At 65.6% G+C, this 54,944-nt stretch carries 55 protein-coding genes and 1 pseudogene (1 of these 56 running past the window's edge); 27 read left to right on the plus strand and 29 right to left on the minus strand.

What is annotated here, in order from left to right; all coding sequences use genetic code 11:
* A pseudogene (locus BMZ19_RS22130) lies at positions 1-129 on the minus strand (IS110 family transposase); the annotation flags it as partial.
* 153 nt (positions 130-282) lie between these two features.
* Here BMZ19_RS22130 and BMZ19_RS22135 point away from each other — a divergent pair.
* Together BMZ19_RS22135 and BMZ19_RS22140 are read left to right on the plus strand one after the other, a co-directional pair.
* On the plus strand, positions 283-705 hold the full coding sequence (locus tag BMZ19_RS22135; RefSeq protein ID WP_139214658.1) for a hypothetical protein: 423 nt from the start codon (positions 283-285) through the stop codon (positions 703-705).
* An 86-nt stretch (positions 706-791) separates the two neighbouring features.
* The gene (locus BMZ19_RS22140) at positions 792-1,526 is read left to right on the plus strand and encodes a hypothetical protein (RefSeq protein WP_139214659.1); all 735 of its coding nucleotides are present in this window, start codon (positions 792-794) and stop codon (positions 1,524-1,526) included.
* Between the two features lie 153 nt (positions 1,527-1,679).
* Here BMZ19_RS22140 and BMZ19_RS11040 read toward each other — a convergent pair whose 3' ends face one another.
* From BMZ19_RS11040 to BMZ19_RS11050, 3 genes are all read right to left on the minus strand, one after another.
* Entirely contained in the window at positions 1,680-3,362 is a 1,683-nt protein-coding gene (locus BMZ19_RS11040; protein WP_090310840.1) for a thiamine pyrophosphate-binding protein, read from the minus strand.
* Between the two features lie 66 nt (positions 3,363-3,428).
* On the minus strand, positions 3,429-4,676 hold the full coding sequence (gene alr / locus BMZ19_RS11045; RefSeq protein WP_090310841.1) for an alanine racemase: 1,248 nt from the start codon (positions 4,674-4,676) through the stop codon (positions 3,429-3,431).
* A gap of 196 nt (positions 4,677-4,872) precedes the next feature.
* Positions 4,873-5,970: a saccharopine dehydrogenase family protein gene (locus BMZ19_RS11050; RefSeq protein WP_090310843.1), complete on the minus strand. Its 1,098-nt coding sequence runs from the start codon at positions 5,968-5,970 to the stop codon at positions 4,873-4,875.
* Positions 5,971-6,291: 321 nt separating this feature from the next.
* Between BMZ19_RS11050 and BMZ19_RS11055 the strand changes: the two genes are divergently transcribed.
* From BMZ19_RS11055 to BMZ19_RS11080, 5 genes are all read left to right on the plus strand, one after another.
* A complete protein-coding gene (locus BMZ19_RS11055) occupies positions 6,292-7,062 on the plus strand; it encodes a phytanoyl-CoA dioxygenase family protein (RefSeq protein ID WP_090310845.1) in 771 nt (256 codons plus the stop codon).
* A gap of 354 nt (positions 7,063-7,416) precedes the next feature.
* Entirely contained in the window at positions 7,417-8,859 is a 1,443-nt protein-coding gene (locus BMZ19_RS11065; RefSeq protein WP_139214660.1) for a hypothetical protein, read from the plus strand.
* A gap of 11 nt (positions 8,860-8,870) precedes the next feature.
* Positions 8,871-9,677: a hypothetical protein gene (locus BMZ19_RS11070; RefSeq protein ID WP_090311205.1), complete on the plus strand. Its 807-nt coding sequence runs from the start codon at positions 8,871-8,873 to the stop codon at positions 9,675-9,677.
* A 2-nt stretch (positions 9,678-9,679) separates the two neighbouring features.
* Entirely contained in the window at positions 9,680-11,131 is a 1,452-nt protein-coding gene (locus tag BMZ19_RS11075) for a hypothetical protein (protein WP_090310851.1), read from the plus strand.
* Positions 11,132-11,196: 65 nt separating this feature from the next.
* A complete protein-coding gene (locus BMZ19_RS11080; protein WP_139214661.1) occupies positions 11,197-12,240 on the plus strand; it encodes a hypothetical protein in 1,044 nt (347 codons plus the stop codon).
* A gap of 73 nt (positions 12,241-12,313) precedes the next feature.
* Here BMZ19_RS11080 and BMZ19_RS11085 read toward each other — a convergent pair whose 3' ends face one another.
* Genes BMZ19_RS11085 through BMZ19_RS11095 form a run of 3 tightly spaced genes read right to left on the minus strand, consistent with a single transcriptional unit; the run spans position 12,314 to position 16,519 of the window.
* Positions 12,314-13,387, minus strand: a complete 1,074-nt coding sequence (locus BMZ19_RS11085) for a lipocalin-like domain-containing protein (protein WP_090310854.1) — start codon at positions 13,385-13,387, stop codon at positions 12,314-12,316.
* Positions 13,377-15,854, minus strand: coding sequence for an ABC transporter permease (locus tag BMZ19_RS11090; protein ID WP_090310855.1), 2,478 nt, complete (start codon positions 15,852-15,854; stop codon positions 13,377-13,379). The genes BMZ19_RS11085 and BMZ19_RS11090 overlap by 11 nt, the downstream gene beginning before the upstream one ends.
* Entirely contained in the window at positions 15,854-16,519 is a 666-nt protein-coding gene (locus BMZ19_RS11095) for an ABC transporter ATP-binding protein (protein WP_090310857.1), read from the minus strand. Before BMZ19_RS11095 ends, BMZ19_RS11090 begins: the two co-directional genes overlap by 1 nt.
* Positions 16,520-16,758: 239 nt before the next feature.
* Between BMZ19_RS11095 and BMZ19_RS11100 the strand changes: the two genes are divergently transcribed.
* Complete coding sequence (locus BMZ19_RS11100; protein WP_090310860.1) at positions 16,759-17,142, plus strand: VOC family protein; 384 nt, start codon at positions 16,759-16,761, stop codon at positions 17,140-17,142.
* 78 nt (positions 17,143-17,220) lie between these two features.
* On the plus strand, positions 17,221-17,574 hold the full coding sequence (locus tag BMZ19_RS11105; protein WP_090310862.1) for a YkgJ family cysteine cluster protein: 354 nt from the start codon (positions 17,221-17,223) through the stop codon (positions 17,572-17,574).
* Between the two features lie 28 nt (positions 17,575-17,602).
* Here BMZ19_RS11105 and BMZ19_RS11110 read toward each other — a convergent pair whose 3' ends face one another.
* The 3 genes from BMZ19_RS11110 to BMZ19_RS11120 all read right to left on the minus strand — a co-directional run bounded on the left by BMZ19_RS11110 (position 17,603) and on the right by BMZ19_RS11120 (position 22,985).
* A complete protein-coding gene (locus tag BMZ19_RS11110; RefSeq protein ID WP_244517170.1) occupies positions 17,603-18,223 on the minus strand; it encodes an eCIS core domain-containing protein in 621 nt (206 codons plus the stop codon).
* 233 nt (positions 18,224-18,456) lie between these two features.
* Entirely contained in the window at positions 18,457-19,017 is a 561-nt protein-coding gene (locus BMZ19_RS11115; protein ID WP_090310867.1) for a lipid-binding SYLF domain-containing protein, read from the minus strand.
* 359 nt (positions 19,018-19,376) lie between these two features.
* The gene (locus BMZ19_RS11120) at positions 19,377-22,985 is read right to left on the minus strand and encodes an indolepyruvate ferredoxin oxidoreductase family protein (RefSeq protein ID WP_090310869.1); all 3,609 of its coding nucleotides are present in this window, start codon (positions 22,983-22,985) and stop codon (positions 19,377-19,379) included.
* Between the two features lie 135 nt (positions 22,986-23,120).
* Here BMZ19_RS11120 and BMZ19_RS11125 point away from each other — a divergent pair, with 135 nt between their 5' ends.
* Positions 23,121-23,576, plus strand: coding sequence for an Lrp/AsnC family transcriptional regulator (locus BMZ19_RS11125; protein ID WP_136488324.1), 456 nt, complete (start codon positions 23,121-23,123; stop codon positions 23,574-23,576).
* A gap of 34 nt (positions 23,577-23,610) precedes the next feature.
* Here the strand turns inward: BMZ19_RS11125 and BMZ19_RS11130 are convergent, their stop codons facing one another.
* From BMZ19_RS11130 to flgA, 6 genes are all read right to left on the minus strand, one after another.
* Positions 23,611-24,816 carry a hypothetical protein gene (locus BMZ19_RS11130; protein ID WP_212633217.1) on the minus strand — a complete coding sequence of 402 codons (1,206 nt, stop codon included), beginning with the start codon at positions 24,814-24,816 and terminating at the stop codon, positions 23,611-23,613.
* 318 nt (positions 24,817-25,134) lie between these two features.
* Complete coding sequence (locus BMZ19_RS11135) at positions 25,135-25,836, minus strand: PA1041 family peptidoglycan-binding anchor lipoprotein (RefSeq protein ID WP_090310873.1); 702 nt, start codon at positions 25,834-25,836, stop codon at positions 25,135-25,137.
* A 359-nt stretch (positions 25,837-26,195) separates the two neighbouring features.
* Entirely contained in the window at positions 26,196-27,854 is a 1,659-nt protein-coding gene (locus BMZ19_RS11140) for a methyl-accepting chemotaxis protein (RefSeq protein WP_090310875.1), read from the minus strand.
* Between the two features lie 119 nt (positions 27,855-27,973).
* On the minus strand, positions 27,974-28,426 hold the full coding sequence (locus tag BMZ19_RS11145; RefSeq protein ID WP_090310877.1) for a flagella synthesis protein FlgN: 453 nt from the start codon (positions 28,424-28,426) through the stop codon (positions 27,974-27,976).
* A gap of 21 nt (positions 28,427-28,447) precedes the next feature.
* Positions 28,448-28,729, minus strand: a complete 282-nt coding sequence (flgM, locus tag BMZ19_RS11150; protein WP_212633218.1) for a flagellar biosynthesis anti-sigma factor FlgM — start codon at positions 28,727-28,729, stop codon at positions 28,448-28,450.
* Between the two features lie 119 nt (positions 28,730-28,848).
* The gene (gene flgA, locus BMZ19_RS11155; RefSeq protein WP_090310880.1) at positions 28,849-29,565 is read right to left on the minus strand and encodes a flagellar basal body P-ring formation chaperone FlgA; all 717 of its coding nucleotides are present in this window, start codon (positions 29,563-29,565) and stop codon (positions 28,849-28,851) included.
* A gap of 164 nt (positions 29,566-29,729) precedes the next feature.
* Here flgA and flgB point away from each other — a divergent pair, with 164 nt between their 5' ends.
* The 11 genes from flgB to flgL all read left to right on the plus strand — a co-directional run bounded on the left by flgB (position 29,730) and on the right by flgL (position 39,677).
* Complete coding sequence (gene flgB, locus BMZ19_RS11160) at positions 29,730-30,146, plus strand: flagellar basal body rod protein FlgB (RefSeq protein ID WP_090310882.1); 417 nt, start codon at positions 29,730-29,732, stop codon at positions 30,144-30,146.
* A 6-nt stretch (positions 30,147-30,152) separates the two neighbouring features.
* Positions 30,153-30,560 carry a flagellar basal body rod protein FlgC gene (gene flgC, locus BMZ19_RS11165; protein WP_090310886.1) on the plus strand — a complete coding sequence of 136 codons (408 nt, stop codon included), beginning with the start codon at positions 30,153-30,155 and terminating at the stop codon, positions 30,558-30,560.
* An 11-nt stretch (positions 30,561-30,571) separates the two neighbouring features.
* Positions 30,572-31,246 carry a flagellar hook assembly protein FlgD gene (gene flgD, locus BMZ19_RS11170; protein WP_090310888.1) on the plus strand — a complete coding sequence of 225 codons (675 nt, stop codon included), beginning with the start codon at positions 30,572-30,574 and terminating at the stop codon, positions 31,244-31,246.
* 65 nt (positions 31,247-31,311) lie between these two features.
* Positions 31,312-32,556, plus strand: coding sequence for a flagellar hook protein FlgE (gene flgE, locus BMZ19_RS11175; protein ID WP_090310889.1), 1,245 nt, complete (start codon positions 31,312-31,314; stop codon positions 32,554-32,556).
* Between the two features lie 12 nt (positions 32,557-32,568).
* Positions 32,569-33,324 carry a flagellar basal body rod protein FlgF gene (locus BMZ19_RS11180; protein ID WP_090310891.1) on the plus strand — a complete coding sequence of 252 codons (756 nt, stop codon included), beginning with the start codon at positions 32,569-32,571 and terminating at the stop codon, positions 33,322-33,324.
* Between the two features lie 29 nt (positions 33,325-33,353).
* Positions 33,354-34,136, plus strand: coding sequence for a flagellar basal-body rod protein FlgG (gene flgG / locus BMZ19_RS11185; protein WP_090310893.1), 783 nt, complete (start codon positions 33,354-33,356; stop codon positions 34,134-34,136).
* A 14-nt stretch (positions 34,137-34,150) separates the two neighbouring features.
* Positions 34,151-34,831: a flagellar basal body L-ring protein FlgH gene (locus BMZ19_RS11190; protein ID WP_090310896.1), complete on the plus strand. Its 681-nt coding sequence runs from the start codon at positions 34,151-34,153 to the stop codon at positions 34,829-34,831.
* A 22-nt stretch (positions 34,832-34,853) separates the two neighbouring features.
* Positions 34,854-35,984, plus strand: a complete 1,131-nt coding sequence (locus tag BMZ19_RS11195) for a flagellar basal body P-ring protein FlgI (protein ID WP_090310898.1) — start codon at positions 34,854-34,856, stop codon at positions 35,982-35,984.
* On the plus strand, positions 35,984-37,003 hold the full coding sequence (gene flgJ, locus BMZ19_RS11200) for a flagellar assembly peptidoglycan hydrolase FlgJ (RefSeq protein WP_090310900.1): 1,020 nt from the start codon (positions 35,984-35,986) through the stop codon (positions 37,001-37,003). Before BMZ19_RS11195 ends, flgJ begins: the two co-directional genes overlap by 1 nt.
* A gap of 105 nt (positions 37,004-37,108) precedes the next feature.
* Complete coding sequence (flgK, locus tag BMZ19_RS11205) at positions 37,109-38,737, plus strand: flagellar hook-associated protein FlgK (protein ID WP_090310903.1); 1,629 nt, start codon at positions 37,109-37,111, stop codon at positions 38,735-38,737.
* A 19-nt stretch (positions 38,738-38,756) separates the two neighbouring features.
* Positions 38,757-39,677 carry a flagellar hook-associated protein FlgL gene (flgL, locus tag BMZ19_RS11210; protein ID WP_090310907.1) on the plus strand — a complete coding sequence of 307 codons (921 nt, stop codon included), beginning with the start codon at positions 38,757-38,759 and terminating at the stop codon, positions 39,675-39,677.
* Here the strand turns inward: flgL and fliR are convergent, their stop codons facing one another.
* The 13 genes from fliR to fliF form a co-directional block, all read right to left on the minus strand.
* Positions 39,678-40,466 (minus strand): flagellar biosynthetic protein FliR, encoded by a 789-nt coding sequence (gene fliR, locus BMZ19_RS11215; protein ID WP_090310909.1) that lies wholly within the window; start codon positions 40,464-40,466, stop codon positions 39,678-39,680. It abuts the gene before it with no gap.
* Position 40,467: 1 nt separating this feature from the next.
* Positions 40,468-40,737, minus strand: a complete 270-nt coding sequence (gene fliQ / locus BMZ19_RS11220) for a flagellar biosynthesis protein FliQ (RefSeq protein ID WP_090310910.1) — start codon at positions 40,735-40,737, stop codon at positions 40,468-40,470.
* 22 nt (positions 40,738-40,759) lie between these two features.
* Positions 40,760-41,530, minus strand: a complete 771-nt coding sequence (fliP, locus tag BMZ19_RS11225; protein ID WP_090310912.1) for a flagellar type III secretion system pore protein FliP — start codon at positions 41,528-41,530, stop codon at positions 40,760-40,762.
* A 5-nt stretch (positions 41,531-41,535) separates the two neighbouring features.
* Positions 41,536-41,970: a flagellar biosynthetic protein FliO gene (fliO, locus tag BMZ19_RS11230; protein ID WP_090310914.1), complete on the minus strand. Its 435-nt coding sequence runs from the start codon at positions 41,968-41,970 to the stop codon at positions 41,536-41,538.
* Entirely contained in the window at positions 41,967-42,443 is a 477-nt protein-coding gene (gene fliN / locus BMZ19_RS11235) for a flagellar motor switch protein FliN (protein ID WP_090310915.1), read from the minus strand. The genes fliO and fliN overlap by 4 nt, the downstream gene beginning before the upstream one ends.
* Positions 42,436-43,488, minus strand: coding sequence for a flagellar motor switch protein FliM (gene fliM, locus BMZ19_RS11240; RefSeq protein ID WP_090310917.1), 1,053 nt, complete (start codon positions 43,486-43,488; stop codon positions 42,436-42,438). The genes fliN and fliM overlap by 8 nt, the downstream gene beginning before the upstream one ends.
* A 4-nt stretch (positions 43,489-43,492) precedes the next feature.
* Positions 43,493-43,990 carry a flagellar basal body-associated protein FliL gene (fliL, locus tag BMZ19_RS11245; RefSeq protein WP_090310918.1) on the minus strand — a complete coding sequence of 166 codons (498 nt, stop codon included), beginning with the start codon at positions 43,988-43,990 and terminating at the stop codon, positions 43,493-43,495.
* 121 nt (positions 43,991-44,111) lie between these two features.
* On the minus strand, positions 44,112-45,395 hold the full coding sequence (locus BMZ19_RS11250) for a flagellar hook-length control protein FliK (RefSeq protein ID WP_090310920.1): 1,284 nt from the start codon (positions 45,393-45,395) through the stop codon (positions 44,112-44,114).
* An 8-nt stretch (positions 45,396-45,403) separates the two neighbouring features.
* A complete protein-coding gene (fliJ, locus tag BMZ19_RS11255) occupies positions 45,404-45,874 on the minus strand; it encodes a flagellar export protein FliJ (protein WP_090310921.1) in 471 nt (156 codons plus the stop codon).
* A gap of 21 nt (positions 45,875-45,895) precedes the next feature.
* Positions 45,896-47,284: a flagellar protein export ATPase FliI gene (gene fliI, locus BMZ19_RS11260; RefSeq protein ID WP_090310924.1), complete on the minus strand. Its 1,389-nt coding sequence runs from the start codon at positions 47,282-47,284 to the stop codon at positions 45,896-45,898.
* Between the two features lie 4 nt (positions 47,285-47,288).
* Entirely contained in the window at positions 47,289-48,029 is a 741-nt protein-coding gene (fliH, locus tag BMZ19_RS11265) for a flagellar assembly protein FliH (protein WP_090310926.1), read from the minus strand.
* Positions 48,022-49,017, minus strand: coding sequence for a flagellar motor switch protein FliG (gene fliG, locus BMZ19_RS11270; protein WP_090310928.1), 996 nt, complete (start codon positions 49,015-49,017; stop codon positions 48,022-48,024). The genes fliH and fliG overlap by 8 nt, the downstream gene beginning before the upstream one ends.
* Positions 49,010-50,764, minus strand: coding sequence for a flagellar basal-body MS-ring/collar protein FliF (fliF, locus tag BMZ19_RS11275; protein ID WP_090310930.1), 1,755 nt, complete (start codon positions 50,762-50,764; stop codon positions 49,010-49,012). Before fliF ends, fliG begins: the two co-directional genes overlap by 8 nt.
* Positions 50,765-51,038: 274 nt before the next feature.
* Between fliF and fliE the strand changes: the two genes are divergently transcribed.
* The 6 genes from fliE to BMZ19_RS11305 form a co-directional block, all read left to right on the plus strand.
* Positions 51,039-51,368 (plus strand): flagellar hook-basal body complex protein FliE, encoded by a 330-nt coding sequence (gene fliE / locus BMZ19_RS11280; protein WP_090310932.1) that lies wholly within the window; start codon positions 51,039-51,041, stop codon positions 51,366-51,368.
* Between the two features lie 182 nt (positions 51,369-51,550).
* Positions 51,551-52,930 carry a flagellar filament capping protein FliD gene (gene fliD / locus BMZ19_RS11285; protein WP_090310934.1) on the plus strand — a complete coding sequence of 460 codons (1,380 nt, stop codon included), beginning with the start codon at positions 51,551-51,553 and terminating at the stop codon, positions 52,928-52,930.
* Between the two features lie 30 nt (positions 52,931-52,960).
* Positions 52,961-53,365, plus strand: a complete 405-nt coding sequence (gene fliS, locus BMZ19_RS11290; RefSeq protein ID WP_244517173.1) for a flagellar export chaperone FliS — start codon at positions 52,961-52,963, stop codon at positions 53,363-53,365.
* Complete coding sequence (locus BMZ19_RS11295; protein ID WP_244517175.1) at positions 53,365-53,733, plus strand: flagellar protein FliT; 369 nt, start codon at positions 53,365-53,367, stop codon at positions 53,731-53,733. The genes fliS and BMZ19_RS11295 overlap by 1 nt, the downstream gene beginning before the upstream one ends.
* On the plus strand, positions 53,730-54,902 hold the full coding sequence (fliK, locus tag BMZ19_RS11300; RefSeq protein WP_090310936.1) for a flagellar hook-length control protein FliK: 1,173 nt from the start codon (positions 53,730-53,732) through the stop codon (positions 54,900-54,902). The genes BMZ19_RS11295 and fliK overlap by 4 nt, the downstream gene beginning before the upstream one ends.
* Positions 54,889-54,944, plus strand: the beginning of a protein-coding gene (locus BMZ19_RS11305) for an EscU/YscU/HrcU family type III secretion system export apparatus switch protein (RefSeq protein ID WP_090310938.1). Its footprint extends 217 nt past the window's final position; only the first 56 of its 273 coding nucleotides appear in the window; the start codon lies at positions 54,889-54,891; its stop codon lies off the right edge, out of view. Before fliK ends, BMZ19_RS11305 begins: the two co-directional genes overlap by 14 nt.

A 54,944-nucleotide genomic window follows, 5' to 3' on the forward strand; every position in this document is an offset into this window, starting at 1 on the left:
CTGCTCCTGTATATATCGACGAAACGCCTCGCGATTCAGCCGCTTGCGCTGACTCACCTGCCCGGCACGGACGCTCTCGGCAACCTGGTAAACGGACTTGGCCAAATCCACTGCAATCTGCTTGCACATCGCTGGAATCCTCCGAACGCCACTCACGGCACCGCTGGTGCGGGTAAGTGTGGTGCAAGGAGAGTCCATTACAGCACTCCAGCCGACGACAAAAAGCTGCGCTTTTTACCGTCGGCTGAGCTTTCACGTATACCTCAATCAAAAGGACGAGTCGTGAACAAAGCTATACTAATTTTTGGAATGCTGTTTTCACTGTCAGCTTTAGGTTCTGAACAATACGACGGAATACCAGATAAATTCATGGAGCTGGTGGCTAAAGGTGAAAGTGAGGCCGCACTCGATTCGTTTTTTGGAAAACCTAAAGACCCTAAAAAAGTCACTGCAGAATCGATTTATGCCAAGGAAAAATCAGTCAAAATTCTAAACCAATTTGGTAAGTATTATTTCCATGAAAAAATTTCAGAAGAGAAAATAGGTTCTCGATACGCATTGCTAACCTACATCATTGGTTACGATGAAAAACCTTTGTTTATATCAATCTCTCTGTATAAAAAAGAAAATTCTTGGGCCGTTAAGTCATATAAAACAAATTCTAACTATAAGGAGTTAGTCAAGGACGTCAATGAAGGTACATAGCATGAGTAAAGCCTTGTCAATCCTGTCGTCAGTGCGGTTGCATTCGCCCGGGCTAAATCCTATCAATTAACCAAGCGTTGGGGAACATGACTGCACTTGATGCAAATTCAACCTCTGGACTCCAAGATCAACTTGATGAGTTGGCAGCGCGCGCTCGGCGGGAGTTTGTCGACGTTTCGGACTTCATTTGGAAAGCCCCGCGTCTTATCGAACACGAGAGGGAGTTGGAACTCTCCAAGCTGGATGCCTACTTTCCAAATCACCCGGAATTGCGGAAGCGTAGGTGGGATTTAGAGTCGCACAAACTTGACCACACCTTTCCCTATCTCATTGCTGTGGGGAATCTCTTTGGTGCCGTTTCATTATTTGAGTCGTACCTGCTTTTGTTGGCTGGCGAAATTCAACCACATGTCGCTGTTCAGCTTCGAGATGTCAAAGGTCAGGGCGTTAGCCGCCTATTCAGGTTTTTTCGATTGGTAGGAATGTCTCCGGAGCAGGTTTTCCTACACGAGCAGGTGCAAGCGGCAATCAAGATTCGTAACTGCCTTACGCACGCGAGCGGCATGTTGGCTTGGTCGCGTGAGAGTTGCGATCTTAGAAGGATTCAAAGCGCTGGAGCATATCTCAGTCCCGAACACCGAAGAATGCGTCTGGATAGAGGGTCCAGATTTGATGAAGTTCTCGTTGGTGAGTCGGCGTTTGGTGACCGATTGGTCGTGGATAACCGGTATAGCCATGTTCTGTGCAGCTATCTGCACACGTACTACTCTGCTCTGTGTGAGGCCGCTAAATCTGTGTTTTCATCTCCGGAGTATCAATAATGTCCAGTCCGTAATTCAATCTGACCTGTTGCGGCACGAGCCAAAAGCAAAATTGGCAGATTTATTATTGTTGTTCGTGAAGCTGCCAGTTATCCGTAGAAGTTGATTTCTCAACGTGAAAAATCAGGCGGCCCAAGGGCCGCCCGTTCTCTTTCAACGCCCCCGCAGCGCCTGTTCGCGAATCTGCGCGAGGCTCTGCCGCGGAGTCAGCGCCTGCGGGTCGACGCGGATCTCCAGCAGTGCCGCCTTGCCCGCCCTGCGGGCGCGGGTGAAGGCGCCGGGGAAGTCGGCGGTGTGCTCCACAACCTCGGCGTACAGGCCGTAGGCCTGGGCCAGGGCGGCGAAGTCCGGGTTGTGCAGCTCGGTGCCGCAGACCCGGCCAGGGTAGTGGCGCTCCTGGTGCATGCGGATGGTGCCGTACATGCCGTTGTTGACCACGATGAAGATCACCCGTGCGTCGTACTGGATGGCGGTGGCCAGTTCCTGGCCGTTCATCATGAAGCAGCCGTCGCCGGCGAAGCTCAGCACGGTGCGCCCCGGCGCGGCCAGTGCGGCGGCGATGGCCGCCGGCACGCCGTAGCCCATGGAGCCGTTGGTGGGCGCCAGCTGGGTGCGGAAGGCGGGGTACTGGTAGAAGCGGTGCAGCCATACCGCGTAGTTGCCGGCGCCGTTGCAGAGGATGCTGTCCTCCGGCAGGTGCTCGCCCAGCCAGGCGATGATCTCGCCCATCTGCACCGGGCCGGGCGAGGGCGGGCAGTCGAGGTTGCTGCGGTAGTCCTGGTTGAGCTGCTCGATCCAGGCCGCATGGCGGCGGGCGTCCACGGCGGGCAGTGCGGCGGCCTGGGCGGCGAAGGCTTCCGGGCTGCTGGCGATGGCCAGCGCCGGTTGGTAGACGCGGCCCAGCTCTTCGAGGCCGGCGTGCACGTGGATCAGCGTCTGCCGCGGGGTGGGGATGTCCAGCAGGGTGTAGCCGCTGCTGCTGATCTCGCCGAGGCGGCTGCCGACCACCAGCAACAGATCGGCCTGTTGCACCGCCTCGCGCAGCTCCGCGCTGGCGGCCAGGCCGAGGTCGCCGGCGTACTGCGGATGGCGGTTGTCGAACAGGTCCTGGCGACGGAACGACAGAGCCACGGGCAGGCGCTGCTGCTCGGCAAAGGTGCGCATGTCGGCCACCGCCTGGGCGGTCCAGCCGCCGCCACCGAGGACCAGCAGCGGGCGCTGCGCCTGCTCAAGCAGGGCCTGCATCTCGGCGAGCTGTGCCGGCGCCGGATGGCAGTCGACGCGCCGGCTGGGCAGGGCGTCGGCCACCTCGACCACGTCGGTCAGCATGTCCTCGGGCAGCACCACCACCACCGGACCGGGGCGGCCGCTGATGGCGCGCTGGAAGGCCTGGGCCAGTTGCTCCGGCAGGCGCCGGGCGTCTTCGATCTGCACCACCCACTTGGCCAGCGGGGCATACATCTGCTGGTAGTCGACTTCCTGGAACGCTTCGCGGCCGAGCTGGTCGCGGGCCACCTGGCCGATGAACAGCAGCATTGGCGTGGAGTCCTGGAAGGCGGTGTGCACGCCGACCGAGGCGTTGGTGGCGCCGGGGCCGCGGGTGACGAAGCAGATGCCCAGCTGGCCGGTCAGCTTGCCGTGCGCCTCGGCCATGTAGGCGGCGCCGCCCTCCTGGCGGCACACCACCAGGTCGATCTGCTCGCGGACATCGTGCAGGGCGTCGAGCACCGCCAGGTAGCTCTCGCCGGGCACGCAGAAGGCGCGCTCCACGCCATTGAGCAGAAGAGCATCGACCAGAATCTGGCCACCGGTGCGGGGTTTGATAACGGAATTCACAGGTCACTCCTTCACATGCAAAACGGGCGCCCGTGAGGCGCCCGTAGATGGCTGAGGTCGGCCGCGTTACTGCGCCGCCTGTTCCGGCTTGAGGAATTTCGGGTTGGAGTTGCCCCAGACCGTGTAGAGGTCGGCGAGCAGGGCACCGTTGAACTCTTCCAGCTCGCTTTGGGCAATTTCCTCCTTGCCCTGGGTGCCGAACAGCACCACCTCGGCACCGGGGTGTACGTCGGGAATGGCGGTGACGTCGACCATCAGGGTGTTCATCGACACCTTGCCGACCACCGGAGCGCGGTAGCCGTTGATCAGCACCGCTGCCTTGTTGGTGAACACCCGGCGGTAGCCGTCGGAGTAGCCGACCGAGATGTTGGCCAGACGCGAGTCGCGGGGCAGGGTGAAGGTGCTGTCGTAGCCGACCTTGTTGCCGGCCGGGTACTCGTTGACCGAGGCGACGCGCGACTTGAAGTTCATCACCCGGCGGTACTCGGTGTAGCTGGGCACGGTGTCGCCATACAGGGCGCCGCCGGGGCGGACCATGTCCAGGTGTGCCTCCGGCACTTCCAGGGTGGTGAAGGAATTGGCGCAGTGCAGCAGCAGCTGGCTGCGGTCGAGCTTGCCGTGCTCGATGACCCAGGCGGACTCCTCCTTGAACTTGTCGAGGCCCTTGAGCACCTCGGCGCGGTCCTCGAAGGGGAAGTGGGTCATGATCCCGGCGACCTGCAGGCCCGGCATGTTGACGATGTCCACGGCGGCCAGCTTGCCTTCGGTGGTGCCCATTTCCAGGCCGTTGCGGCTGATGCCGGCGGAATTCAGGCCGAGGTGGATGCGCACGGTCTTGTGCTCGGCCTGCGCCAGCTGGGCGACCTTCTCGGCGAATTCGAGGTCGCCGACCAGTTCTTCCATGTCGTACTGCAGGGCGTGCTGCACTTCGCCGAGGGTGGCGGTGCGCACGCGCATCAGGCGTCCGGTGAAGCCGTTTTCGCGGACGATGCGCGCTTCTTCGTTGCTGGCCACGCCGATGCAGGGGATGCCGGTGGCGATCACCGAGGGCATCAGCAGGTCGATGCCGTGGCCGTAAGCGTCGGCCTTCATCACCGCGCAGATCTGCGTCTTGGCGCCGACATGCTTCTGCAGCGCGGCGATGTTGTGCTCGAAAGCGACCTTGTCGATCTCGATCCAGGCGTTGGCGCCCTGGGCCTCGCGGCTGGCGGCATCGGCGGCGCCAGTGGCGTTGATCAGGGTGGGTGCGGCCAGTGTATGGCCGGCGAGCAGGGTGAGGGAAATCGCGATGGCGAGGCTGTTGCGCTTGAACATCCTTGAATCTCCTTGGCGTTTTTATTCTCGGAGCGGCACATGCTGGTATGGAGCTGCCCCGGCCGGAAATGGCCAGGGCAGTAGGCCCGCAGGGTGCGCAGGGCGCAGCCCATCCCCGGGGCGCCGCTGCGCCCCCTGCGGGTAAAGCAAAGGGATCAAACGAAACCTGCCCGCGATTGCGGGCAGGTGTTCAGACTCAGGCCGCTTCGCGGGCTTCGTCGGCGTGCTCTTCGTAGGCCTTGCCGAAGCGGTTGGCCAGGAAGTCGTTTAGGGCTACCTGCTCCTGGCTGATGAAGCCGGACTGCGGCAGGCGCTTGGCGCGGAACAGGTCCAGGGCGGCGCAGATGCCGGCCGCGGTGGTGATCTGGATGGCGCTGGTCAGGCGGCCGCCCTGCACGTTGGCGAAGATCTTGCGGCTGAACACTTCCTGCACCAGCTTGCCGTCCTTCAGGCCGTTGACGGTGACGAACACCAGCACCACGTCCTGCATGGTGGTCGGTACGGCGCCGCGCAGGATGTCCTTGAGCTTTTCCTGGTTGCCGGCCAGACGCAGATCCTCGAGGAGGAACTTCATCAGGTCGCGGTGGCCCGGGTAGCGCACGGTCTTGTAGTCCAGGGTTTCGACCTTGCCGCTCAGGGTCTCGCACAGGGTGCCCAGGCCGCCGGAGGTGTTGAAGGCTTCGTACTCGACGCCGTCGAGGGAGAAGTGCTCGAGACCTTCCATCGGCTGCACCAGCTGCAGGCGGCCGTTGCGGATCGCTTCGCACGGGTGGCAGTACTCGTTGACCAGGCCGTCGACGCTCCAGGTCAGGTTGTACTTCAACGAGTTGGTCGGGAACTCGGGCAGGGCGCCGACGCGCATCTTCACTTCACGCACGCTGTCGAAGCGGGCGGCCAGCGAGTGGGCGGCGATGCCGATGAAGCCCGGGGCCAGGCCGCACTGCGGCATGAACGCGGTCTTGGCGTCCTTGGCCAGCTCCATGATGGTCTTGGTGGCATGCACGTCTTCGGTCAGGTCGAAGTAGTGGGTACCGGTGTTCTTGGCCGCCTTGGCCACGCCGATGGCCATGTGGTAGGGCAGGGCGTTGAGCACGGCGTCCTGGTCGGCCATGGCCTTCTCCAGGGCGGCGCCGTCAGCCGAATCCAGCTCCAGGGTGGCGATACCCAGTTCGGCAATGGCGCTCAGCGAACTGCTGTCGCGGTCGGCGACGACCACTTTGTAGTCGCCGGTGTTGTTCAGCAGTTGAGCGATGGTGTAGCCGATGTGACCAGCGCCAAGCAGGAGTACGTTCATTGTTGTTATCTCCGGGTTCGGTTGAATACGGAGCCAGTCTAGGTGGGGTGTCTGTTCGTCGATAAGACGTAAAGTGCCGCAATTCGATGACGCGACAAGTCAATCTGACGAGCTTGGCCGACAATATGTCGCAATTGCGCCGGCGAGACGGAATTTTCGGGCTTGTGTGCCGGCGGTGGTTGAACTGGCGCCTTGCTCAAGCCCCGGTGGCTCGATCATGGGCTTGATCCGCGCTCCTGCAGGCTGGCCAATGGCTCTGGCCAAACCCCCGATGCAGTGCCAGCATGACCTGCAGGTATTCGCATTACTCGGGGGCACGACATGGCCACCAGCGAACTCTTGGCACCCCTGACCGCCAGCCGTCTGCAGGCACTGCACCGCGACGGTTTCGTCCTGCTGCCGGGAGTGCTGGATGCTGCCCGGGTCGCCACCCTGCGCACGGCGATCGACCGCCTCGAGCCCCAGCACTGGGACTACAGCGGCCTGTGCGACCATTACAAGTGCGTGTTCAACCGCGATCCGCTGTGGCTGGCGTTTCTCGATCTGGACGGGGTCATCGAGCTGGCCGAGGCGGCCCTCGACGCCGATTGCCACATCATCGGCCAGACCGCCTGGCGCAGCCATCCGGGCTTCGTCGGCGCCGAACTGCATCTGGACTATCTGGTCATGGAGCTGCCGCCAAGCCTGCTGGCCGATCCCGGCTTCGAATTGCCGATGCAGATCTGCACCGCACACCTCTACCTCGACGACATCGATGCCGACCTCAGCCCCACCCGGGTGATCCCGGGCAGCCACCGCGCGGGGCGCCCGCCCGCGGCCGGAGAAAACCACTGGCAGGGCCGCACGGCGCAGCCGGTGCTGTGTCGGGCCGGGGACGTGCTGATGTTTCGCAGCGAGCTGTGGCACGCCGGCAGCGACAACCGCACCGCCGACCGCAGCCGCTACCTGCTGCAGGTGCACTACGGCCGGCGCATGGTGGCGCAGAAGTTCTCGCCCTACCTGCACTGGCACTTCAATCCCGAGGTGCTGGCTGCCGCGACGCCACGGCAACGGCGCCTGCTGGGTGAGCACGAGGAAGCCGAATACGACTGAGCGCAGGTCGCCATACCCAGCCCTCGGCGTGGCTCGGCCAGTGCATTGCGCTTCGCCTGCGCCATCCCGCGCTCAAGTCGAGCAGTCGGTCCTGGAGCCGGTGCGAGTGCCGATGCCCGTTCACGCAGCCCCACCATTCAGGGGGGCGCGAGTCCGCTGCTGTTCTCAAAATTTTACCCGAGACTCGCTCGCGAGCCCTGTTTTCAACGACTAGCCTCACATATAGCGTTTGGCTACTAGGGCAGATCGGCACAGACGATGTGCAACGTTGGTTGGCGGCCTGGAGAGGGTCGGGCTGAGAGGTTCAGGGTTACCGTTTATTGAGTTGCGATTTTATCTGAAGGGTCATGACTCATGGAGTTCCTGAAGAAAATGTTTAGCTGGTTATTGATTTCTGGAAAGACAGAACCGTCTGGAAATCATCCGGATTTACATCCTCTCGACCTCGATGAACTCAAACAGGAGCTCAATGTCGAGTTCGAGGCCCGCCGACTGGGTGAAGTCGGATTGCCCCGCCCCGAGGAGACGCGTCTTTCCGGACCTGAAAATAAAATTGTCCAGCGCCTGGAGGCGGCGCGACGCGACTACATGAACTGGGCCACGATCAGGTTGAAGAATATCCAGATAAAAATGCATGCCTGTGACATCACCAAAACGGTGAATCGTGCGTTGCAGGCTGCCGAGGAGTTCGAACGGACGGCGAATGGACACTTGTCCGATTATGAAGCTGAAATTCGTCGCCTGCAGGCCGCCGCATTGCAGATGGAGGAGGATCTGCGACTTTTCAAGCTGGATAACCGCCTTGTGCGAACGGCAAAGGTGGCTTCGCCAACCCAGAAGCTGACGTTCGTTTTCCTTGCAATATTCATCGTGGTTCTGGAAGGCGCACTGAATGCGAATTTCTTTGCGCAGAGTCTGGATGGCGGGCTGATCCAGGGGTTTACCTATGCGTTTCTATTGGCGTTTTGCAACGTGGCGGTGGCCATGGCGCTGGGTCGCTTCGGAGTTCCGCACGTGAACCATATCAGGCCGCTCAACCGGATGATCGGTTATTCGGCGCTGATCGTGGCGCCTGTCATCATGGTGGTCATGGGCCTGGTCATCGCCCATTTTCGCGACAGTCTCGCGCAAGGCCTGGACGATCCGGCAAGCAATCCGGGGGGCGTCGCTTTGCAGACCCTGATGAACAACCCTTTTCAGTTGCACGATATTTATTCGTGGCTGCTGTTTGGCCTGAGCATATTTTTCGCGCTGGCCAGTCTTGCCGAGGGCTACTACTGGGAAGACCCCTATCCCGGCTTCAGCCGTGTGCAAAAGAACGCCGACAACGCAGTCCAGGAGTACGAGGAAGGCCTCGCGGAAATGCGCGAGCTTCTCGAGAAACTCAAGGATGAGCATCTTGACGTGCTGGAAAGCAGCATGGATACGGCCAGGGCCGCGGTGCTCGAGTACAAGGAGCAGATCCATGAAAAGACGTCCTCGCGACACCGCTTGCAGCGAGCGCTACATAAGGCAGAGAACGTGCTGGAAGCCTTGATTGCGATTTTCAGGACCGACAATGAACTCCACCGCAAACGAAAGGGCGTGCCAATACCCGCCTATTTTTCGTCGAAGGTCGCCCTTCAGGAAATCGAGTGGCCCAGCTTCGAGACGGCGCAGGACGAGCAATCCCTGGCGCGCCAGGAGGAGTTGCTGTCCAGGCTGATGGACAAGGTGGAGCCTATCCGCGCGCAAATACAGTCGTCATTCGATTCGCGGTTCGATCAGCTCAAGTCGATCCGTGAGCAGATCCGGTGAGGGTCGATCCCATGGCGAAAGTGGGCAGGGTAGCGCGCAGGAAGAGAAACAGGGAGCTGATCAGGGCAACCGGTCTGGGTCTGCTCCTGCTGGCGGTGCTTTCGATGGGCGGGTATTTCTTCGTGCACCGAGACATCGCTCCCGACCGGGCGACGCTATGCCCGGCCAGCGGACCGCTCGGACATTACGTCGTGCTGGTCGACAACACCGACCCCTACAACTTCATGCAGCGCCAGGCGTTTTTGCAGAGCCTGACCGCGCTGGCCGAGGAAAAGGTCGAGGAAGGGCATCTGTTGTCTATCTATGTCCTGGGTGCCGAGGTCTCCGAGCACGCCACGCCGGTGTTCGAGAAGTGCAATCCGGGTGTCGGGGCGGGCAAGTCGGAAATGACCGCCAATCTGGCAAGGATCAAGAAGCGCTATGAGGACGAATTCAAGAAGCCAATCCTCAAGCTGTCGGAGAGCGTGTTGGTGGACAAGCCCTCCGACCGCTCACCCATTTTCGAAATGCTGCAGATAGCCTCCATCAACGGGTTTCGTGCCAAGGACGTCCAAGGCGACCGCGTGCTGGTCATCTTTTCCGACATGCTACCGAACACGCAGGAGTTCAGCATGTTCAAGGGATACGGTTCATTCAGTAGTTTTCTCGACTCGCATTACGGCAGGAAGTCGCAAACCGACCTCGGTGGGGTCAAGGTGGAAGTCAACTATCTACTGAATTATCCCAAGCTGCAGACCAGAAGCCAGCTGAGCTTCTGGGAAGAGTACTTTAAAAAGGCCGGTGCCAGAATCGTCTCAGTAAAAACCTTGGAAGGTTGATTATGGACAAGACCGCCAAAGTTTCGTTGAAGAGGCTTTTCATCGTGGTCTGCTCGCTAAAGATCGCGAGTTCGGCCGTTGGCTGGTGTTTCGATCAGCCCTGGTTGTTCGGGCTGGCTTTGCCCTTGCTGTTCATGGTTGCCTATATAGTCGTTGGCTACAATTTTCGCGACCGAGAGCTGTCGGCCGAGAAGTTTGCGGACTCCTGTTACTATCTGGGCTTTATTTTCACCATTGTCTCTATCGTTTTCAGCCTGGTCGACATCCCCAATATTGGCAACGACATGACCAGCATTGCGGTACGCTTTGGTGCGGCCATGGTGAGTACCGTGCTGGGCTTATTTGTCCGTGTGGCTTTGGTCAGCTTCAGGCCCAACGCCGAGGATGCCCTGACCAATGTCGAGGATGAGGTTCTGGCATCATCCAGAAGGCTCACCGAAGAATTCAACAATGCATTCGACGATCTGCAGGACTTTCGCGGCAATGTAAGTAGCGCCGCGAAGGACTCGGTCGCGCTGGTCAACACCCAGTTCGTAGCCTTGGCCGAGCAGAATGCCGCGCAGATGAGCGAGTTTTTTGCGCAAATGTCTCGGCTCAACAAGGAAATGCTCCTTTGCGTCGCTCAGGACATCCGGAATGCATCCCTGGGCCTGACCCGGGTCGTCAACGAGTACGAGGGATCGATCAAGGCGACGGTCAGTAAGATCGATACCTCCGTTGCCGGCTTTTCCCATCATTTGATCCGCCGGCTCAATGCCGTCGAGTTTCCCGACGATATCTTCTCCCGCAAGCTGGATGCGCCCATCGCCAGTCTCAGTGAGCGGGCAGGGACGCTCGGCGCAGGTATAGGGAAGCTTTCCGACGATGTGCTAAAGGCCGCCAGGGCAGTCGATAAGTCGGTTGGGGAGATCAATCTCAAGGCCGAGAGCATGGCGCAGACCCTTGACGTGGTTCGGCAAATCGCTGCGCAGCAAGAGCAGTTGGCCCAACTGATGAGTACCCAGCAGGAAGGCCTGGCGGCCAAGCTGCAGGCGCAGCAGGAAAGCCTTGCCGCCCAGGTCCGCGCTCAGCAGGAGTTCATCTCCCAAGGCTTCCAGCGGCAAACCCAGGAGCTTTCGGCGATCGCCCAGGCTTTCGGAAAGTTCGATGCATCGCTCGAGAGGCTGATCGACAACCTGTCCGTCAGCCATGAATCGACCGCACGGCTGGCGGGCAAGGTCGATGGGGTGAACAGCAATAACGCCGCTCTGCTGGAGGCGCTGCGCGAGTCGGTCGCGTCGCTGACCCATGCGTTCGCCTCGGCCAGCCATCGCGACGAGCAGGTGACAGATGGCATGCACCCATCGCGGCAGACCAGCCCTGCAACGGAGGCGCGCCTGGAGACGCCCGGCGCGCGATCCCCCTTCGACGCTCTGCAGGCGAGTGCGCCCATTTCCGTTCACAAACCTGACTGAGCGGCCAAGCCATGTCGGCAAAGAGTGATCAGGTTTTCCAGCTCTCCTTGACGGAAATCGCGTTCATGATCGCCTTCATCCTCATGTTCCTGCTGGGCTTTCACCTCTACAAGACGACCCAGGAGAGCAAGAGCGTCAGCGAGAGGCTTGCCGCTGTGGAGGGGGTGGAGCAAAAAACGGCCGACCTGAACAACGCGGCCCAGGTATTGGCGCAGGCGATTGCGGCCAACACTGCCCTGAACCCCGATGAAGTCATCAGCAAGCTGATCGCGGAGAGCGCGGCCAAGACCGAAGTGGAACGGCTCGAGCGCCTTCTGGAAGATCAGGACAGGCAAATCACGGCGCTGGCCGAGATTCAGAAAGCGGTGGATCAAGTCCCTGCCGATCGGAAGGACGCGAAGATCAGGGAGGAGGTGCAGGCGTCCTTGCTGCTGGCGGCAGAGGTGAGGAAACACCTGGAGGAGGAGACGCAGGCTGCAGGTCAGGCAGAGGAGCAGAGCGATGCGTCATCCGTCGCGGAGAAGGCCGCCGAGTCGATTCGCGAGCTGGCAAAAATCGAGGAGCTGCTCGCCGCCAAGGAGGGGAGTGCGGAGACTCCTGGCGAGCCTGCAGAAAAGCCCTCCGACAAGGTGGCCGAAATCATCAAGCGAGTTCAGGAACATGCCGCTCAGATGGGCGGCGGCAAGAGTCCGGAGGCGGTGAAGAAAGAAAACGCGGATTTGCGCGGTCAGATCGCCTTTTTGCACAACAAGCTCAGTGCCAAAGGCGGTATTGACTATCCGCCCTGCTGGGCCGTCGAGCAGACGGGGAAGATCCAGATGCTGCTCTCTGTCGAGCTGCGCGAGAACGACCTCTCGGTAGCGAAGGCATGGCCGGCTTCCCGAGAGCAGGATGCCATGGCGTTGCCGGGCATCCAGGCCGTTCTCGCCAAGCCGGTGACGACCTACGCCGAGTTCATCCGCGATACCCAGGCCATCGCCGATCTGAGCCGCACCCTGAACTGCCGTTACTACGTCAGGCTCAAGAGCACGATTGCCGACGCGGTGCAGTCCGACCGGCGGCGTCTGACGATCGAGGACAGTTTCTACAAGTACGAGGTTCGCCGCTGAGCGATTCTGCCAGCATGTCTGGCGGCGCTTCGGGTCGCCCGACATGGTCCACTGGCCGGCGCAACTGCGCCTGTTAGTAGCCGGTCATTTCCAGATAGCCTCGCCCGCCGGGGCTGCCCTCGAGACGGATCGGCCCTTCCCAGTAGGGAAACGATGTGCCCATCCAGGCGCGCGGCTGGATGGACTCGGCCTGCACATCCACGCCGTGATCGGCAACCCGGACACGCCAGCGGGTCGGCACCTTGCGGCCGTTGGCCTGGCGCGTCCAGGCCAGTTCGTCGAGCTGGATCTGCTCGCCCCGCAGCGCGACGGCGCGGCCGTCGGCGGCGATCCAGGTGCCGGCGCGGTAGTGCAGGCCGTCGGCCTGGCGGACCCGGAACAGCATCAGCTTGGCGCCACCGTCCAGGTGCAGGGAAAACCAGTCCCAGCCGTGTTGATCGGCCGCCAGCGGCTGGCTGCTCCACTCCCGGTCCAGCCAGGCCTGCCCGCTGACCGCGTAGCGCTGGCCGGCGCGCTCGATCTCGCCGCTGACCCGGTAGAACGGCTGGCTGTAGTACCAGGACGCCTGCCCCTGGCCGGACTTCACGCTGTAGCCCCCTGCGCCGTGCAGCACCAGCGGACCGTCGCTGTCCAGCTGCAGGAGATAGCGGAAGTCCTTGCCGGACGCCTGCATCTGCAGATGCTCGAGACCTTCGCCGGCCGTGCTGTGCAGCGACCAGTCGTCGATCCAGGCGCGGAAGGGCTGCGCCTCGACGCCCGCCTGGCCGATGCCGCCGCGGGCCAGGGTTTCGCCGGACTGATGGCCGTACGGGCCGGTGAGGGCGGCATGGCCCATCCACAGGTTGGGGCTGTTCCAACCGGGCTCGTCGGCGCCCGGGCGCAGTGCCGAGCGGAACAGCGTCCATTGCACGCCCCAGTCGCGGCCCTGTTCGTCGCTGAGGTTGGCGGTGACGTACCACCATTCGATGCGATAGCCGTGATGGGCGCCGTGGTCGGCCGGGAACTGCAGCGGCCGGCCCCGTTCGACCTGGGCGAAGGCGGCGGCGTCCGCGCCGAGGCCGGCGAAACCGCCGGGCGGCTGCGGCGCCTCGTCGCAGGCCCCGAGCAGCAGGAGCGCGCCGATGAGCAGGGCCTGCCTAGCGTTCATCGGCGAACTGCCTCAACAGGTCGGCGGGCTGGCGCCGCGCCAGTTGCCAGAGCGGCCCGGCGGCGGCGAGCAGGCTGGTGAGCAGACCGAGCAGGGCCAACTGCAGCAGTTGCCCGGGAAACACATGCAGCGGCAGGCGCCAGCCGAAGGCCTGCACGTTGACCACCGCCACCAGGCACCAGGCCAGCAGCACGCCCAGGGGCATCGCCAGCAGCACGGTCAGGCTGGCCAGCAGCAGCGTTTGCCCCAGGCTCAGCCAGGCCAGCCGCGTGCGGCCGACGCCCAGTGCCCAGAGCGGCGCCAACTGGCCCAGGCGGCTGTGCCCCAGGGTCAGCAGGCTGATGAACAGGGCCACGCCGGCGACCAACAGGGTCAGGCTGTTGAGCGCGGCGGTGGCGGCGAAGGTGCGCTCGAACACCGCGGTCGACCAGCGTTTCAGCGTGGCCTGCTCGATCAGCCGGGTGGCGTCCAGGCCATAGCGTTGCTCGAGCTGTTCCTTCAGCGCGGCGACCTGCGCCGGCTGCAGGCGCAGGCTGAGATTGCTCAGCCGCGCCTCGCTCCAGTGGCGGCGTAGCCAGTCGGCGCTGACCAGCAGGTGCCCGCGGGGATTGCCGTAGTCGGCGTACAGCCCCACCACGCTCAGGTGCTGCTCGCCCTCGGCGCCCGGCAGCGGCAGGCGGTCGCCCAGCCCCAGCTTGAGACGCCGCGCCAGTTGCTCGCTGAGCATCGCGCCTTGCCCGGCGGCCAGTTGTGTCCAGGCATCGGCCCGTTGTTCCAGCAGCGGCCAGTGTCGGCGGTAGCTGGGGTGGTCGACGATGCCCTGCAGCTGCACCGGCCAGCCCTGCAGGCGCATGTCGACCCGCCAGTTCGGCAGGACCGCCTCGACGCCCGGCCGGCCGGCGAGCCAGGCGCTGATTTCCAGCGCCTGCGCAGTGTCGCGGGGCGTCAGGTAGAGGTCGGCGGACAGGCGCTGGTCGAGCCAGCCGACGAAAGTCTGGCGAAAGCCCTCGGTCATGCTTCCGACCCCTACGCTGGCGGCCAGTGCCAGCAGCAGGGCCATCAACGCCAGCGCCAGGGCCGGCAGTTGCTGGCGGCTGTCGGCCACGAACCATTCGGCCAGCGGTCCGCGGGAATGCCGCGCCAGCACTGCCAGCGTGGCGTCGAGCAGTGCCGGTAGCAGCAAGGCTGCCGCCAGCAACAGTGCGGCGAGCATCGCAAAGGCGGCGAGCAGACTGTCGCCGAACCGCCAGCAGCCGGCGGCCAGCAGCAGAAGCACGCCGGCCAGCAACGCCTGGCGGCGCAACCAGCGGCTCTGCGCGGCACGCCAGGCCTGCGGTAGCGCCAGCGCCAGGAGCGGCAGCTGCGCGGCGCGCCACAGGCTGTTGCCCCCAGCCAGCAGCGCGCCGAACAGGCTCATGGCGATGCCGGACAGCCACCACTGCGGAGACAGGCTCAATTGCCCGGCCACTTCCGCGCCATACAGGCCGCGCAGGCTGGCTGCGACATCGTCGAGCAGCAGGCTGGCCAGCAGGTAGCCGCAGGCCACCCCGGCCAGGCCGCCGAGCAGGGCCAACAGACCCAGCTCCACCGCCAGCGCGCCGATCAACCCGCGCAGGCTCACGCCGCAGGCGCGCAGGGTGCGCAGCAGGCCGCGGCGTTGCTCCAGGGCCAGGCCGATGGCGGCATGCACGATGAACAGGCCGACGAGGAAGGCCAGCAGACCGAGGGCGCTGAGGTTGAGGTGGAAGCTGTCGGTCAGGCGCTGCAGGTCGTCGCCGGCGCTCGACGGCTGCAGCTGCAGCAGCTCGGCCAGCGCGGCCGGCAGATCCGGCGGCCGGACTGCGAAATCCGCCGGCAGCAGCAGCCGCGACAGCTGCCCCGGCGCCTGCAGCAGCGCCTGGGCATGGCCGATGTCGACGACGATCACCCCGGGCGCCAGTTGCGTGTGCACCTGCAGGGGCGGCAGGCGCTGGCCATCGCTGGTCAGTGCCCGCTCGCCGGGCTGCAGGCCGAGACGCTGCAGGGTGTCCGCGGCGATCCAGGCCTGTCCCGGGGGGCCGATGAAGGCGCGCAGATCCGACGCGCCGCCGGGCTGCCCGGCCACCACGGTGCCCGGCGGCAGGGTCAGCGGCTCGATGCCGAGCAGTCTTACGCTGAGCGGCTCCGCGCCGGCAAAGCGCAGGCGTCCTTCCAGCACCGGCGAAACCGGCCAGCCGCTGCGACGCAGCTGCACATACGCCGCCTGCTCGAAGCGTTCGCCCCGGCGTGCCACCAGCTGGGCCTGCGCCGGCCCGGCGAGCAGCGCACTGGCACGGGCGTAATCGGCGCGGGCCTGACTGTTGAGCGCCTGCACGCCGGTCCACAAGGCGGTGGCCAGCCACAGGCCGGTGAGGATGCTGAACAACTGCAACGGGTGTCGCCGCCAGTGGCTGAGCAGTGCCAGCAGGCTGATCCGCAGCATGGCCATCAGGCCTCCCCTGGCTGGATGCGGCCCTGGCGCAGGTACAGGGTACGGCCCAGACGCGAGGCCAGACGCGCGCTGTGGGTGACCATCAACAGGCTGCTGCCGGTCTCGCTGACCAGCTCCAGCAGCAGGTCGAGCACCGCTGCGCTGCTGGCCTCGTCCAGGTTGCCGGTCGGCTCGTCGGCCAGCAGCAACGCCGGCCGTGCCGCCAGCGCCCGGCCGATGGCCACGCGCTGCTGCTGGCCGCCGGAGAGCTGTTCGGGATAGCGCGCCAGCAGGGACGCCAGCCCCAGGCGCTCGGCCAGATGGCCGATCCAGGCCTGATCGTGGCGTCCGGCCAGGCGCGCCTGGAAGGACAGGTTGGCCGCCACGTCGAGGCTGCCGATCAGGTTGTACTGCTGGAACACCAGGCCGATGCCTTCGCGCCGCCAGCGCGCCAGCTCCGCCTCGCGGCGCCCCTGCAGGGGCTGGCCGTCGACCAGGATGCGTCCGCTGTCGACGCGCTCCAGCCCGGCGATCAGGTGCAGCAGGGTGCTCTTGCCGCTGCCGGATTCGCCCATCAGCGCCAGGCTGCTGCCGGTCGACAACTGCAGATCGACCCCACGCAACACCGGCAGGCTGCCTTGGGCGGTGACGAACGACTTGTACACATTCTCGACGATCAGCATGTGCGGGACTCCTGCATGCTGGAGTGAGAAGGATAGCTGGCCAGCTCGTCGCTCTCGTCGGCATCCCGGGCTTCACGGCTGTGCGCCTTGGCATGCCGAGGCCGCTTGCGCGCCAGGCTCCCGGTGATGACGGCCCAGGAATATCCCTGCCGGAGGCCGTTGGGCAGCTTTCCCTTCACAGTCGCGCTGGACTGCCCGAAGATCGAAGGCGTCGATGATGCGCAGGCGAGGTTCCCAACATGAGCGCGCAGCTGAACCACACTATCGTCTGGTGCCGCGACAAGGAGAAGTCGGCGACCTTCCTCACGGAGCTCCTCGGCCTGCCCAGCGCCAGCCGCTTCGGGCCGATGCTCGTCGTCCAGCTCGCCAACGGTGTCTCGCTCGATTTCCACGAACACGCCGGCGAGATTTCCTCCCAGCACTATGCCTTCCTGATCGACGAAGATGACTTCGACCAGGTCTTCGCCCGCATCCGGGGTCTAGGGTTGCAGTACTGGGCCGACCCCGGCAGGCATCGCCCAGGCGAAATCAACCGTAACGATGGGGGGCGCGGGGTGTATTTCGAGGACCCCGACGGCCATTTCCTCGAGGTCATCACCCGGCCCTACGGCAGCGCTGGTTGATGTGCCCTCCACGATTCAGCACCGAGCAAGACTCGCCGGGCAGGTAAACTACCCGCGACTTCAGCAGAGACCCGCCCGATGAGTTGTACCAGCCGAAAGATCGACCAACTGCGCCGGCAGATCCCCGGGTTCGCCTGCGAGCCCGGATGCCACGACTGCTGCGGGCCGGTCACGGCGTCGTCCGAGGAGATGTCGCGACTGCCGGTGAAAAGCGACGCCGAACATGACGCCGCGCTGGCCGAATGGAACTGCGTGCATCTCGGTGCGCAGGGCTGCGAGGTGTACGAGCAGCGCCCGCTGATCTGTCGCCTGTTCGGCACCACGGCGAGTCTGCCATGCCCCCGCGGACGCGGCCCCGAAGCGCCAACGGAGGCGCATGTCGAGCAGCAGGTGCACGAGCTGATTGCGAGCACACGCCAGGTGCTGGTTTAAGGAGGCGGCCGGGCCGGCCCTGCGAGTCTCAAGGCTTGCCGGCTGGCGTGGCTGGTGCCGCAGCGGCCTTCAGCACGTCAGCCACCCGTTTCTGCATCTCGTAGCCCGGCGTCTCGACGCTGTCGTAGTCGCGGGTATAGCGCCGGGCAAACTCGGCCACGCCCCATTGCTGGTACTGCTGCACATGTACGAGTTCATGGGCCCAGAGCGCGACGTCGTTGAGGGCGGCCTCCTCGCTGCGAAAGACGATGATGTCCACCAGCGTGACGGCTTGCACGTCGGGGTTCTGCAGCATGGTGTTGGCGGCGTTGAACTCCGTCTCGTCGCCGATCTTGTAGCGGGCGGTCTCCAGCACCTGCAGGTCGAAGTAGTCTTCGAGCTGGACGCGGATGTTCAGCGGGATTGGTCGCACATCGCCGGCCGCAGCAGTGTTGCGCGACTGCACCAGCCACGTCTCCAGTCCGGACGCAGCCATCTTGCCAACACTGTCGTAGATCTCGCCCATCTCCTCCCGGGTGCCGGGGGCGCAGAAGCAGGTGAGCATGCAGACCTCGTGCTGGCCGGCCGGACAGGCGAGCCCGGCGGACGCGCTGCCGGTGGCAAGCAGCAGGGCGCAGAGGAGTGATTGGCGCAGGAAAACAGCAGGCAAGGGGGGCTCCGCGAGGCATTGGCGATCGGCAGGCGCTACTTTGAGCATCGCCGCGCCCGTTGTCGAATCACGGGATTGGACCGCTGCGGCCCGCGTTCGTTGCCCAGGTAGCCGGCGCTTTTCCCGGCCGTGAGCCGATGGCCAGATCCCCTCAGCGCACCGGCCGATTCGAGACGATCCAGGGCGGCCTGGCGAAGCGGGTACGAGCCAGGTCGCACCCGCTCCTGGCGTCTTCAGCGCTTGATCGGGGAAATCTTCGACCCCTCGATGCCGATGCCTGCCATCAAGCCTTGCTGATCGAAGATGAACGCGTAGGCATCGTCCTTCAGCGTGGTGCTGGACAGCTTCTTCGCTACCCCGGAGTCCACCACGACCACGGTCGGCCCGACACCGATTTCCCAGCCCTTGGTCTCGCCGATATATTTCACCATCTCTTCGTTCATCAGGAACACCACATAGCCGTACGACTGCGCGCCGGCCTGCAGCCCCCAGGAACCGCTGACGGAGTTGTAGTAGCCGGTCACCTTCGAGCCGCGCATCAGCGCGCCCTCGCCATAGCTGCCGCCAAACACCAGCCCCGCCTTCACTATCTTCGGAAAGACGAGTACCGCCTTGGCATTGCGCGCGATGGTTTCGGCAAAGGGATTGGACTTGTAGAGGGTCTGCAACGCCTGCCGGCAGTCCTGGTCCAGGTCCTCTGCGGTAGCGGCAGTCGCGCTATTCATAAGGCCCACGGATATCAGTGACAGGGTCGTGAAGACGATCGAGAGAAAGAACCGCAGAGATTGGGTCATTGTCGTGCTCCGATGCTGGCGATGGGCAGCATGTGACGAGTCACTGAGCCGCAGCCCGCACATGCAACAGACGGGTTCCGCCGCCTGCGGGAAATCATCCGGCGCACCATGGGTTGCTCGCGTGGCGAGCTGCTACCTGGAAAGGCTCGATCCAGGATCGCCACGACCGACGGGCTGCGGACGAATCGCTCATGAGTGTAGATCTGAACCCGCCCCGGTGCCCGGAGAGGGATCGGCATGGGCTGTCGATCCCTCTCCGCCGGGATTTCCGCGGCCCAGAAATAAAAAACCGCCCGCGCCATACAGCGCGGGCGGCAAACGGGTACCGCCTCCAGCACCCGGTCCACATGCTCATTGCATCAAGCGACGTTCTGTTCGGCCTTCGGCTCAGTCTTGGCCGGCTGGATGTGCACCACCTGTACCGCCACCGCTTCGACCTTCGGCTGCGGCTTGGCATAGCGCTGCGGGGCGAAGTCGTGCAGCAGGCGCGCCTCGCGGGCCTTCACGCGCTCGACGTTGGCCAGCTTGACGTGGTCGTAGCCGCGGATCTCCTCGGCCAGCGCGGCGATGCGCACGGCGCCTTCCAGGTTGCCCTGGGTCAGCTGCGGCAGCAGTTCGCGGATGCGCGCGGCGTATTCCTCGATCAGCCGGCGCTCCATGCGGCGCTCCTCGCTCATGCCGAACAGGTCCAGCGCAGTGCCGCGCAGGGCCTTGGCCTTGGCCATCAGCGGGAAGACCTTCTGCAGCCACGGGCCGATGGTGATCTTGCGCGGGGCGCTGCCGTCCTGGCCCGGACGCGACAGCAGCGGCGGGGCCATGTGGAATTCCAGGCTGAAGTCGCCCTCGAACTGCGCTTCCAGCTGGGCGCGGAAGGTTGGGTCGCTGTACAGGCGCGCCACCTCGTACTCGTCCTTGTAGGCCATCAGCTTGGCGTAGCCGCGCGCCACCACCGGGCTCAGGCGCAGCTTGGCGTCCGCGCCGAGCAGGGCGCGTTCGGCAGCGGCGACTTCGTCCACCAGCGCGCGGAAGCGGCGGGCGTAGGCGGCGTTCTGGTAGTCGGTGAGCAGCAGCTCGCGGTGGGCGACCAGCTCGTCGAAGTCCTCGATGGCGCGGAATTCCTCCACCTCGGCGCTACGGCTGAGCAGCTGGCGCAGGCCCTGCGGATTGGCGCAGGCCAGGCGACCGAGGCCGAAGGCGGCCAGGTTCATCGGTACGGCGACGCCGTTCAGTTCGATGGCGCGTTGCAGCGATTCCAGGCTCAGCGGGATCAGCCCGGCCTGCCAGGCGTAGCCCATCAGCAGGATGTTGGCGCCGATGCTGTCGCCGAGGGCACGCTGGGCCAGGCTCTGCGCGTCGCACAGGTCGAGGCCGGCTTCGCCGACAGCGTGGCGGATCTTCTCCAGCAGCCCTTCGGTCTGCAGGTTGGCGTCCGGGTTGCGCACGAACTCGGCGGTCGGCAGCACATGGCGGTTGGCGACCACCTTGGTGCGGCCGTGCTTGACGCTCTGCAGGGCGTCGGCGGAGGCGGCCACCACCAGGTCGCAGGCGAGCAGGGCGTCGGCCTGCTGGGTGTCGATGCGTACCTGGTTGAGGCGCTCCGGCACGTCGGCCAGGCGCACGAAGGACAGCACCGCGCCGCCTTTCTGGGCGAAGCCCATGAAGTCGAGCACGCTGGCCGACTTGAATTCCAGGTGGGCGGCCATGGAGATCAGCGCGCCGACGGTGACCACGCCGGTGCCGCCGACGCCGGTGACCAGCAGGTCATAGGGCGCGTTCCACACGTGGGCCGCCGGACGCGGCAGGTTGTTCAGCAGTTCGGCCAGGGCGCGCTGGCCAGCCTCGGCCTGCAGGGCGCCGACGCCCTTGCGCACGCGGCCGCCCTTGACCGAGACGAAGCTCGGGCAGAAGCCGTTGACGCAGGAGTAGTCCTTGTTGCACGACGACTGGTCGAGCTGGCGCTTGCGGCCCAGTTCGGTCTCCAGCGGCACCAGCGACAGGCAGTTGGAGGCCACGCCGCAGTCGCCGCAGCCTTCGCATACGGCCTGGTTGATGAACAGGCGGCGATCCGGGTCGGGGAATTCGCCCTTCTTGCGGCGGCGGCGCTTCTCGGCGGCGCAGGTCTGTTCGTAGATCAGTACGGTGACGCCTGAGGTTTCGCGCAGTTCGCGCTGCACCTTGTCCAGATCCTCGCGCGGGTGGAAGGCGGTGCTGGCCGGGAAGCGGCTGCGCTGGCTGTCGTACTTGGCGATGTCGTCGCTGAGCACCACCACCTTGCGTGCGCCCTCGGCGCTCACCTGCTGGGCGATGGCGTCGACGGTGATGGTGCCGTCCACCGGCTGGCCGCCGGTCATGGCCACCGCGTCGTTGAACAGGATCTTGTAGGTGATGTTGGCCTTGGCGGCGATCGACTGGCGGATCGCCAGGTAGCCGGAGTGGTAGTAGGTGCCGTCGCCGAGGTTCTGGAACACGTGCGGCACCCTGGTGAAGCGCGAGTGGGCAGCCCAGTCGACGCCTTCGCCGCCCATCTGGATCAGGCCGGTGGTCTCGCGGTCCATCCAGTTGGCCATGAAGTGGCAGCCGATGCCGGCCAGGGCGCGCGAGCCTTCCGGCACCTTGGTCGAGCTGTTGTGCGGGCAGCCGGAGCAGAAGTAGGGCGAGCGGCGCACGGCGTCGGCCAGGTTGCTCAGTTGCGGCGGCGCGGTGAAGTCGCAGACCAGTTGGCGACGATCCAGATCGCCGGTCAGGCGCGCCAGCCAGTCGGCCAGCACCGGCATGATGCGTGACGGGCGTAGCTCGCCGAGCGAGGAGAGCAGCGGCTTGCCGTCGACGTCCTGCTTGCCGAGCAGACGCGGGCGCAGCTCGGTCGGCTGGTTGTAGAGCATCTCGCGCAGCTGGCGCTCGATCACTGGCGCCTTTTCCTCGATCACCAGCAGCTCTTCGAGGCCGAGGGCGAACTCCAGAGCGCGGGTCGGCTCGATGGGGAAGGACAGGCCGACCTTGTAGACGCGAATGCCGGCGCGGGCCAGGTCGTCGAGGCCGATGTCGAGGCGGCGCAGGCACTCGAGGAAGTCGAGGTGGGCCTTGCCGCAGGTGACGATGCCGAACCGCGCCTGCTCGCAGGCGACGATGGTCTTGTCGATGCTGTTGGTCTTGGCGAAGGCGCGCACGGCGTCGAGCTTGTCGGCCTGGCGGGCTTCGAGCTGCAGGGACGGCAGGTCCGGCCAGCGGTAGTGCAGGCCGCCGGCCGGCGCGGTGTAGTCCACCGGGGCCTCGAAGCGGGTCTGGATGCGGTCGAGGTCGACGGTCGAGCCGCTTTCCACCACCTCGGAGAGGGCGGTGAAGCCGACCCAGGCGCCGGAGAAGCGCGACAGCGCCCACCCGTACAGGCCGAACTCGAGGTATTCGGCAATGGTCGCCGGGGAAACGGTCGGCACGCTCCAGGCCTGGAAGGCCAGGTCGCTCTGGTGCGGCATGGACGAGGACACGCAGCCGTGGTCGTCGCCAGCGACGATCAGCACGCCGCCGTTGGGCGAGGAGCCGTAGGCGTGGCCGTGCTTGAGGGCATCGCCGGCGCGGTCGACGCCCGGACCCTTGCCGTACCAGTAGGCGAACACGCCCTCGACGGTGCGCTCGGGGTCGGATTCGACCTGCTGGGTGCCGAGCACCGCGGTGCCGCCCAGTTCTTCGTTGATCGCGGGGAGGAATTCGATCTGGTTGTCGGCCAGCATGCGCTTGGCCTTCCACAGCGCCTGGTCGACCATACCCAGCGGCGAGCCACGGTAGCCGCTGATGAAGCCGGCGGTGTTCAGGCCACGCTCGCGGTCGATGGCGCGCTGCATCAGCGGCAGGCGTACCAGCGCCTGGGTGCCAGTGAGGAAAATCTGGCCGCGGGTGGCCTTGAGGTTGTCGCTCAGCTGGTAGTCGCTGCGCAGCTGCACGGTGCTGGCGCGATCGGTCGCATGGGTCATTGTTGTTGTCCTGCGCGGTGTTGTTCTGTGGGGAATAGTGTTCCCCAGCCGGCGCAGTTTTTTGTTTCTCTTTTTCCTGGTCAGGCGGTAAATTTGAGGATGAATTACTCTTCAAAAGCCTTATCGGAGAATGAAATGCTCGACAAATTCGCCCGCCAGCTGCTCCGCGAGTTGCAGCGCGACGCCCGGCAGACCATGCAGCAGCTCGCCGAGCGGGTCGGCCTGTCGACCACGCCCTGCTGGCGGCGCATCAAGGAGCTGGAGGAGGAGGGGGTGATCCGCCGCTACACGGTGCTGGTGGATCGCGAGAAGGTCGGCCTGCAGAACTGCGTGTTCGCCGAGGTGGCGCTGAGCCGCCACGCCGGCGACGTGACCGCCGAGTTCGAGGCGGCGGTGGCCGCCACCCCGGAGATCGTCGCCTGCTACGCCACCACCGGCAAGGCCGACTACCTGATCAAGGTGGTCACCAGCGACATCAAGGCCTACGACGAGGTGCTGCAGCAGCGCATCTTCCGCCTGCCCGGCGTGGCCAGCGTGCATACCAGCGTGGTGCTCAGGGAGGTGAAGGACGAGGTGAGTCTGCCGTTGTGAGGGTGAGGCGGCCGTGTAGGCTAGATGATTCCTGCTACCACAATTGATAGGAGTCTTCGTCGTCACTATTCCCCTGTTGCCGTTGCATAGGCTGCCCGTCCGGCGGAGGCACAACTTGCGGTGGTGGTTCTTGCAGTGGTTGTTCTTGCGCTGGCGGTTCGTAGCGGGCCGGCTGCATGACGGTGCTGGCGAGGCTGCCCTCGATTTGTTCCGATAGGGCGTAGACCCCGGCCATCACTCCAGTCTTGGGGTTGTGCACCAGGTCGAGCCACTTCTCGTCAAAGGCGGCGTGCAGATTGCTGCGCAGCTGCGCCTCCATTTTCGGCCGTTCGTTTTCGCGCAGCATGGCGGTGAAGGCTGCGGTTCCCAGGGATATCACCAGGCCTGCCGCCCGGCCGACCATCGCCGAGACTGCGCCGGCGACACCGCGGGTGGTGCGCTCGGTCACCAGGCTCTCGCTGGTCATTCTCGCGACTGGCGTTATGCCGGCTTGCGCCGACCAGGTTCCCGCGGCACCAGGAATATTGTGGAGTCGCGTGACCAAGGCCGCATAGGCCGGCTGACTGTCGATTGGCTCGGCGGTGACAAGCTGGTAGAGCGAAGCGCCAGGCTCCAGTTCGATCGCGGGAATGTCCTGGAGCCGGTTGTCGAACTGATCCAGAGGCACACCGTAGCGCGGCGGGATGTCCTGGAGTTGCTCGCGCAGGAGGCGGACGTACAGTTGTGTCGTCTGCGCCATGATCCAGTCGGGACGGATCTCCTTGGCGACGGGTTCCAGCACGCGATCCTGGTATTGCTCCTGCAGATAGAGCGCCAGGCGATCCACGGCCGGATATTTCGCGCCCTCTGCGTTCAGCTGGTACCAGGTCACCTTCATGGTCAGCCATTGCCGGGTCCAGTAGCTGGAAAACCACGGAATGAACTCCGCCTCGGTGCGCTGGTAGACGAGGGTCCTCCAGCGCTGCATGAGTTCGCGGGAATAGTCCTTGGCCTCCCCTGTGGCGTCCTTCGACGCAGCGACTATGTCGCTGTCGATCTGCCGCCAGGTACTTTGCGAGATGACCACCGGCGTAGGAGGCGGCTCAGGGGGGCGTTCCTTACTGGCGCACCCTGCCACTGCCACCAGCAAGGCGATGATCAGGGCACGCAGGTTCAACATCGCGGGCTCGTTAGGCAGCTTCGACAGCGGCATCCAATCCACCAGCGGACAGGTTGCCAGTGGGCCCTTCACGCGGTTCATAAGGGGTTCGACTGCTCCGCAGACCTCAAAGGGCTGCTCTCTCCCTCTCAACAAACTGCATGCGGAGCCTGCGCAGTTTTGCCAGCCTCAAGAGCGGAACGTCCAGTACGTCCGACCACGGTTCATTGAGTTTAGGTGGTACAAAGAGGAAGCAGCAGAGCCGTTGGGCGGATAAGGGACCCACAGTGGGTCAGTCTTGGCCACCACGGTCGAGAGCAAAGCAGTCGGGCAAACACCGGGCTGTATGGCCGGTGCAGGTCATCAGGAAGTCCCCGACGGCAGCGCCCTTGGCGCCACCGTCGGGGGAGCAGCCAGCGCTTATTGCTTGGCTTCGACTTCCGCCTCGACGCGGCGGTTGATCGCGCGACCTTCCGCGTTGGCGTTGTCAGCCACCGGACGGCTTTCGCCATAGCCAACCGCGTCCACGCGATCGGCGCTCACGCCATACTCGTTGACCATCACGTCACGCACGGCGTTGGCACGCCGCTCGGACAGCCGTTGGTTGTAGGCGTCCGGGCCGACCGAGTCGGTGTGGCCTTCGACGGTAGTGGTGGTCTGCGGGTATTCACTCATGAAGTCGGCTACGGCCTTGATGTCGGCCTTGCTTTCCTCCTTGACCACGGCCTTGTCGAAGTCGAACTTGACGTCCAGCTCCACGCGTACCGGCGCGGCGGCTTCGGGCATCGGCTCCGGCTCCGGCGCTGGGGCAGCGGCTACCGGAAGCGGACAGCCACGCTCATCCACCTGGGTGCCCCTCGGTGTGTCGGGGCACTTGTCCTCCTTGTTCACCACGCCATCGCCGTCGGCATCGCCATGCACCCAGCAGTAGGCCGCGCCGGTGAGGGCGCCGATACCCAAGCCACCGGCGGCCCAACTCGCGCTTTCGATGGCGCCCAGTCCCGCGCCCACCACACCGCCGACTGCCGCGCAGGGCGGCCAGTCGCTCTGCACCAGGCCAGCACAACCCGACAACAGGCCGCTAGCCAGAACCAGGGGGACAGCTGTTCTTACTATTCGCATATCTGGTGCTCCTGGATTGATCTGGAGTACTACTCGCTTTGACGGCCGTATAGGCGGATCAATATCTGCAGTGTTGCACCGGAAGTAATGCTGTCAAATTGCCTACACGGTTTTTGTCGGCAATCGGCTGCATGCATTGCTGGCGAGAGCGTCCTTCGTCATGCCACAGCTGACGAATGAGCAGCGGGTGAGACCATGGCGGTCGGCAAGCACCAGTGGGCGCGAGAAGCGGGGCGGCTCCAGACCACTACAAGATGCGGTGATCTCCTCTAGTAGATAAGGTGAAATAGGTAGCCGCCAAGAGATCCCAGTCTTGGCGCGAGGTTGGGAGAGGCTGCCGGTTTTCCCGAGCGTACCAATCAGAGCGTGGCCCACATGGCTTCCCGGGGTACGGCTTCCGCGGGGAGCGTGCGTGGCTGGGAGCGTCGCGCTGGTTCGGTGGCCTGCAGCTCTGCCCGGCTGGCGGTGGCATCGGTCTTGAAGGTGGCTACCAGCTCTTTCATCCGGCCAGCCTGGTTTTCCAGAGCCGCGACGGCGGCGCGGGACTGTTCGACCAGGGTGGCGTTCTGCTGGGTTGTGCTGTCCAACTGGTTGATCGCGGTATTGATCTGGCCGATACCGGCGCTTTGTTCGCGAGTGGCGCTGGCGATTTCCTGCATCAGGCTGGAGAGCTGGCGGATCGAAATCACGGTTTCGCGGATGGTCTGGCCGCTGTGCTCGGCCTGGCGCACGCCGTGGGTGATCTTGCTGCCGGTTTCCTCGATGAGGGTGCGTATTTCGTTGGCTGAGGCCGCGCTGCGGCTGGCCAGCATGCGCACTTCCGCGGCGACCACGGCGAAGCCGCGGCCCTGTTCGCCGGCGCGAGCTGCCTCGACCGAGGCGTTTAGGGCCAGGATATTGGTCTGGAAGGCGATGGTGTCGATGACGGTGATGATGTCATTGATCTTCTGCGAGCTGGTGGCGAGCTCCTGCATCAGCTGGATGCTCTGCTCGACGTCCCTGCCGCCGCTCTCCGCGGTGCGCGCCGCGGAGGCAGCCAGGCGGTTGGCCTGCTCGGTGGACTCGCTGTTCTGCTGAACCAGCGCGGTAATCTGCTCCATGCTTGAAGCCGTCTGCTGCAGGGCGGCAACCTGCTCGTCGGTGCGGGCGGACAGCTCCTGGCTGCCGAGGAACACCTCATGGGCACCAGTGAACACCTGCTCGCTGCTGTCGTGCAGCGAGCTCACCAGTGCCGACAGTTTCTGGTTGGTTTCGCTCATGGCCTCGAGCAGCAGGCCGGTTTCGTCGTTGGGATTGCCGAAGATGGTCTGAGTCAGGTCACCTTCGGCAACGCGGCGGGTCGCCTCCAGGGCGTGGTGCAGGGGGACGGCAATACTGCGAGTGATGCGCACGGCCATGATCACGGCGATCAGCAAGGCCAGCGCCGCGAAGGACAGCAGGCCGACCAGGGCGTTGCGATGCTGCTGGGCGATCTGATCGCTCGCGCCACCCACCCGCGTGATTGCTGCCTGGTCGATGGCGGCCGCCAGTTCATCCAGTTGCTGGATCTCGTCGTTGAACTGGCCGAAGACCATATCGGCAATCGATGGGTCGGTTATTTCACCAGCATCGATCCGGACGAAAACGCCGGTGAAGCCACTGTTGTAGGCATCCAGCAGGGAGCCAGACTTCAGGTACAACTCGCGCAGTTCCTCATCAGGGGCCAGTGCAGCCCCTTCCTTGAGAGTGTCGGCCAGAGCCTGCTGGCTGTCGTCCCAGCGTTGTTTGTAGGTCCGCACGGCCTGCGGATTGTTGACGTTGAGGAAGATGTCCTTTTCGGCGCGTCGGCCCTCGAGGCTCAGACGACGAACTTCGGCCGCATTGTGCGACAGGGCGACGTCAACCTGGAGCATCTGGTTGGCGGTGCGTCTCTGCGCCTCGAGGCCATACAGGCCGACGGCCGTGGCCGCGGCGAGCAGCAGCGCGATGGAGCCAAAGGCAACGCCCAGGCGGGCACCAATTTTCAGGCGGGATAGCATCCAGAATTCCACAATCGACCAAATGATGTCGAATTGATATCACTCTGTCGTTGCAGTTTGGTGACGGTGGCAGGCCTGCGAGGCTCTGCAATCAGCTGCTAGCGGATTTCGGTGGGGGGTCAGGCGCGAGAGGCGATGCTGCCGAGGCTGCCGCGCCGGGCCTGGCCGTCGCTACCGTAGAGCCCTTGGCCGGCGGCTTCGTGGAGGAAGTTCAGCATGCGCTGGTTGTATTCCAGTCGGTTGCGGATGCTCTCGCCGTTCAGCCGGTTGAGCTGTTGGGCGCGACTGGCCTGTTCGAGCAGTTGCTGCCAGGTCGCCAGGCAGCCTGCATCTGTGGCAGCGCGTTCGGCCCCCTGGTGGTCATCGCCATAGCCGAGCCGGCTTTGCGCGTACTGACGCTGGGATTCCATCCGCTCGATCTCGTCCAGCACGGCCTGTTTGCGTGCGGCCAGTTCGCTCAGGCGCGGGCCGTCGACCTTGCCTGCGGCCAGCAGCAGGGCTTCGCCTTCGAGCAGCTCGATGAACTGCGCCACGGTGGCGGATTGGCGGGCGAGATGTTTATCCAGGCTCATGCGGGCTCCGCAGCGGATGGGTCAGTCTTGATCGAGTTGTTCACGCACGCTGGCGATCAGGCCGTCGGCAATACGCTCGGCGCTGATCTGCAGGCGGCCCTCGAGAATTGCCCGGCGAATTTCGGCGACGCGTGCTGGGTCCACATCCTGGGCCGCATTTTTGCTGCCGGCGTCGCTCAGGTGGCTGACCGTCGATGACGATTCGGCCTGGGGTTTGGCCTGGCTGCGCTGGGTTTTGGCGCTGGCTTCTTTGCCTTCCGCCGCTGCCGGACGGGCCGGCGGGTGAGAGCTGTCGATTTTCACGGGATATCTCCCTTGCATGGGGTCTGTCTGCACTATCGGCCGTAGGCGGGCGGACTTGAGTCGGCTGGGTGGGCAGAAGTGCGCATTTGTTCGCAGATTATGCACTCCATGGTCGGGTTCTAGAAATCGACGCTCAACAGATTCCGGCCGCTGACTCGGGCGCGGACGACCTCGCCCCCTTCGCTGCGGATGCGGACCTCCTCGCCCATTCCGCCTTTGTCCAGGGCAGTACCGTCGCGACTGACGACGAAGCTGCCGGCGCGCGCCTCAACCTTGACCCGTGCGCCGCGCATCACCAGTGGCACGCTGCGCAAGGCATTGCCCGGCAGCGGGCTGCCCATCGGCAGGGCTCGGGTGAGTTCGCGGCCAAGAGCCTGTTCGACGTCGAGTACGGCATGGCGCGGCAGGCGCCCGAGGTCGCCGTGACGCAGTTCGATCATATTGGCGTTCAGCACCTCGCCGGCGACCAGGGCGCGGCGCGTCACCGGGTATTCGGCACTGATCGCAACCGTGGCCTGCAGGTGACGGGTTCCCGTCCCGGTGCAACGCACGCCGACTGTCACGCGCCCGGTCAGACGCGACTCGGGATGTGGCAGGAAAGGTTGTGGATCCGCGCAGGGCGGCAGTTGGGCCGCAATGGGGTGCACCACCACGCTGACCTGTCGGCCGGGGCCGGCGGCTTCACGGGCAAGCAGTTCGCGCACCCGGACTTCCATAAGCTCCTGCTCGGCCGCCTGGGAGACGGGGTGGTGCCCCAGCAGGGCGATCAGGAGCGCCAGCAATCCACGAGGCCGGGCGCAGAACAGGTGGGGCAGGGCGCGGCGGTGAGACGGCATTGCGATGGCCCGGGAGGGGGAGGAGCCGCAATTCTAGAGCTGCAGGTCTGTTGGCAAGGCTGAAATTGGCCGTTAAATACCGGCCTGTTCAGGCCTTTGCGTTGGCGGGGCGCCGCCTATTCTGTGCACTGAATCACTTTTACTTGTGCGCGGAGGTCGCCCGCATGATCGACAAGCTCGACGGTGCATTGCGCATGCATCAGCTGGCGCTGGGGCTGCGTGCCGAGCGCCAGCAGGTGCTGGCCAACAACATTGCCAACGCCGATACGCCCAGTTTCAAGGCGCGTGACTTCGACTTTGCCGCAGAACTGAGCAAGGCCGCGCAAGGCGGGCAGGGCCTTGTGGGTGGACAAGGGCTGCGCACTACCGATGCCCGCCATCTGAGTGCACGCCTCGAGGGGCTGGCCAGTGAGCGCGAGTTGCTTTACCGCATGCCGGCGCAGCCCAGCATGGATGGCAATACGGTGGATATGGATTTCGAGCGCGGCCAATTCGCAGACAACGCAGTGCGCTACCAGACCAGTCTGACGCTGATGAACAGTCGTATCCAGGGGCTCAAGTCGGCCCTGCAGCCCGAGTAATCCGCCATGTCGATGTTCAATATCTTCAATATTTCCAGCTCTGCGCTCAGCGCGCAGTCGCAGCGCATGAACGTCACCGCCAGCAACCTGGCCAACGCCGACAGCGTGACCGGCCCTGATGGTCAGGCCTACCGCGCCAAGCAGGTCATTTTCGAGGCCCAGGGCGGTGACAGCCAAGGTGTTGGCGGTGTGCGCGTGGCGCGGGTGATTGATGACCCGGCGCCGATGCGTCAGGAGTATCGCCCTGGTCATCCGCTGGCCGACGAGCGCGGTTACGTGAGCATGCCCAACGTCGAGCCGGTCAACGAGATGGTCAACATGATCTCCGCCTCGCGCTCCTACCAGGCCAACGTCGAGGTGATGAGCACCAGCAAGCAACTGATGCTCAAGACCCTGACCCTGGGCGACGGCTGAGGAACGCTGCCATGAGTACCACTATCGACAGCTCGATCATCAGTTCGATCAACGGGGGCGCCTCGGCGACCGCCAGCGAGAAGCAGAAGGCCGAAGACCTGCGTTCCAACTTCATGACCCTGCTGGTCACCCAGTTGCAGAACCAGGATCCGCTCAAACCGATGGAAAACGCGGAGATGACCTCGCAGCTGGCGCAGGTCAACACGCTGAGTGGCATCGAGGAGTTGAACGAGACGCTGCAGGGCATCACCGGGCAGATCGATGCCGGGCAGACCCTGCAGGCCTCGGCATTGATTGGTCGCGGTGTGCTGGTGCCCGGCGAGCGGGTACTGGTCGGCAGTGGCGAGACCACCCCGTTCGGTATCGAACTGGCGGCGCCGGCCGATCAGGTCAAGGTCAGCATCTACGATGGCGGCGGCCAGTTGGTGCGTCAGTTCGACCTCGGTGCGCTGCAGAAGGGGGTGGAGTCGTTCGTCTGGGACGGCACCCTCAATGACGGCAGCACGGCACCGGATGGTGCCTATCGGGTCGCCATCGAGGCCAGTGCGGATGGGCAGGCCCAGCAGGCGACCGTTCTCACCTATGCCCAAGTGGGCGGCATCAGCACCGGCAACAACGGTCCGCTACTGGATCTGGGCGCCACCCTTGGCCGGGTCGGCCTGCAGGACGTTCGTCAGATCCTTTAACCGCCTTTTTCATACGGATACGCGTGGCAGGCTGAAGGCCGCTGCGCCAGGGGAGTGAAGTCAATATGGGCTTTTCGCAGGCACTCAGCGGTCTCAACGCGGCCTCCAAGAACCTCGATGTGATGGGCAACAACATCGCCAACTCGCAGACCGTGGGCTACAAGAGCGCGAGTATGCAATTCGCCGACGTGTATGCCGGCGCCAAGGTTGGCCTGGGTGTCAGCGTGGCTGCGATTCAGCAGAACTTCAAGGATGGCAACCTGGAGGCTACCGGGCGCAATCTGGACCTGGCCATCAGCGGGGGAGGGTTCCTGCGCTTTGACCAGGGCGAACAGATCGTCTATGCGCGCAATGGCCAGCTGACCATGACCCCGGACGGGTACCTTGAGAACGCCCAAGGCGGTCGCCTGACCGGCTACCCGGGCGCAGCCGGCAACGGTGGTCAGCTGCAGCAGCTGAACGTCTCGGCGGCCGGCCTGCCGGCCAAGGCGACCACCGAGATCAAGGCCACCCTGAACCTGGACGCCACCCTGCCGAGCCTGGATCCGGCCGCTTTCGATCCGGTCAAGTCCAGCACATACTCCTATGCCAACGGCGCCACCGTGTTCGACTCCCAGGGCGCACCGCAGACGCTGACCCTGTACTTCATCAAGACCGGGGTCAACGCCTGGGAGGTCAAGACCGCGCGCGCCACGCCCGCGGGCCAGGAGTTCTCCGTGGATAGCACCCGGCTGACTTTCGACAGCAACGGCCTACTGGCCAGCAGCACGGCGATCACGACCGCCGCGGATGGCACCGTGACCGCCGGGCCGGTCGAGACTCCCTACTTCCCGACCCCGATCAGCTTTGCACTGACCACCGGCGCCAACGACCTGAACTTCAAGCTTAACGTCACCGGCAGCACCCAGTTCGCCAACGAGTTCGAGCTCGGCAGCCTCAATCAGGACGGCTTCACTTCCGGCAGCCTGGTCGGCATCTCAGTGGACAAGAAGGGCCAGATCATCGGCAACTATTCCAATGAGCGCACCCAGGTGCTGGGCACCATCGCAATGGCCAACTTCCGCAACCCCGAGGGCTTGACCCCGGTGGGCGGCGGCTGGGTGGAGACGGCTGACTCGGGCCAGGCACTGGTCGGCGAGGCCGGCACCGGCCTGTTCGGCGACGTCGAGTCGGGCGTGATCGAGACCTCCAACGTCGACCTGACCAAGGAGCTGGTCAACCTGATCATCGCCCAGCGCAACTTCCAAGCCAACGCGCAGACCATCAAGCTGCAGGACGAAGTGCTGCAGCAGGCCGTGAACCTGCGCTGAGGAGTCTGACCGATGGATCGCATCCTCTACACGGCCATGAGCGGCGCTCGCTCCAGTCTCGAGCAACAGTCCGTGGTCAGCCACAACCTGGCCAACGCCTCGACGCCGGGCTTCCGTGCCCAGCTGGCAGTCATGCGCGCCGAGCCGGTCGGCGGCGACGGTCTGGCGACCCGCACCCTGGCGGTGGCCAGTGCGCCGACCGCCGACTTCAGCCCCGGGCCGGTCGGCAGTACCGGGCGCGAGCTGGATGTGGCCATTCAGGACGGCGGCTGGCTGGCCGTTCAGGCAGCCGATGGCAGTGAAGCCTACACCCGCCGCGGCGACCTTCAGGTGGATGCCAACGGCATGCTCAGTGTGCTGGGGCGTCCGGTGATCGGCGACGGCGGGCCGTTGACCGTGCCGCTGGGCAGCTCCGTGAGCATCGGCAGCGACGGCACCCTGAGCGCGATCGGCGAGGGCGAGGCACCGGACAGCATTGCCGAGGCGGGGCGTCTGAAACTGGTATCGGCAGCGCCCGGCAGCCTGGTGCGTGGCGAGGACGGTCTGTTCCGCAGTCAGCCGGATGCCAATGGCGTCGGCATGACCCTGCCCGCCGACGAGAACCTGCGCCTGGCCTCCGGTGCGCTGGAGGGCAGCAACGTCAGCCCGACTGCGGCCATGGTGGCAATGATCGACAACGCCCGGCGCTACGACATGCAGATGAAGGTCATCGGCAGCGCCGACGAAAACGCCCAGCGCGCCAACAGCCTGCTGTCGCTGCAGGGCTGAGTCCTGGCGAACCCATTCGGAGAAACATAATGATCAGATCGCTGTGGACGGCGAAAACCGGCCTGGAATCCCAGCAGGTGCAGATGGACGTGATTGCCAACAACCTGGCCAACGTCAGCACCAGTGGCTTCAAGCGCTCGCGCGCGGTGTTCGAGGACCTGCTGTACCAGAACCTGCGCCAGCCCGGTGCGCAGAGCACGACGCAGACCAACCTGCCCTCGGGGCTGCAGATTGGCACCGGCGTGCGCCCGGTGGCCACCGAACGCCTGCACAGCCAAGGCAACCTGCAGAACACCGAGAACTCGCGTGATCTGGCGATCAACGGCAACGGCTTCTTTCAGGTGCTGCTGACCGACGGCAGCACCGCCTACACCCGCGACGGCAGTTTCCAGATCGACCAGAATGGCCAGATGGTCACTGCCAGCGGCTACCCGCTGGAGCCGGCGATCACCATTCCCGAGAATGCCCTGTCGGTGACCATCGCCCAGGATGGCGTGGTTTCGGTCACCGAACCGGGCAGTACCCAGAGCCGCGAGGTCGGCCAGATCACCCTGGCCACCTTCATCAATCCCACCGGCCTGCAGAGCACTGGCGAGAATCTCTATCTGGAAACCGACAGCTCGGGGCCGCGCAACGAAAGCACGCCTGGCCTCAATGGCGTGGGTGTCCTGTATCAGGGCTATGTCGAGACCTCCAACGTCAACGTGGTGGAGGAGATGGTCAGCATGATCCAGACCCAGCGCGCCTATGAAATCAACAGCAAGGCCGTGCAGACCTCCGACGAGATGCTCGCCCGGCTGACCCAGCTGTAATGAGGGGGGCGAGCATGCGGTCATCCCTCGGGCGTCGGGCGTTGCTGGTCGCGCTGCTGCCGTCCCTGCTGCTGAGTGGCTGTGCTCAGTTGCCGCGCGCCTCGGTAGTCAGTGAGCAGGAGCAGGTGCGGATTCCCGAGCGACCGCCGGGGCAGGGGAATGGCTCGATTTACCAGGCGCGGCACGGTTTCCAGCCGTTGTTTGAGGATCGCCGTCCGCGCATGGTCGGCGACATTCTCACCATCGTCCTCAACGAGCAGGTCAGCGCCAGCAAGAATGCCGCCTCCAACGCCAGTCGCAACGGTTCGGCCAGCCTGACGCCGATCACTGTGCCGGACAAACTCAGCGAGCTGTCCGAATGGGCCACCGAGCTGGAGGGCGACAACCTCTTCAGCGGCAGTGGCGGCTCCAAGGCCAACAATTCCTTTGCCGGCACCATTACCGTTTCGGTGCTGGAGGTGATGGGCAACGGCAATCTTCGGGTGCGTGGCGAGAAGCAGATCGCCATCAACCAAGGCACCGAGTTCATCCGCTTTTCCGGGGTGGTCAATCCACGCACCATCACCGGGCAGAACACCGTGCCTTCGACCCAGGTAGCCGATGCGCGCATCGAATACGTCGGCGACGGCTACATCAACGAGGCCCAGAACATGGGCTGGTTGCAACGCATCTTCCTCAATGTCTCGCCGTTCTGATGGGCGAGAGCCGGAAATCGTCATGAAACTGTCCATTCTGGATCTTCTACGCCCCTCCCTGGCGTTGCTCGGCCTACTGCTTGGCCTGAGCGGCGCCGGTGCTGCTCAGGCCGAGCGCCTGCGCGATCTGGCTGAATTTGCCGGCGTGCGCAGCAACGCCCTGGTCGGCTACGGCCTGGTGGTGGGCCTGGATGGCTCCGGCGACCAGACCATGCAGGCACCGTTCACCGGCCAGAGCCTGACCAACATGCTGTCGCAGTTGGGCATCACCGTGCCGCCGGGCACCAACATGCAGCTGCGCAACATCGCCGCGGTGATGGTCACCGCGCAGCTGCCGGCTTTCGTCCGGCCGGGGCAGGCTCTGGATGTGGTGGTGTCCTCGGTCGGCAATGCCCGCAGCCTGCGCGGCGGCACCCTGCTGATGACCCCGCTCAAGGGCGCCGATGGCGAAACCTATGCGCTGGCCCAGGGCAACCTGCTGGTTGGCGGCGCCGGGGCCGAGGCCGGTGGCAGCAGCGTGCAGATCAACCAGCAGGCCGGCGGGCGGATCAGCCGCGGCGCCACGGTCGAGCGCGAGGTGCCGCTGCAGCTCGGCAACGAGCGCGGCGTGCTCGAGCTGCAGCTCAAGCAGCCGGACTTCGGCATGGCGCAGCGGATGGTCACGGCGATCAACTACGCCTTCGGTCGCACCGTGGCCAGCGCCCAGGATGGCGGGCTGATCCTGCTGGATGCACCACGCGATCCCAATGGCCGGGTCAACTTCATGGCGCGTCTGGAGGGACTGGATATCAGCCCCGGCGAAGTGTCGCCCAAGGTGATCATCAACTCGCGCAGCGGCGCCGTGGTGCTCAATGGCACGGTGACGCTGCAGAACGCCGCGGTGGCGCATGGCAACCTGTCGGTGGTGATCGACAACCAGCCCAGGGTCAGCCAGCCGGCGCCGTTCAGTGAAGGTCAAACCGTGGTAGTCCCCGATGCGCAGATCACCGTCGAGCAGCAGGGCACAGGCCTGCGCATGGTGGCGCCGAGCACCAACCTGCTCGATGTGGTCAAGGCGCTGAATGCGCTGGGCGCCACGCCGCAGGACCTGATGTCGATTCTCGAAGCGCTCAAGGCTTCGGGTGCGTTGCGGGCGGAACTGGAGATCATCTGATGAGTGTTGGCGATCTGGGCAGTCAGTTTGCCCTCGACCTGCAGGGTATCCAGCGTCTCAAGCAGACAGCCCGCCAGGATCCGGAAAACGGCCTGAGGGAGGCCAGCAAGCAGTTCGAGGCGCTGTTCTTGCAGATGATGCTCAAGAGCATGCGCGAGGCCAGCCCCCAGTCGGGCCTGCTCGACAGCGAGCAGAGCCGTTTCTACACCGAGCTGCTCGACCAGCAGCGTGCACAGCAACTGGCCGGCAATGGCCTGGGGCTCGCTGAGCAACTGGTCCAGCAGCTCAGGAGTCAGCCGGGGATGGCTGGCGAGCCGGCGACCGGAGCGGTGCGCGATGGCCTGATAGCCGGTATCCCGCGTGGCACGCCGCGCCCGCTGTACGGAGCATTGCAGCCGGATCCGGCGGCTGGCAGTACCCCGCTGGCCCGAGCGGTCGTCAGCCGCGTCGAGCCGATGAGCCGCCCGGCTACGCTACCACGCGCCGAGAGCGTCTCCGTGGATGGTGTCGGTCGCAACACCGGTAGCGGACGCGCGAGCCATGTCGAGTCCTTCGTCGACCGCCTGCAGGCACCGGCTCGCGCCGCCAGCCGCGCCAGCGGCGTACCGGCCGAGCTGATCCTCGCCCAGGCCGCACTGGAAACCGGCTGGGGGCGCCACGAGATCGCCACCGCCAGCGGCGCCAACAGCCACAACCTGTTCGGCATCAAGGCCGGGGCTGGCTGGCAGGGAGCGACCACCGAGGTGCGTACCACCGAGTATGTCGAAGGCCAGGCACAGAGCCGGGTCGAGCGATTCCGCGTCTACGAGTCCTTCGAGGCCGCCTTTACCGACTATGCACAGCTTATCGGCAACAATCCGCGCTATGCCGGCGTGGTCAGCGCCCCCGATGCCCAGCAGGCGGCACGCGCCCTGCAGCGTGGCGGTTACGCCACAGATCCGGCCTATGCCGACAAGCTGATCGCGGTAATGGCGACCCTCGCCCCGTACGATCCGGCGCGCCAGTTGGCGCAGCTCTGACCCGGCGCTGCGGAGTCTGCAATGTGCGGCCCGTCACGCCAGCGGCTCTCAAGATCGTGGCGGCGCTGCCGATAACCTGAGCAAGGTTGAACAGGAACGGCTTCAATGAGCATCTTCTCCATCGGCGTCAGTGGCCTCAACAGTGCGCAGACCGTACTGGCGACCACCAGCAACAACATCAGCAACGTCTATACCCCCGGCTACAACCGCCAACTGGCCCAGGTCGGCGAGCGCTTCGCCGGCACCGGCGTCGAGGTGGTGAACATCGAGCGCCAGTTCAACCAGTTCATCGCCAATCAGCTCAACCGCAGCAACGGTGTCGCCGGCGCCTTGGACAGCTACTACGCCCAGGTCAGCCAGATCGACACCCTGCTGGCCGACCGAGAGGCTGGTCTAGCGCCGCTGATGAGCAACTTCTTCTCCGCCCTGGAGGATGTGGTGGCCTCGCCTGCCGACCCGGCCGCTCGCCAGGGAGTGCTGGGCGCCGCGCAGACGCTGACCGGCCAGTTCCGCGCTTTCGAGGGTTACCTGAGCGACATGCAGACCAGCATCAGCGGTCAGCTCAAGGATCAGGTCAGCCAGATCAACAACACCGCCGGCCAGGTCGCCAACCTCAACCGCGAGATCGCCATGGCCAAGGCCAAGACCGGCGAGGCGCCCAACGGCCTGCTCAACATGCGCGACCAGTTGGTAGCCGAGCTGAGCCAGCGCATCGACGCGCGGCTGACGGTCCAGGACGGCGGCAGCTACAACCTGACCCTGAGCAACGGCCTGAGTCTGGTCAGCGGCACCAGCAGCTTCAAGCTCGAGGCGATGCGCGCCTCCGAGGATCCCAGCCGCTTCGTGGTCGGCTACCGCGATCCGGGCGGCAACCTGGTGGAGTTCCCCGACAGCACCTTCAAGGACGGCGAACTGGGCGGGCTAATGACCTTCCGCCGCGAGACCCTCGACCGCACCCAGGGCCAGCTCGGCCAGCTGGCGGTGTCGCTGGCGGTGGCCTTCAATCAGCAGCATGCCGAGGGCGTCGACCTCTACGGCGAGGCCGGCGGCGACTTCTTCACCATCGGCCAGCCGGTCAGCTTCAGCAACACCCAGAACCGCGGCGATGCAGTGCTGAGCGCCAGCTACGATCCGGCCGCGCTGGGCAGCCTGACCGCCAGCGACTACGACGTCAGCTGGAGCGAGACCGACGGCTACAGCGTGGTGCGCCGCGATATCGGCACCACGGTGGAGGCCAACCACGACAGCGCCAACGGCACCCTGAGCTTCGGCGGCATGACCGTGCAGCTCAGCGGCACCCCCGCCGAGGGCGACCGCTTCCTGATCCAGCCGACCCGCTCCGCAGCAGCGCGTCTGGCCAACAACCTGACCGACCCGGCGCGCATCGCCGCCGGCCAGCCGGAAGGCGGCAGCGGCGCTGGCGACAACCGCAACGCTCTCGAGCTGCAGGCGCTGCAGGGCCGCAGCCTGGTCGGCGGCCAGGCCACCCTCAACCAGGGCTACGCGGCCATCGTCAGCGACATCGGCAACCGCACCAACATCGCTGCCGCCAACCTCGGCGCCCAGCAGGGTCTCAGCGAGCAGCTCGGTGCGCTGCAGCAGGCCGACTCGGGGGTCAACCTCGACGAGGAAGCCGCCAACCTGATCCGCTTCCAGCAGTACTACCAGGCCAACGCCAAGGTCATCGAGATCGGCGCGACGGTCCTCGATACCCTGCTCGGCATTCGTGCCTGATCGACCGGAGTAACGCAGCATGCGCATCAGCACCCTCACCATGTACGAGCAGAGCCTCAACTCGCTGAACCGCCAGCAGGGCGACTTCCTCAAGACCGGCCTGCAGATTTCCAGTGGCCGCCGCGTGGTCAACCCCTCCGACGACCCGCAGGCCGCCTCGCTGGCGGTGGGCGTCGCCCAGGCCAAGGCGGTCGACCAGCAGTTCGCCAATGCCCGGGTCAGTGCGCGCAACAGCCTGTCCCAGGAGGAGAGCGTGCTGAGCAGCAGCGCCGACTTCATCGTCCGCGCTCGCACCCTGCTGGTGCAGGCCGGCAACGGCACCCTCGCCGATGCCGACCGCAACGCCATCGCCCAGGAACTCAACGGCATCTACCAGGGCCTGCTCGGCCAGGCCAACTCCCAGGACGGCAGTGGCCGCTACCTGTTCGGCGGGCACCAGGACGGCACCCCGCCCTTCGTGCAGGACGCCGACGGCCGGGTCGGCTACGTCGGTGACGACGGCGTCAAGGCCCAGCAAGTCGACTCGGCGCGGCTGATGCCCAGCGTCGACAACGGCCGGGCCATCTTCGCCAGTGCTGAGGATGCAGACCTGTTCGGCGCGCTCAAGGACACCATCGACGTGCTCAACACGCCGGTGGCGGACGAGGCCGGTCGCGAGAATCTGCGCACGGTGCTGGCTTCCTCCGGCAAGGCGCTGGACAAGGGCTTCGACAACGTCCTCGCCGTGCGCGCCTCGGTGGGCGCGCGGCTCAACGAGCTGGACGTGCTCGACGTGGTCGGCAGCAACCGCATGCTCAACTACGAGCAGGTGCTCTCCGACCGCCTGGATCTCGACTACAACAAGGCGATCTCCGAGTACACCCTGCGCCAGGTCGGCCTGCAGGCGGCGCAGAAGACCTTCGTCGAGGTGCAGAAGCTGTCGCTGTTCGACCGACTGTAATCAGGACGCCAGCGCCAGGCTGTCGACGAACTGGCGCAGGAACTGCAGCCCTCCGCCGAACAGACCTTCGAGGAAGCGGCCGAGGTCGTTCATCAGCACCATCATCAGCACCATGCCGACGAGCAGGGTCAGCGGGAAGCCGACCGCGAACACCGTCAGCTGTGGCGAGGCGCGGTTGAGGATGCCCATCGCCAGGTTGATGGTCAGCAGCGCCGCCACCAGCGGCAGCGCCAGCAGCAGCCCCGAGGCGAGGATGCTGCCGGCGTAGCGCACCAGTGTGATGCCGGCCGCCGGATCCAACGCCTGGCCGATGGGCAGACTGGTGAAGCTGGCGGCGAGGATCTCCAGCACGATCAGGTGGCCGTCGAGGGCGAGGAAGATCAGCAGGCTGATCATGTATAGCAGCCGCGACAGGATCATGGTGTTGGTGCCGGTGTCCGGGGCGAAGAAGGTGGCGAAGCCCAGGCCCATCTGCAGGCCGATGATCTCGCCGGCGGCCTGCACCACGGCGAGGATTACCCGCATGGTCAGCCCCATGGCCACGCCGATCACCATCTGTTCGATGACGATGCCCAGGCTGGTCCAGGACACCAGCGGTACCGTCGGCAGTGGCGGCAGGGTCGGTCCCAGCACCACCGCCAGCAGTACGGCGAGGCCGATCTTGGCCTGGGTCGGCACGCTGTCGTGGCCCCACAGCGGCGAGGCGGCGAGAAAGGCGGTGAGGCGCACGAACGGCCAGAAGAAGGCAGTCAGCCACTGCTGCAGCTGGGCGAAGTCGACCTCGACCATGCTAGCCGATCATCAGCGGGATATTGCTGAACAGCTCACGGGTGAAATCGACGATCAGCTTGATCATCCATGGTCCGGCCAGCACCAGTACGGTGAACACCGCGAGGATCTTTGGAATGAACGACAGGGTCATTTCGTTGATCTGCGTGGCGGCCTGGAACAGGCTGATCAGCAGGCCCACCAGCAGAGCGGTGAGCAGCAGCGGGCCGGCCATGAACAGGGTGATGCGCATGCCCTGGTAGGCGAGGTCCATGACCGATTCGGGTGTCATTGCACGTCTCCGTGGAGCGGGATCAGGTGTAGAAGCTCTGCGCCAGCGAGCCGATCAGCAGTTGCCAGCCATCCACCAGCACGAACAGCATCAGCTTGAACGGCAGCGAGATGGTTGCCGGCGGCACCATCATCATGCCCAGCGCCATCAGTACGCTGGCCACCACCAGGTCGATGATCAGGAACGGAATGAACAGGGTGAAGCCGATCTGGAACGCGGTCTTCAGCTCGCTGGTGACGAACGCCGGCAGCAGCACGCGCATCGGCACCTGCTCCGGCCCCTCGATGTCGCCGATCTGGGCCAGGCGGGCGAACAGCGCCAGATCGCTCTCGCGGGTCTGGCCGAGCATGAACTCGCGAAACGGCTGGCTGCCGGTCTCGATGAACTGCTCGAAGTTGATCTCGTCACGAGCGAACGGCTGCCAGGCTTGTTCATGCACCTTGGTCAGCACCGGCGACATGACGAAGAAGGTGAGGAACAGCGCCAGGCCGATCAGCACCTGGTTGGGTGGTGTCGAGGGGGTGCCGAGTGCGGTGCGCAGCAGGCCAAGGACGATGATGATGCGGGTGAAGCCGGTCATCATCAGCAACATGGCCGGCAGGAAGGCCATCGAGCTGAGCAGCAGCAGGGTCTGCAGGCTCAGTGACCACTGCTGGCTGCCGTCGGCCAGCGGTTTGCTGACGATACCGGGCAGGCCGGTCTCGGCCAGGGCGATGCCCGGCAGGGCGGCGGCGAGCAGCAGTGGCAGCAGCCAGCGCAGGGCGCGCCGCGGGCTGGCAGTGGTGTGGGGCATTGGCTTCATGCCTCGTTGGGCTGGCTGGCGGTTGCCGGATTGCGGCGCAGGTTGTGCCTGAACGCCATGGCCAGGCGCTCGGCGAAGGTGCCGTCCGGCAGTGCGCTTGCTGCCGGCGCGGCGCTGGCGGGTGCCGGCAGTTCGTGCAGCTTGCTGATCTGTCCGGGGGCGACGCCGAGCACCAGCCAGGTGCCGGCCACCTCGACGATCACCACCCGCTCGCGCTGGCCCACTGCGGTGCTGCCGAGCACCTTCAGCGGCTGGCCGGCGAGGTTCTGTCCCGCGTTCAGGCGGCGCAGCAGCCAACTGCACAGCAGGATCAGGCCGATCACCAGCAGCAGGGCGAGGCCGGTCTTGCCCAGCGCGGCCAGGCCGAGCAGGGCTTCGCCCTCGGCGGCGCTGCTGGCGGCGATCTGTGGGGTGGCGGCCAGGCTGCTCATCGGTTGAGCTTCTGCACGCGTTCGGAGGGGGTGATGATTTCGGTGATGCGGATGCCGTACTTGTCGTCGACCACCACCACCTCGCCCTGGGCGATCAGGTAGCCGTTGATCAGGATGTCCATCGGCTCGCCGGCCAGGCCTTCCAGTTCGATCACCGAACCCTGGGCCAGCTCCAGCAACTGCTTGATGGTGATGCGCGTGCGGCCCAGCTCCACGGTGAGCTTCACCGGGATGTCCATGATCATTTCCAGGTCGCGCATGCTGCCGCCGCCGGCGCTCTTGTCCAGCGGCTTGAACACGCTTTCCCCGGCGCTCTTCACATTGGGCGCGGCAGGTGCGGCGGAAGCCTGTTCGGCGAAAGCGGCAGCCCAGGGGTCGTCCTCGACGGCCGGCGCGCTCTCCGCCTGTTCGGCCATGGCGCTGGCCCAGTCGGCATCGAGGCCGGATTGCTCGGGAGAATTGGGATCAGTCATTGTTGGAGTCCTTGGCGTCGGGCAGGGCGCCCTTGGCGAACAGATCGGCGGAAACCTTGGCGGACGGCGGCGTGTGGTCGATCAGGCGGGTGACCCGCAGGGCGCGCAGGCCGCTCTGGCTGCCGTACTCGCAGTGCATCACCGGCACACCGTCGACCCTTGCGGTGACGATGTCGGGCAGCTCGATGGGCAACACGTCGCCGACCTTGAGCGCCATGATCCGCGCGATGCTGGCGGGGATGTCGACGAAGTCGGCAATCAGCTCCACCTGCGACTGGCGGATCTCGCCGGCCATGCGCTGGCCCCACAGGCGATCCTCGGCAGGGTTGCTGTCGGTCAGCGGGCCGTTGAGCAGTTCGCGCAGTGGCTCGATCATCGAATAGGGAATGCAGATGTTGAAATCGCTGGCCAGGTTGCCGACTTCCAGGTGGAAGGTGGTGTTGACCACGATCTCGTTGGGCGAGCTGGTGATGTTGGCGAACTTGACCTGCATTTCCGAGCGCAGGAAGTCGATCTCCAGCGGGTAGACCGCGCGCCAGGAGTCGGTGTAGGCATCCAGCGCCAGGCTGAGCAGGCGGCGAATGATGCGCTGCTCGGTGTTGGTGAACTCGCGGCCTTCGTTCTTGGTGACGAAGCGCCCGTCGCCGCCGAACAGGTTGTCGACCACCATGAACACCAGGCTAGGCGGGAACACCACCAGTGCGGTGCCGCGCAGCGGCTTCATGGCGATCAGGTTGAGGTTGGTCGGCACCGGCACGTTGCGGGCGAACTCGCTGTAGCTCTGGTAGCGCACGCTGTCCACGGTGATGTCGGCGCTGCGCCGGATCAGGTTGAACAGGCTGGTGCGGAAGCGTCGGGCAAAGCGTTCGTTGATGATTTCCAGGGCAGGCAGGCGGCCGCGGATGACCCGATGCTGGGTGGCCGGATCGTAGGGGCGCACGCGCGGTCCGCCGGGCGTCTCGCCGGGCTGGGCCTCTTCCTCGCCGTTGACACCCTTGAGCAGGGCGTCGATTTCTTCCTGCGAAAGCAGGTCGCTCTGGGCCATGGGGCTACTGCACGATGAAATCGGAGAACAGCACGCCGTCGATCGCCAGCGGTGCCTGCGGTGTGGTCAGCGGCGCATTGAATAGGCCGAGGATCTGCGCGGTCAGCGCATCCTTGCCGGCTGGGGTAACCAGCTCCTCGGCCTTCTGGCTGGCCATCAGCATCAGCAGGCGGCTGCGCACCTCGGGCATGTGCTCCTTGAGCAGGGCTTCGGTGGCGGCGTTGCCGACCTTCAGCGACAGGCCGATGTACAGCAGGCGCTGCTCGCCGGGGCCGCCCTGCAGGTTGACGGTGAACGGGCTGATTGGCACGAACAGCGGGGTTGGCGACTTCACCGGTGCGGCGGCAGTTTCGGCTTCGGCCGAGCTGCCCAGCAGGTTGTCCAGCTTGCCGCTGCCGAGCAGGAAGTACGCACCGACTGCGCTGCCGGCCGAGCACAGCAAGATCAGCAGGACAATCACCAGCCAGGGGGTGCGCTTGCCGGTGGATTCGGGATTGGCCATGGTTTCGTCGTGCTCGAGGGTCGGGTAACAGGATGGCAAGTATGGCGACAGCGGTCATGGCCCGATGGCTCGAAAAAGCCAGCCTATCGAGCCTATCTTCACGCTTTGCCGCCGGCCGGACTCAGGCGTAGAGGTCGACCTGACCCAGGCTCAGAGGCCGTGCAGGAGCGCTTGTTGTCGTGATCTGGGCGTTGTCGAGGACTTCGCTCGCCGCTGTAGCCGATCCGCCCCCCGCGCCGCTGCCGGCCTGCGAGTCACGCTGCGGCTGGTGCTGCTCGCCGACCGAGGTTTCGCCGAGGCTGATGCCTTGGCTGGCCAGGGCTTCGCGCAGTTGCGGGATGGCCTGCTCGATGGCGGCGCGCACCTGCGGATGGGCGGAGAGGAACTGCGCCTGGGCGCCCAGTTCGCCGAGCTTGAGGCTGATCGACAGCGGGCCGAGGTCCGCGGGGTGCAGGTGCAGCTCGATCTGCTGCTCGCCGCGCTGGTGCAGGCCGATCAGCTGCTGGCCGAGGCCCTGCTGCCATTCGCGGCTGGCCAGCGGGGCAGCGAGAGTGGCGAGTGCCGGGTTGGCGGCCGGCGTAGTGGAGGGGGTGGACACTGCCGTGCTGCCGTTCAGGTTGAGCGGCGTAGCGGAGGTCGTCTCGCTGCGCGCCGGGCTGTCGGCGAGCGGCAGGCTGGCGTTGTTCTCCAGGGGGGCTGAATCGGCACCGTTGCCGACCGCAACGCCGATCGTGGTTGCGGGCTGCTGTGTGGCTGCGTCGGGCAGCGCCGCCTGGCTCGCGGCAGGCTGGCCGCCGGCGGCTTCTGGCGGGCGGCCGGACAGGCTGCGCAAGCCATCGAGCGATGTTGCCTGGCCAGTGCCGAGTGCTGGCGTGGTGCTGGCCAATGCGCTGCCCGCTGGATTCTGCGGCGGGATGAAACCGTTCGCCATGCCTGCGGCCGCCATATCGCCCGGCAACTGCCCGGCCTGCTCGATCAGCTTCATGCGGCGGCGTATCTCATCAAGAGCATCGAGCGGCTGCACTGGCGCCGAAGCCGGGCTGTCCCCGGGTGCTCCGGGCACGGCCGTGCTGGCAACGGTGGCGTTTGCCAGCGACTGCTCGGCAAGCAGGGCGGGCAGGGCGCTGCGGGCCGGCGTCTGCGTCGCCTGGCCCACGGCTGCACTGCCTGCCGCGCTCGGCGCTTCACCTGCCGCTGGGGGCACCGGGGTATCGCTGCTGGGGCTATTGCTGCCGGGTGCATCAGTGCTGGGCGAGTCGGCCGTCGAAGCCGTGGCACTGCCGTTGCCGACCGCCTGCTCCAGGCGCTGGGCAAAGCTGCCCTCGCTGCCGGTGGCGGGACTCGAGCTGCTGCGCTGCGCGTTGCCGGCGCTGCTGGCGGCGGCGGAGAGAATGCTGATATCCATGGGGCTGCTCACCGACTGCTGCCGGAAGAAGAGGTGAAGGCATTGCCGCGCAGGCGCAGCTGAGCGCTCAGTTCATCGGTCAGGCGTTGCTGGCTGCGGTTGTCCTGCAGCTGCGCCGCCTGGGCGCGACGTTCGATCAGGGTGTGGTAGGAGTTGAGCTTGCGCTGCTGCTCGAGCCAGTGCTGCTGGCGCTGGCCGACCTGTTGCACCTGGGCATGCAGGCTCTGCCTCGCGCGGTCGATGGCGTCATCCAGCGAGCCGAGGAAGGCCTGGTAGTTGAGTAGGCTGGCTGGCTCCATGCCTTCCTGCATGGCCTGTTGCAGGCGCTGGCTGTACTCCTGCCGGTAGTGCAGCAGGGTGTCCAGCTGCGCCTGGGCCTGCTGCTGGCTGCGTCGTGCGCCCGCCAGGTGGCGGCCGGCGTTGTCGACCGCTTCGCGGGTCAGCTCGATCAGGGTGTCGAGTGCGGATGTGCGGGACATCGGATCACCTCTTGCTGTGCGTCATGCCCCGGGCACCAGGGCGGACAGTTGCTGCAGGGTTTCCTCGATGCCGGCGCGCTCGTCGATGCGCTGCTGGAGGAAGCGTTCCAGGCGCGGATATAGACTGACCGCCTGGTCGAGCTGTTGGTCGTGGCCGGCGACATAGGCGCCGACGCTGATCAGGTCGCGGTTGCGCTGGTAGCGCGACAGTGCCTGCTTGAACTGCTGGGCGCGGCGGCGCTGCTGCTCGCTGACGATGGCGGTCATCGCCCGGCTGATCGAGGCCTCGACGTCGATGGCCGGGTAGTGGCCACTCTCCGCCAGCTGGCGCGAGAGCACCACGTGACCGTCGAGAATCGCCCGTGCCGAGTCGGCGATCGGGTCCTGCTGATCGTCGCCCTCGCTGAGCACGGTATAGAAGGCGGTGATCGAGCCGCCGCCACGCGGGCCGTTGCCGGTCTTTTCCACCAGCTTGGGCAGCTTGGCGAACACCGAGGGCGGGTAGCCCTTGGTCGCCGGCGGTTCGCCGATGGCCAGGGCGATCTCGCGCTGGGCCATGGCGTAGCGGGTCAGCGAGTCCATGATCAGCAGCACGTCGCGGCCCTGGTCGCGGAAGTCCTCGGCCAGGCGGGTGGCGTAGGCGGCGCCCTGCAGGCGCTTGAGCGGCGAGGTGTCGGCCGGCGCGGCGACCACCACCGCGCGGCGGCGGCCTTCCGCACCGAGGATGTTGTCGATGAAGTCCTGCACCTCGCGACCGCGTTCGCCGATCAGGCCGACCACGATGACGTCGGCGCGGGTGTAGCGCGCCATCATGCCTAGCAGTACCGACTTGCCGACCCCCGAGCCGGCGAACAGGCCCATGCGCTGGCCGCGACCGACGCTGAGCAGGCCATTGATGGCGCGGATGCCGACATCGATCTGTTCCTCGATCGGCGCGCGGTTGAGCGGGTTGATCGACTCGGTGGCCAGCGGCGCGAAGTGGCAGCCTTCCGGCAGCGGCAAACCGTCGAGCGGCTGGCCGCCGCCGTCGAGGACCCGGCCGAGCAGTGCGGCGCCGAGCGGGAAGCGGCGTGCGCTGGCGCGCTCATCGGCGTTCTCGCCGAGGGAGAACACCCGTGCGCCGGGCAGCAGGCCGCTGATTTCCTCCAGAGGCATGAGGAACAACTTTTCCCCGGCAAAGCCGACCACCTCGGCCTCGGCGAAGCTGGCCGGCTGGCGCGCATCGCGGTGCCGCGACAACTCGATGCGGCACACGCCGCCCAGTGGCACATGCAGGCCGGTGGCTTCCAGCACCATGCCGGTGGCGCGGACGATCCGCCCGCTGGCGCGATAGTGCGGCACCGCAGCGATACGTGCAGTGACGCTACTCAGGGTTCGCTGCCAGTGTTGCTGGTGTGGATTGGCCTGCATGGGTTCAGGCTCCCATGTCCAGCGCGTCGGTATGGCTCTGCTGGCGGTGGCGGAGCTGGGCGACCAGTGCTTCCCAGCGGCGCTCGCGGGTGGCGTCCAGCTCGCCGCTGCTGGCTGCAACCCGGCAGCCACCGCGGGTCATCTCGCCGTCCGGCTGCAGACGCCAGCCGGCGGCTTCCAGCTCGTCGCCCAGGTGCGCCTTGACCAGCAGCAGGTCGGCCGGGTGCAGCCACAGCCGCGGCTGGCCGCTGAGTGCCGGCTCGCTGTGCAGCAGTTCGCGGACGATTTCGAGAATATGTTCGGGATGCACTTGCAGTGCCTCGCCGGCCAGCTGTCGACCCGTGACCAGGGCCAGCTCCACCAGCTGACCGGCGATCTGCTCGTCCAGCTCGCTCAGCGCTGCGCGGAACTGCGCGGCCAGGCCGAGCAGCGGCTGAAGGGTCTGTTGCAGTTGCTGCTGCAGTTCGGCCTCGCCGTTCTGGCGGCCTTCCTCGAGGCCGGCGGCATAGCCGGCGCTGCGGCCCTCCGCGAAACCTTCCTGGTAGCCCTGCTCGCGGGCCTGCTGCTGGGCCTGCTCGCGCAGCGCCTGCAGTTCCGCGTTGCGCTTGAACGCAGCCTGGCGCAGGGCTTCCTGACGCTGTGCCTCGCGCTGCTGGCGCATCGGCTCCTGCTGGCTGCCCAGCTCGTCCATTTGCCAGGGACGCCACTGCTCGCCGACGTGCGGCGGCTGTCGGCGGTCAGACATAGGAGTCGTCCCCGCCGCCGAGGACGATCTCGCCGCTGTCGGCCAGACGGCGGACGATCAGCAGGATGGCCTTCTGCTCGGCCTCGACCTGCGACACGCGGATCGGCCCGCGTGCCTCGAGGTCCTCGCGGAACAGCTGGGCCGCGCGTTGCGACATGTTGCGCAGGAACTTGTCGAGCAGCGCCGGCTCGGCACCCTTGAGGGCGACCACCAGCGAGTTGGTGTCGACTTCCTTGAGGATCATCTGGATGCCGCGATCGTCGACGTCCAGCAGGTTCTCGAACAGGAACATCTCGTCGAGGATCTTCTGCGCCAGCTCCTCGTTGTGCGCGCGCAGGGTCTCGATGGCCGCCTCTTCCTGATTGGAGTTGAGCAGGTTGAGGATCTCGGCAGCGGTGCGCACGCCGCCCATCTTGCTGCGCTTGAGGTTCTGGCCGTCGAGCATGCCGCCGAGTACCTCGGTCAGTTCCTGCAGCGCCGCCGGCTGCACGCCGTTGAAGGTGGCGATGCGCAGGACGATGTCGTTGCGCAGGCGATCCTCGAACAGTTGCAGGATGTCGGCGGCCTGCGGACGCTCGAGGTGGACGAGGATGGTGGCGATGATCTGCGGATGCTCGTCGCGGATCAGCTCGGCGACCATCGATGGCTCCATCAGGTTGAGCTTGTCGATGCCCGAACTGGTGCCGCTGGCGTCGAGGATGTCCTCGATCAGGGTCTCGGCGCGCTCGCTGCCCAGCGCCTTGGTCAGAACCGAGCGAATGTGGTCGCTGGACAGCAGGTTGATCGCCGCGTACTGCTCGGTCTCGTCGAAGAAATCGTCGAGCACCTGGCGCATTTCATCATGGGAGACCTGCTGCAGGCGGGCCATTTCCAGGCTGACGGTCTCGACATCCTGGGTGGACAGGTACTTGAATACTTCCGCCGCGCTGTCCTCGTCCAGGCTGAGCAGCAGGATTGCACTGCGTCGGGCGCCGCTCATCTCAATCATTTTTCTTCATCCAGCCACTGACGATCATGGCGATCAGGCGCGGGTCTTCCTGGGCCATTTCACGCAGGTGGGCCAGGTTGTGTTCATAGACTGCCGAGCGGCGACGCAGGCGGCGCTGTAGTTCGCCAGTGGCAGCGATGCTGGCCTCTTCGCTCGCGGCGGTTGGGGCTTCGCTGGTGGTTGCGGTAGCGCCGGCACCCTCGACGGCCTCCGTGGCGGCAGCAGCGACGACCGCTGGCGCATGGCGACGCAGCAGCGGGCGCAACAGCAACAGCCAGAGCAGCAGGGCGGCCAGGGCCACCAGCAGGTAACGGGCTATGGAGGTGGCCATCACGAAGAATTCCGGGGTCTGCCACCAGACGCTCTCCAGTACGACTTCCTGGGCCTCGGTGAACGGGCTGTTGACCACCTCCAGCGCATCGCCACGCTCGGCGGAGAAGCCGATGGCTTGGCGTACCAGGCGGTTGATCTGCGTCAGCTCCTCTGCGCTGAGCGCCTCGCGGGTCGGCTTGCCGTCGGCGTCGACGCCGCCACGGAAGTTGACCACCACGGCGGCGGTCAGCCGCTTGATGGTGCCGCGGCGCTGTTGCACATGCTCGACACTGCGGTCCACCTCGTAGTTGACGACGTTGTCGCGGCGCAGCGAGTTGCGCGGATCCGCTTCGGCCGCCGGTGCCGGCTCGGCGGTCTGGGCTGCGGCTCCTTTGGCGTCCGCAGCCTTGCCTGGCCTGGCGGCAGGAGCAGGGGGCGCCGGTGGTGCAGGCGGGGTGTTGGACAGCGCGCCGGGTACGCCGCGGGCCAGTTCGTCGCCGCCGGTGTAGTTCTCGCTCAGCTGCTGGCTGCGGATTGCTGCGTCGCCCGCCGTCTGGTTGGGCGCATAGCGCTCGGCGGTCTGTTCGCGGGTGGCGAAGTCGATTTCCGCTGCCACCTGGGCACGCACGTTTTGCGCACCGAGGATCGGGCTGAGGATGCGCTCGATGCGCCGCTGATAGGAGCTTTCGACCTCGTCGACGTAGCTCAGTTGGGTGCCATCGAGGTCGCGCCCGCTGTTGCCGGGCATGGACAGCAGGCGCCCGCTCTGGTCGACCACGGTGACCGCCTCGGCAGCCAGCTCCGGCACGCTGGAGCCGACCATGTGCACGATGGCATCGACCTGGCCTTCGCCGAGGCTGCGCCCAGGATGCAGGGTGAGCACCACCGAGGCGCTGGCCGGCTGGCGGTCGCGGACGAAGATCGACTGCTTGGCCATGGCCAGGTGTACGCGCGCCTTGGCCACCGGACCGAGCGACTCGATCGAGCGCGCCAGCTCGCCTTCGAGGCCGCGCTGGAAGTTGAGATGCTCGGCGAACTGGCTGACACCGAAGGCCTGCTTGTCCATCAGTTCGAAGCCGACATTGCCGGCCTGGGGTAGGCCCTGCTCGGCCAGTTGCAGGCGCAGGCTGTGCATCTGCTCGGCCGGCACCAGCAGCGCCGTGCCGCCATCGCTGAGACGATAAGGTACGGCGCGCTTGTCGAGTTCGGCGATGATGCGTCCGCCGTCGGCCTCGCTGAAGTTGGAATAGAGCACTCGGTAGTCAGGCGCCTGCGCCCACAGCAGCAGGGCGGCGATCACGGCGATCGCCGCCGCGCCGGCAATCAGCAGCGGCACCAGCGGGTTGCTGCGCAGCTGCGCCAGCAGGCGTTCGGGTGCGCTGCCACTCGGGTTGTCGGCCGAGCCGTTGGCAGTGCCCGGGATGGCCTTGCTCATGCGCTGCTCCGCTGGCCGGTCGGGGTCGGTACAAAGGGCATTGCGGTATCCGCTTGCTGAATCGGTCGCTAGGGGTCGCCGGACCCGGCCAGGGATGCCTTGGCGGCGCTGTGGCAGGGCAGGGCGGATCTATGATGAGTGCCATTATGCGGACGGCGCGCACGGCTAAAGGCCTGAAAAGCTGACGCTTTTGCCGTCAATTGGGCGCTTGCCCGGCAGTCGCGGATTGCTAGGCTTGCCAGCATTCCCATCCAGTGCCAACCGGAAGTCGTCGATGAGTGTTCCTGCCGTCCAGTCCGCCCTGCAACAGCTGCACACCCTAGCCACCCAGGCGGCCGGCCAGCCCGGCAATGCGCTGCAGACTTCGCTGGTTGCCGGGCAGGGCGGTTTCGCTGCCGAGCTGCGTGCCTCGGTCCAGCGCATCAACGAGCTGCAGCAGACCGCCAGCAACAAGGCCATCGCCCTGCAGTCCGGCGCGCCGGGCGTCGAGCTGGCCGATGTGATGGTCGACATGCAGAAGGCCGGCGTTGGCTTTCAGATGGGTGTGCAGGTGCGCAACCGCCTGCTGACCGCCTACAAGGACGTGATGAACATGCAGGTGTGAGGGCTGCATGTTCAGCGCTGCCGGTCGGGTCGGTACTTTTCATGTAGAGACTAAAGTCGGCCTGGTGGCGGCCGATATCAGGCTTAACAGCGTCGGATAGCCAGGCTCTCCGGCATCGCTTGAACATGGCGCGCTTGCGGCTGCGAAACGCGCTGCGCGGCGGAGTTGCAAAAGGGAATCCCATGGCCACCATTTCATCGCTGGGCGTCGGCTCAGGTCTCGACCTCGGCGGTCTGCTCGATCAGCTGGAAACGGCTGAGCGCATGAAGCTGGACCCGATCACCACGCAGAAGAAGGCCCAGCAGACCAAGCTGTCAGCCTACGGCCGCCTGAAAAGTTCGCTGACCAGCCTGCAGGCGGCGGCGAAGACTCTCAACTCCAGCAAGACCTTCCAGGGGGTCACCAGCAGCATCAGTGGCACCGGTGTGGCCGCGGCGGCGAAGAGTGACGCAGTGGTTGGTCGCTACGAGGTCAAGGTCACTGCGCTGGCCCAGGCGCAGAGCCTGGCGACTGACGGGGTGGCTGATCGCACGGCGGATCTGGGCGCGGGCACGCTGACGATCACCCAGGGCAGCGGTGATACCCTGAAGACCCTCACGGTCGATCTGGCGGCGGATGCCAGCTCGCTGGAAGACGTGCGCGACGCGATCAACAAGCAGGGTGGCGGGGTCAGCGCCAGCATCGTCAACGACGGCACTGCAGCGCCGCATCGTCTGGTGCTGACCTCGACGGCTACCGGCACCGATGCGCGAATGACGGTGAGCGGCACTGGGGGGCTGAGCGGTCTGCTTGGCTACGATTCCGCTACCCAGACCGGTGTGATGACCCAGACAGTGGCGGCGGCCAACGCCACCCTTAAGGTCAACGGCATTGACATCATCAGTCAGTCCAACGTGGTCGAGGGAGCGGTGCAGGGCGTCACCCTGTCGCTGACGGAGGAGGGCGGCACTCATGTGCTGTCGGTCGAGCGCGACAACGCGTCGATCAAGTCGGCGGTGACTGGCTTCGTGACGGCCTACAACTCGCTGCAGAGCACCATCTCAAGTCTGACCTCCTACAACGCCGACACCCAGGTGGCCGGCGACCTGCTCGGCGATGCCACCCTGCGCAGCGCGCAGAGCCAGTTGCGCAGCGTGCTCACCGGCACGCTGGGCGAGGGTGCGCTCACCCGCCTGGCCGACATCGGTATCGAGCTGGAGCTCAAGGGCACCCTCAAGCTCGACAGCGACAAGCTGGACAGTCTGGTCAGCGGCAACCTGTCGGCGCTGACCGATTTCTTCAGTGGCAGCAGTACAGAAGGCGGCATGGCTGGTCAGTTGGGTGCGGTACTGGACGGCATCCTCAAGGATGGCGGCGCCCTGTCCAATGTCACCAAGGGCGTCGAGAGCCGGGTCAAGTCGCTCGGCGAGCGCTACACACGGGTGGAGGAAACCATCTCCGCCACCGTCGAGCGCTACCGCAAGCAGTTCACCCAGCTCGACCTGATGCTCTCGGAAATGAACGCGACGACCAGCTACCTGACCCAGCAGTTCGACGCGCTGAACGCCCAGCTAAACGGCTGATAACAACCCAATCGCAGAGAGGGGAAGAAAATGGTCACCAGTACCATGCGTGGGGCGGCAGCCTATGCTCGCGTCGGTGTGGAAAGCAGCGTGATGTCGGCTACCCCGCATCGCTTGATCGGCATGCTGTTCGATGGCGCGCAGGCCTCGATCCGCGCGGCTCGCCTGCATATGCAGGGTGGCGATGTGGCGGAGAAGGGCAAGGCCATTTCCCGCGCCATCGACATCGTCAATCAGGGCCTGCTGGCTGCGCTCGACCACGAACGCGGCGGCGAGCTGGCGGGGCGCCTCGAACAGATCTATGACTATGTTGTTCGTCTGCTGCTGCAGGCCAATCTGCACAACGACGAGCAGCGTCTCGACGAGGCGGCCCGCCTGCTCGAGGACATTGGCTCGGCCTGGCGCGAGATCGGTCAGCAAGTGGACGGGTATTGATGATGGCCAGTCAAGCGAGCGTCATCGAGTGCTACCAGCAGCTGCTCCGCCAGTCGCAGCGCATGGTCGAGTTCGCCCGTCAGGGCGACTGGACCAATCTGGTGATGGAAAAGTCGCTGTACCTGGTCGAGCTGGAAAACGTGACCCAGTGCGAGCGCCGATTGGGGGTCGAGGGTGGTGACAAGCTGCGGCGAGCCTGCCTGCTCGAGCAGATCCTCGAGCTGGATGCGGAGATCCGCAGCTGTCTGCTCGCTCGGCGTGACGAACTCGGCCGGTTGATCGACGTGTCGCGCCGCCAGATCGAGCTGGGCCGGGCCTATCGCCCCGAGCTGCCGATGGGGCCGGATTTCGATGGAGGCTTCATGTGAGTGGCATCACGCCTGTACTGGATACCTTGCTGCATCAGGTGCTGGGCAGGCGTGTGGATATTCCCCTGCCCAAGGATCTGAACCAGCCGGCTGCTCCTGTGCTGCCGGTAGAAGGTGCGCGGCCGCTGCACAGCGACTCGCGCCTGGATGCGCGTAACCTGCCGCAGGCGCAGGTTGCCGTACGGCCTCAGCAGGCGGCCGCGGCGCAGGTCTCGTTGGTGCGTGATGCTGCACAGGGCGCGTCGTCAGTCGCTCCTGGCGGTGCTGCGGCACCCAGTTCGACCATCACCTCGTTCAGTGCCGCCGCGCGAGCGATCGCCGACCTGCTGCAACGCTTTCCGGTGCCGCCATCGGCCATTGCGCCAGCGGCGCCGTTGCTGGCTGAGGCGCCGCGCGAGGCGCCGGCAGCGACGCTGATCGCCACTCGCCTGCAGCAGAGTATCCAGCACAGTGGCTTGTTTTATGAGTCTCATGTCGCGCGCTGGTTTCGCGGCGAGTTTCCGCTGGAGGCGCTGCGCCGCGAACCGCAGATGCAGGCTGCTCCGCGCAGTGGCGAGTCGGCCACCCCGGCGACGTTGCAGGCCGGCGCGCCTGCATCTTCGTCGGGCGTCCAAGGCGCCGTTGCTCCGCCGCTGCCGCCGAGCGAACCGGCGCCAAAGTCGGATGTTATCGCTGCCGATAGTGCTGACATACTGGATGCCGGGGCGGCGGGGGCGCTGGCAACCCGTGCCGAAGTGGCGGGCTTGCCGCAGGAGTCGCTGTCCTCCTTGCTGCGCCAGCAGTTGGAGCTGTTGGCGCAGCCGCAGCTGCGTTGGGAGGGCAATGTCTGGGCTGGTGTGTTCATGGGGCTGAGCATCGAGGCGCCACCGCTGGCCGAGCGTCAGCTGGATGAGGAGGGTGAGGCTGCCGGGCGTGAGCAGACCTCCGAGGGCGAGTGGAGGGTGCGTCTGGGGCTGCGTCTGGCGGATCTTGGCGCCCTGGAGGCAGCCATCAGCCTGCAGGGCGAGCGCCTCGCGCTGACCCTGCAGACCGACTCCGTCAGTCTGCGCCGCTATTTCGAGGGCAGCCGTGCTGAGCTGCAGGCAAGCCTGGAGGCGTGTGGTTTCAGCTGTGTGCGCCTGCAGTTGCTCGAGGCGGACGCGGCGAAGGTGGAAGATGGCCGAGGATAGGCGCAATCGCCGTCAGGCTTTGGCGCTGGCCTACGGCGAGGG

This window comes from Pseudomonas linyingensis, assembly GCF_900109175.1.
Taxonomy (GTDB): Bacteria; Pseudomonadota; Gammaproteobacteria; order Pseudomonadales; family Pseudomonadaceae; genus Geopseudomonas; species Geopseudomonas linyingensis.

What these genes read in the sequence shown, in the direction of transcription:
- BMZ19_RS11250 (WP_090310920.1), bottom strand. Translation starts at nt 45,395, where the DNA reads ATGGATATCAGCATTCTCTCCGCCGCCGCCAGCAGCGCCGGCAACGCG.
- flgB (WP_090310882.1), top strand. Translation starts at nt 29,730, where the DNA reads ATGATCGACAAGCTCGACGGTGCATTGCGCATGCATCAGCTGGCGCTG.
- fliM (WP_090310917.1), bottom strand. Translation starts at nt 43,488, where the DNA reads ATGGCCCAGAGCGACCTGCTTTCGCAGGAAGAAATCGACGCCCTGCTC.
- fliS (WP_244517173.1), top strand. Translation starts at nt 52,961, where the DNA reads ATGGTCACCAGTACCATGCGTGGGGCGGCAGCCTATGCTCGCGTCGGT.
- flgG (WP_090310893.1), top strand. Translation starts at nt 33,354, where the DNA reads ATGATCAGATCGCTGTGGACGGCGAAAACCGGCCTGGAATCCCAGCAG.
- flgK (WP_090310903.1), top strand. Translation starts at nt 37,109, where the DNA reads ATGAGCATCTTCTCCATCGGCGTCAGTGGCCTCAACAGTGCGCAGACC.
- fliR (WP_090310909.1), bottom strand. Translation starts at nt 40,466, where the DNA reads ATGGTCGAGGTCGACTTCGCCCAGCTGCAGCAGTGGCTGACTGCCTTC.
- fliI (WP_090310924.1), bottom strand. Translation starts at nt 47,284, where the DNA reads ATGCAGGCCAATCCACACCAGCAACACTGGCAGCGAACCCTGAGTAGC.
- BMZ19_RS11145 (WP_090310877.1), bottom strand. Translation starts at nt 28,426, where the DNA reads ATGAGCCTGGATAAACATCTCGCCCGCCAATCCGCCACCGTGGCGCAG.
- flgC (WP_090310886.1), top strand. Translation starts at nt 30,153, where the DNA reads ATGTCGATGTTCAATATCTTCAATATTTCCAGCTCTGCGCTCAGCGCG.
- fliO (WP_090310914.1), bottom strand. Translation starts at nt 41,970, where the DNA reads ATGAGCAGCCTGGCCGCCACCCCACAGATCGCCGCCAGCAGCGCCGCC.
- BMZ19_RS11195 (WP_090310898.1), top strand. Translation starts at nt 34,854, where the DNA reads ATGAAACTGTCCATTCTGGATCTTCTACGCCCCTCCCTGGCGTTGCTC.
- BMZ19_RS11115 (WP_090310867.1), bottom strand. Translation starts at nt 19,017, where the DNA reads ATGACCCAATCTCTGCGGTTCTTTCTCTCGATCGTCTTCACGACCCTG.
- alr (WP_090310841.1), bottom strand. Translation starts at nt 4,676, where the DNA reads ATGTTCAAGCGCAACAGCCTCGCCATCGCGATTTCCCTCACCCTGCTC.
- flgJ (WP_090310900.1), top strand. Translation starts at nt 35,984, where the DNA reads ATGAGTGTTGGCGATCTGGGCAGTCAGTTTGCCCTCGACCTGCAGGGT.
- BMZ19_RS11065 (WP_139214660.1), top strand. Translation starts at nt 7,417, where the DNA reads ATGGAGTTCCTGAAGAAAATGTTTAGCTGGTTATTGATTTCTGGAAAG.
- fliH (WP_090310926.1), bottom strand. Translation starts at nt 48,029, where the DNA reads ATGTCTGACCGCCGACAGCCGCCGCACGTCGGCGAGCAGTGGCGTCCC.
- BMZ19_RS11055 (WP_090310845.1), top strand. Translation starts at nt 6,292, where the DNA reads ATGGCCACCAGCGAACTCTTGGCACCCCTGACCGCCAGCCGTCTGCAG.
- BMZ19_RS11080 (WP_139214661.1), top strand. Translation starts at nt 11,197, where the DNA reads ATGATCGCCTTCATCCTCATGTTCCTGCTGGGCTTTCACCTCTACAAG.
- fliD (WP_090310934.1), top strand. Translation starts at nt 51,551, where the DNA reads ATGGCCACCATTTCATCGCTGGGCGTCGGCTCAGGTCTCGACCTCGGC.
- BMZ19_RS11070 (WP_090311205.1), top strand. Translation starts at nt 8,871, where the DNA reads ATGGCGAAAGTGGGCAGGGTAGCGCGCAGGAAGAGAAACAGGGAGCTG.
- fliG (WP_090310928.1), bottom strand. Translation starts at nt 49,017, where the DNA reads ATGATTGAGATGAGCGGCGCCCGACGCAGTGCAATCCTGCTGCTCAGC.
- BMZ19_RS11135 (WP_090310873.1), bottom strand. Translation starts at nt 25,836, where the DNA reads ATGCGAATAGTAAGAACAGCTGTCCCCCTGGTTCTGGCTAGCGGCCTG.
- BMZ19_RS11180 (WP_090310891.1), top strand. Translation starts at nt 32,569, where the DNA reads ATGGATCGCATCCTCTACACGGCCATGAGCGGCGCTCGCTCCAGTCTC.
- fliQ (WP_090310910.1), bottom strand. Translation starts at nt 40,737, where the DNA reads ATGACACCCGAATCGGTCATGGACCTCGCCTACCAGGGCATGCGCATC.
- BMZ19_RS11190 (WP_090310896.1), top strand. Translation starts at nt 34,151, where the DNA reads ATGCGGTCATCCCTCGGGCGTCGGGCGTTGCTGGTCGCGCTGCTGCCG.
- fliN (WP_090310915.1), bottom strand. Translation starts at nt 42,443, where the DNA reads ATGACTGATCCCAATTCTCCCGAGCAATCCGGCCTCGATGCCGACTGG.
- flgL (WP_090310907.1), top strand. Translation starts at nt 38,757, where the DNA reads ATGCGCATCAGCACCCTCACCATGTACGAGCAGAGCCTCAACTCGCTG.
- BMZ19_RS11090 (WP_090310855.1), bottom strand. Translation starts at nt 15,854, where the DNA reads ATGGCCATGCTGCGGATCAGCCTGCTGGCACTGCTCAGCCACTGGCGG.
- BMZ19_RS11105 (WP_090310862.1), top strand. Translation starts at nt 17,221, where the DNA reads ATGAGTTGTACCAGCCGAAAGATCGACCAACTGCGCCGGCAGATCCCC.
- BMZ19_RS11095 (WP_090310857.1), bottom strand. Translation starts at nt 16,519, where the DNA reads ATGCTGATCGTCGAGAATGTGTACAAGTCGTTCGTCACCGCCCAAGGC.
- flgD (WP_090310888.1), top strand. Translation starts at nt 30,572, where the DNA reads ATGAGTACCACTATCGACAGCTCGATCATCAGTTCGATCAACGGGGGC.
- fliE (WP_090310932.1), top strand. Translation starts at nt 51,039, where the DNA reads ATGAGTGTTCCTGCCGTCCAGTCCGCCCTGCAACAGCTGCACACCCTA.
- fliJ (WP_090310921.1), bottom strand. Translation starts at nt 45,874, where the DNA reads ATGTCCCGCACATCCGCACTCGACACCCTGATCGAGCTGACCCGCGAA.
- BMZ19_RS11120 (WP_090310869.1), bottom strand. Translation starts at nt 22,985, where the DNA reads ATGACCCATGCGACCGATCGCGCCAGCACCGTGCAGCTGCGCAGCGAC.
- BMZ19_RS11085 (WP_090310854.1), bottom strand. Translation starts at nt 13,387, where the DNA reads ATGAACGCTAGGCAGGCCCTGCTCATCGGCGCGCTCCTGCTGCTCGGG.
- flgE (WP_090310889.1), top strand. Translation starts at nt 31,312, where the DNA reads ATGGGCTTTTCGCAGGCACTCAGCGGTCTCAACGCGGCCTCCAAGAAC.
- BMZ19_RS11050 (WP_090310843.1), bottom strand. Translation starts at nt 5,970, where the DNA reads ATGAACGTACTCCTGCTTGGCGCTGGTCACATCGGCTACACCATCGCT.
- BMZ19_RS22140 (WP_139214659.1), top strand. Translation starts at nt 792, where the DNA reads ATGACTGCACTTGATGCAAATTCAACCTCTGGACTCCAAGATCAACTT.
- fliP (WP_090310912.1), bottom strand. Translation starts at nt 41,530, where the DNA reads ATGCCCCACACCACTGCCAGCCCGCGGCGCGCCCTGCGCTGGCTGCTG.
- BMZ19_RS11130 (WP_212633217.1), bottom strand. Translation starts at nt 24,816, where the DNA reads ATGAACCGCGTGAAGGGCCCACTGGCAACCTGTCCGCTGGTGGATTGG.
- BMZ19_RS11075 (WP_090310851.1), top strand. Translation starts at nt 9,680, where the DNA reads ATGGACAAGACCGCCAAAGTTTCGTTGAAGAGGCTTTTCATCGTGGTC.
- BMZ19_RS11100 (WP_090310860.1), top strand. Translation starts at nt 16,759, where the DNA reads ATGAGCGCGCAGCTGAACCACACTATCGTCTGGTGCCGCGACAAGGAG.
- BMZ19_RS11125 (WP_136488324.1), top strand. Translation starts at nt 23,121, where the DNA reads ATGCTCGACAAATTCGCCCGCCAGCTGCTCCGCGAGTTGCAGCGCGAC.
- fliF (WP_090310930.1), bottom strand. Translation starts at nt 50,764, where the DNA reads ATGAGCAAGGCCATCCCGGGCACTGCCAACGGCTCGGCCGACAACCCG.
- BMZ19_RS11140 (WP_090310875.1), bottom strand. Translation starts at nt 27,854, where the DNA reads ATGCTATCCCGCCTGAAAATTGGTGCCCGCCTGGGCGTTGCCTTTGGC.
- flgA (WP_090310880.1), bottom strand. Translation starts at nt 29,565, where the DNA reads ATGCCGTCTCACCGCCGCGCCCTGCCCCACCTGTTCTGCGCCCGGCCT.
- BMZ19_RS11295 (WP_244517175.1), top strand. Translation starts at nt 53,365, where the DNA reads ATGATGGCCAGTCAAGCGAGCGTCATCGAGTGCTACCAGCAGCTGCTC.
- fliL (WP_090310918.1), bottom strand. Translation starts at nt 43,990, where the DNA reads ATGGCCAATCCCGAATCCACCGGCAAGCGCACCCCCTGGCTGGTGATT.